The organism is Actinoplanes sp. NPDC089786 (genome assembly GCF_040684855.1).
Classification (GTDB): domain Bacteria; phylum Actinomycetota; class Actinomycetes; order Mycobacteriales; family Micromonosporaceae; genus Actinoplanes.
In genome coordinates, this window is sequence record NZ_JBFBGU010000001.1 from 1,099,429 (window position 1) to 1,150,937 (window position 51,509).

At 71.3% G+C, this 51,509-nt stretch carries 51 protein-coding genes (1 of these 51 running past the window's edge); 33 read left to right on the plus strand and 18 right to left on the minus strand.

Translation table 11 applies throughout. The annotated features are described in order from the left end of the window. Positions 1 to 381 carry the 5' end (the start) of a GNAT family N-acetyltransferase gene (locus tag AB0O15_RS05350; RefSeq protein WP_364314320.1) on the minus strand. It extends 579 nt beyond the left edge of the window, so 381 of the gene's 960 nt are visible here — the first part of the coding sequence; its start codon is at positions 379 to 381; its stop codon lies beyond the left edge, outside the window. 93 nt (positions 382 to 474) lie between these two features. Between AB0O15_RS05350 and fdxA the strand changes: the two genes are divergently transcribed. The 6 genes from fdxA (at position 475) to AB0O15_RS05380 (ending at position 5,933) form a co-directional block, all read left to right on the plus strand. Continuing rightward, complete coding sequence (gene fdxA / locus AB0O15_RS05355) at positions 475 to 804, plus strand: ferredoxin (protein WP_364314322.1); 330 nt, start codon at positions 475 to 477, stop codon at positions 802 to 804. A 2-nt stretch (positions 805 to 806) separates the two neighbouring features. Beyond that, positions 807 to 1,898 carry a succinyldiaminopimelate transaminase gene (gene dapC / locus AB0O15_RS05360; RefSeq protein WP_364314325.1) on the plus strand — a complete coding sequence of 364 codons (1,092 nt, stop codon included), beginning with the start codon at positions 807 to 809 and terminating at the stop codon, positions 1,896 to 1,898. A gap of 105 nt (positions 1,899 to 2,003) precedes the next feature. Further along, on the plus strand, positions 2,004 to 2,402 hold the full coding sequence (locus AB0O15_RS05365; RefSeq protein WP_364314326.1) for a hypothetical protein: 399 nt from the start codon (positions 2,004 to 2,006) through the stop codon (positions 2,400 to 2,402). Then, positions 2,399 to 3,835: a WXG100 family type VII secretion target gene (locus AB0O15_RS05370; protein ID WP_364314329.1), complete on the plus strand. Its 1,437-nt coding sequence runs from the start codon at positions 2,399 to 2,401 to the stop codon at positions 3,833 to 3,835. The genes AB0O15_RS05365 and AB0O15_RS05370 overlap by 4 nt, the downstream gene beginning before the upstream one ends. Next, on the plus strand, positions 3,832 to 4,923 hold the full coding sequence (locus tag AB0O15_RS05375) for a S8 family serine peptidase (RefSeq protein WP_364314331.1): 1,092 nt from the start codon (positions 3,832 to 3,834) through the stop codon (positions 4,921 to 4,923). Before AB0O15_RS05370 ends, AB0O15_RS05375 begins: the two co-directional genes overlap by 4 nt. Positions 4,924 to 5,252: 329 nt before the next feature. Further along, on the plus strand, positions 5,253 to 5,933 hold the full coding sequence (locus AB0O15_RS05380) for an SIMPL domain-containing protein (RefSeq protein WP_364314333.1): 681 nt from the start codon (positions 5,253 to 5,255) through the stop codon (positions 5,931 to 5,933). A gap of 238 nt (positions 5,934 to 6,171) precedes the next feature. Here AB0O15_RS05380 and AB0O15_RS05385 read toward each other — a convergent pair whose 3' ends face one another. Beyond that, positions 6,172 to 7,449, minus strand: coding sequence for a DUF4407 domain-containing protein (locus AB0O15_RS05385; protein WP_364314336.1), 1,278 nt, complete (start codon positions 7,447 to 7,449; stop codon positions 6,172 to 6,174). 58 nt (positions 7,450 to 7,507) lie between these two features. On the opposite strand from AB0O15_RS05385, the gene AB0O15_RS05390 reads away from it, so the two are divergent. The 7 genes from AB0O15_RS05390 (at position 7,508) to AB0O15_RS05420 (ending at position 13,222) form a co-directional block, all read left to right on the plus strand. Next, positions 7,508 to 8,362 (plus strand): aldo/keto reductase, encoded by an 855-nt coding sequence (locus AB0O15_RS05390; protein WP_364314339.1) that lies wholly within the window; start codon positions 7,508 to 7,510, stop codon positions 8,360 to 8,362. Positions 8,363 to 8,769: 407 nt separating this feature from the next. Further along, complete coding sequence (locus tag AB0O15_RS05395) at positions 8,770 to 9,369, plus strand: hypothetical protein (protein ID WP_364314341.1); 600 nt, start codon at positions 8,770 to 8,772, stop codon at positions 9,367 to 9,369. 84 nt (positions 9,370 to 9,453) lie between these two features. Continuing rightward, positions 9,454 to 9,900 (plus strand): hypothetical protein, encoded by a 447-nt coding sequence (locus AB0O15_RS05400; RefSeq protein WP_364314344.1) that lies wholly within the window; start codon positions 9,454 to 9,456, stop codon positions 9,898 to 9,900. After that, complete coding sequence (locus tag AB0O15_RS05405) at positions 9,897 to 10,598, plus strand: hypothetical protein (RefSeq protein WP_364314346.1); 702 nt, start codon at positions 9,897 to 9,899, stop codon at positions 10,596 to 10,598. Before AB0O15_RS05400 ends, AB0O15_RS05405 begins: the two co-directional genes overlap by 4 nt. A gap of 627 nt (positions 10,599 to 11,225) precedes the next feature. Beyond that, positions 11,226 to 11,711 carry a hypothetical protein gene (locus AB0O15_RS05410; protein ID WP_364314349.1) on the plus strand — a complete coding sequence of 162 codons (486 nt, stop codon included), beginning with the start codon at positions 11,226 to 11,228 and terminating at the stop codon, positions 11,709 to 11,711. A gap of 50 nt (positions 11,712 to 11,761) precedes the next feature. After that, positions 11,762 to 12,379, plus strand: a complete 618-nt coding sequence (locus AB0O15_RS05415) for a hypothetical protein (RefSeq protein ID WP_364314352.1) — start codon at positions 11,762 to 11,764, stop codon at positions 12,377 to 12,379. A gap of 102 nt (positions 12,380 to 12,481) precedes the next feature. Then, positions 12,482 to 13,222, plus strand: a complete 741-nt coding sequence (locus AB0O15_RS05420; protein ID WP_364314354.1) for a methyltransferase — start codon at positions 12,482 to 12,484, stop codon at positions 13,220 to 13,222. Here AB0O15_RS05420 and AB0O15_RS05425 read toward each other — a convergent pair. From AB0O15_RS05425 to AB0O15_RS05440, 4 genes are read right to left on the minus strand one after another with little or no spacing between them, the layout of a single operon-like run. Continuing rightward, positions 13,176 to 14,111: an RNA polymerase subunit sigma-70 gene (locus tag AB0O15_RS05425; RefSeq protein WP_364314357.1), complete on the minus strand. Its 936-nt coding sequence runs from the start codon at positions 14,109 to 14,111 to the stop codon at positions 13,176 to 13,178. The two genes, AB0O15_RS05420 and AB0O15_RS05425, sit on opposite strands and share 47 nt — an antisense overlap. Before the next feature lie 10 nt (positions 14,112 to 14,121). Beyond that, entirely contained in the window at positions 14,122 to 15,189 is a 1,068-nt protein-coding gene (locus AB0O15_RS05430; protein WP_364314359.1) for a beta-eliminating lyase-related protein, read from the minus strand. A 12-nt stretch (positions 15,190 to 15,201) separates the two neighbouring features. Beyond that, positions 15,202 to 16,197 carry a MerR family transcriptional regulator gene (locus tag AB0O15_RS05435; protein WP_364314361.1) on the minus strand — a complete coding sequence of 332 codons (996 nt, stop codon included), beginning with the start codon at positions 16,195 to 16,197 and terminating at the stop codon, positions 15,202 to 15,204. Positions 16,198 to 16,243: 46 nt separating this feature from the next. Further along, positions 16,244 to 17,062 carry a LysR family transcriptional regulator ArgP gene (locus AB0O15_RS05440; RefSeq protein ID WP_364317067.1) on the minus strand — a complete coding sequence of 273 codons (819 nt, stop codon included), beginning with the start codon at positions 17,060 to 17,062 and terminating at the stop codon, positions 16,244 to 16,246. A gap of 80 nt (positions 17,063 to 17,142) precedes the next feature. Between AB0O15_RS05440 and AB0O15_RS05445 the strand changes: the two genes are divergently transcribed. Then, a complete protein-coding gene (locus AB0O15_RS05445; RefSeq protein ID WP_364314364.1) occupies positions 17,143 to 17,748 on the plus strand; it encodes a LysE/ArgO family amino acid transporter in 606 nt (201 codons plus the stop codon). Here the strand turns inward: AB0O15_RS05445 and dapD are convergent. Next, a complete protein-coding gene (gene dapD, locus AB0O15_RS05450) occupies positions 17,725 to 18,672 on the minus strand; it encodes a 2,3,4,5-tetrahydropyridine-2,6-dicarboxylate N-succinyltransferase (RefSeq protein ID WP_364314366.1) in 948 nt (315 codons plus the stop codon). The two genes, AB0O15_RS05445 and dapD, sit on opposite strands and share 24 nt — an antisense overlap. Positions 18,673 to 18,732: 60 nt before the next feature. Here dapD and dapE point away from each other — a divergent pair, with 60 nt between their 5' ends. Then, positions 18,733 to 19,809, plus strand: a complete 1,077-nt coding sequence (gene dapE, locus AB0O15_RS05455; protein WP_364314369.1) for a succinyl-diaminopimelate desuccinylase — start codon at positions 18,733 to 18,735, stop codon at positions 19,807 to 19,809. 35 nt (positions 19,810 to 19,844) lie between these two features. Here dapE and AB0O15_RS05460 read toward each other — a convergent pair whose 3' ends face one another. Continuing rightward, entirely contained in the window at positions 19,845 to 20,018 is a 174-nt protein-coding gene (locus AB0O15_RS05460) for a hypothetical protein (protein ID WP_364314372.1), read from the minus strand. 134 nt (positions 20,019 to 20,152) lie between these two features. On the opposite strand from AB0O15_RS05460, the gene AB0O15_RS05465 reads away from it, so the two are divergent. The 6 genes from AB0O15_RS05465 (at position 20,153) to AB0O15_RS05490 (ending at position 30,522) form a co-directional block, all read left to right on the plus strand. Further along, entirely contained in the window at positions 20,153 to 20,941 is a 789-nt protein-coding gene (locus AB0O15_RS05465) for a TIGR00730 family Rossman fold protein (RefSeq protein WP_364314374.1), read from the plus strand. Further along, on the plus strand, positions 20,942 to 21,493 hold the full coding sequence (locus tag AB0O15_RS05470; protein ID WP_364314376.1) for a TIGR00730 family Rossman fold protein: 552 nt from the start codon (positions 20,942 to 20,944) through the stop codon (positions 21,491 to 21,493). Between the two features lie 33 nt (positions 21,494 to 21,526). Next, positions 21,527 to 22,552 (plus strand): LacI family DNA-binding transcriptional regulator, encoded by a 1,026-nt coding sequence (locus AB0O15_RS05475; RefSeq protein ID WP_364314377.1) that lies wholly within the window; start codon positions 21,527 to 21,529, stop codon positions 22,550 to 22,552. Between the two features lie 78 nt (positions 22,553 to 22,630). Then, positions 22,631 to 23,071 carry a hypothetical protein gene (locus AB0O15_RS05480; protein WP_364314379.1) on the plus strand — a complete coding sequence of 147 codons (441 nt, stop codon included), beginning with the start codon at positions 22,631 to 22,633 and terminating at the stop codon, positions 23,069 to 23,071. Positions 23,072 to 23,158: 87 nt separating this feature from the next. Then, a complete protein-coding gene (locus AB0O15_RS05485) occupies positions 23,159 to 27,130 on the plus strand; it encodes an ATP-dependent DNA helicase (RefSeq protein WP_364317070.1) in 3,972 nt (1,323 codons plus the stop codon). Then, a complete protein-coding gene (locus tag AB0O15_RS05490) occupies positions 27,127 to 30,522 on the plus strand; it encodes an ATP-dependent DNA helicase (RefSeq protein ID WP_364314381.1) in 3,396 nt (1,131 codons plus the stop codon). Before AB0O15_RS05485 ends, AB0O15_RS05490 begins: the two co-directional genes overlap by 4 nt. Here the strand turns inward: AB0O15_RS05490 and AB0O15_RS05495 are convergent. Further along, the gene (locus tag AB0O15_RS05495) at positions 30,493 to 30,885 is read right to left on the minus strand and encodes a pilus assembly protein CpaE (protein WP_364314384.1); all 393 of its coding nucleotides are present in this window, start codon (positions 30,883 to 30,885) and stop codon (positions 30,493 to 30,495) included. The genes AB0O15_RS05490 and AB0O15_RS05495 overlap by 30 nt on opposite strands. A gap of 224 nt (positions 30,886 to 31,109) precedes the next feature. On the opposite strand from AB0O15_RS05495, the gene AB0O15_RS05500 reads away from it, so the two are divergent. Further along, a complete protein-coding gene (locus AB0O15_RS05500) occupies positions 31,110 to 31,313 on the plus strand; it encodes a cold-shock protein (RefSeq protein WP_364314386.1) in 204 nt (67 codons plus the stop codon). A 256-nt stretch (positions 31,314 to 31,569) separates the two neighbouring features. Then, positions 31,570 to 32,460: a hypothetical protein gene (locus tag AB0O15_RS05505; RefSeq protein WP_364314388.1), complete on the plus strand. Its 891-nt coding sequence runs from the start codon at positions 31,570 to 31,572 to the stop codon at positions 32,458 to 32,460. A 6-nt stretch (positions 32,461 to 32,466) separates the two neighbouring features. Here the strand turns inward: AB0O15_RS05505 and AB0O15_RS05510 are convergent, their stop codons facing one another. From AB0O15_RS05510 to AB0O15_RS05525, 4 genes are read right to left on the minus strand one after another with little or no spacing between them, the layout of a single operon-like run. Continuing rightward, complete coding sequence (locus AB0O15_RS05510; protein ID WP_364314390.1) at positions 32,467 to 32,847, minus strand: hypothetical protein; 381 nt, start codon at positions 32,845 to 32,847, stop codon at positions 32,467 to 32,469. A 5-nt stretch (positions 32,848 to 32,852) separates the two neighbouring features. Continuing rightward, on the minus strand, positions 32,853 to 34,967 hold the full coding sequence (locus AB0O15_RS05515) for a hypothetical protein (protein ID WP_364314392.1): 2,115 nt from the start codon (positions 34,965 to 34,967) through the stop codon (positions 32,853 to 32,855). Beyond that, entirely contained in the window at positions 34,964 to 36,253 is a 1,290-nt protein-coding gene (locus tag AB0O15_RS05520) for a YqgE/AlgH family protein (protein WP_364314395.1), read from the minus strand. Before AB0O15_RS05520 ends, AB0O15_RS05515 begins: the two co-directional genes overlap by 4 nt. A 3-nt stretch (positions 36,254 to 36,256) precedes the next feature. Beyond that, entirely contained in the window at positions 36,257 to 36,601 is a 345-nt protein-coding gene (locus tag AB0O15_RS05525; RefSeq protein ID WP_364314398.1) for a hypothetical protein, read from the minus strand. A gap of 111 nt (positions 36,602 to 36,712) precedes the next feature. Here AB0O15_RS05525 and AB0O15_RS05530 point away from each other — a divergent pair, with 111 nt between their 5' ends. Genes AB0O15_RS05530 through AB0O15_RS05550 form a run of 5 tightly spaced genes read left to right on the plus strand, consistent with a single transcriptional unit; the run spans position 36,713 to position 41,185 of the window. Beyond that, a complete protein-coding gene (locus tag AB0O15_RS05530) occupies positions 36,713 to 38,008 on the plus strand; it encodes a pitrilysin family protein (RefSeq protein WP_364314401.1) in 1,296 nt (431 codons plus the stop codon). Further along, positions 38,005 to 39,339, plus strand: coding sequence for a pitrilysin family protein (locus tag AB0O15_RS05535; RefSeq protein WP_364314404.1), 1,335 nt, complete (start codon positions 38,005 to 38,007; stop codon positions 39,337 to 39,339). Before AB0O15_RS05530 ends, AB0O15_RS05535 begins: the two co-directional genes overlap by 4 nt. Then, on the plus strand, positions 39,339 to 40,304 hold the full coding sequence (gene nudC, locus AB0O15_RS05540; RefSeq protein ID WP_364314407.1) for an NAD(+) diphosphatase: 966 nt from the start codon (positions 39,339 to 39,341) through the stop codon (positions 40,302 to 40,304). Before AB0O15_RS05535 ends, nudC begins: the two co-directional genes overlap by 1 nt. 60 nt (positions 40,305 to 40,364) lie before the next feature. Continuing rightward, complete coding sequence (locus tag AB0O15_RS05545; protein WP_364314409.1) at positions 40,365 to 40,826, plus strand: hypothetical protein; 462 nt, start codon at positions 40,365 to 40,367, stop codon at positions 40,824 to 40,826. Beyond that, positions 40,823 to 41,185, plus strand: coding sequence for a hypothetical protein (locus AB0O15_RS05550; RefSeq protein WP_364314411.1), 363 nt, complete (start codon positions 40,823 to 40,825; stop codon positions 41,183 to 41,185). The genes AB0O15_RS05545 and AB0O15_RS05550 overlap by 4 nt, the downstream gene beginning before the upstream one ends. 6 nt (positions 41,186 to 41,191) lie before the next feature. Here AB0O15_RS05550 and AB0O15_RS05555 read toward each other — a convergent pair whose 3' ends face one another. Continuing rightward, on the minus strand, positions 41,192 to 41,437 hold the full coding sequence (locus tag AB0O15_RS05555) for a mycoredoxin (RefSeq protein ID WP_364314414.1): 246 nt from the start codon (positions 41,435 to 41,437) through the stop codon (positions 41,192 to 41,194). 82 nt (positions 41,438 to 41,519) lie between these two features. On the opposite strand from AB0O15_RS05555, the gene AB0O15_RS05560 reads away from it, so the two are divergent. The 3 genes from AB0O15_RS05560 (at position 41,520) to AB0O15_RS05570 (ending at position 44,566) form a co-directional block, all read left to right on the plus strand. Beyond that, on the plus strand, positions 41,520 to 43,664 hold the full coding sequence (locus tag AB0O15_RS05560) for an ATP-dependent DNA helicase UvrD2 (RefSeq protein WP_364314417.1): 2,145 nt from the start codon (positions 41,520 to 41,522) through the stop codon (positions 43,662 to 43,664). A 126-nt stretch (positions 43,665 to 43,790) separates the two neighbouring features. Beyond that, complete coding sequence (locus tag AB0O15_RS05565) at positions 43,791 to 44,060, plus strand: hypothetical protein (RefSeq protein ID WP_364314419.1); 270 nt, start codon at positions 43,791 to 43,793, stop codon at positions 44,058 to 44,060. A gap of 146 nt (positions 44,061 to 44,206) precedes the next feature. Next, positions 44,207 to 44,566 carry a WhiB family transcriptional regulator gene (locus AB0O15_RS05570; protein ID WP_364314422.1) on the plus strand — a complete coding sequence of 120 codons (360 nt, stop codon included), beginning with the start codon at positions 44,207 to 44,209 and terminating at the stop codon, positions 44,564 to 44,566. 519 nt (positions 44,567 to 45,085) lie between these two features. On the opposite strand, the gene AB0O15_RS05575 is transcribed toward AB0O15_RS05570, so the two are convergent. Together AB0O15_RS05575 and AB0O15_RS05580 are read right to left on the minus strand one after the other, a co-directional pair. Next, on the minus strand, positions 45,086 to 46,432 hold the full coding sequence (locus AB0O15_RS05575; RefSeq protein WP_364314424.1) for an AarF/ABC1/UbiB kinase family protein: 1,347 nt from the start codon (positions 46,430 to 46,432) through the stop codon (positions 45,086 to 45,088). 105 nt (positions 46,433 to 46,537) lie between these two features. Further along, positions 46,538 to 47,824, minus strand: a complete 1,287-nt coding sequence (locus AB0O15_RS05580; protein ID WP_364314427.1) for a DUF1479 domain-containing protein — start codon at positions 47,822 to 47,824, stop codon at positions 46,538 to 46,540. A gap of 94 nt (positions 47,825 to 47,918) precedes the next feature. Between AB0O15_RS05580 and AB0O15_RS05585 the strand changes: the two genes are divergently transcribed. Continuing rightward, positions 47,919 to 49,112 carry an ROK family transcriptional regulator gene (locus AB0O15_RS05585; RefSeq protein ID WP_364314429.1) on the plus strand — a complete coding sequence of 398 codons (1,194 nt, stop codon included), beginning with the start codon at positions 47,919 to 47,921 and terminating at the stop codon, positions 49,110 to 49,112. Here AB0O15_RS05585 and AB0O15_RS05590 read toward each other — a convergent pair. After that, on the minus strand, positions 49,027 to 50,022 hold the full coding sequence (locus AB0O15_RS05590) for a hypothetical protein (RefSeq protein WP_364314431.1): 996 nt from the start codon (positions 50,020 to 50,022) through the stop codon (positions 49,027 to 49,029). The two genes, AB0O15_RS05585 and AB0O15_RS05590, sit on opposite strands and share 86 nt — an antisense overlap. 202 nt (positions 50,023 to 50,224) lie before the next feature. Then, entirely contained in the window at positions 50,225 to 50,386 is a 162-nt protein-coding gene (locus AB0O15_RS05595) for a DUF5679 domain-containing protein (protein ID WP_015625326.1), read from the minus strand. 462 nt (positions 50,387 to 50,848) lie between these two features. Between AB0O15_RS05595 and AB0O15_RS05600 the strand changes: the two genes are divergently transcribed. Then, a complete protein-coding gene (locus AB0O15_RS05600; protein WP_364314434.1) occupies positions 50,849 to 51,382 on the plus strand; it encodes a M48 family metallopeptidase in 534 nt (177 codons plus the stop codon). The last annotated feature ends 127 nt before the right edge of the window (positions 51,383 to 51,509 follow it).

A 51,509-nucleotide genomic window follows, 5' to 3' on the forward strand; every position in this document is an offset into this window, starting at 1 on the left:
CGCGTCGATGGCCTCCTCCAGGGTCCGGTCGGGGTCGCCGACGGCCAGCGCCGAGTTGGCCCGCCCGGTCCAGTTGTCGGCCGCCCGCAGGATCCAGCTGCCCAGCCTGGCCTGCACCGGAGCGGGCCAGGCGTCGTTCGCGGCGAGTTCCAGCCCGATGACGTCGGCGGCCGGCGGGCGGCGTGCGGCGGGCACGCGCTTGGCCCGGTGGACCTCGTGCAGGGGTACGCGTACGGTGCCCTGGGCGGTCGCAATGGTGAGATCCGTCTCGGTCAGGTCCACAAGCTCCCCGAGGGCGTCGGAGAACAGCGTCCTATCGGCAGAAACGCCTACAATTCGGCGCACCACCACCCGGTGTCCCACATCCTGCCGTCGGAGCACGCGCGACCTCCCTCCGGCGAGATACTAGGCTTTGCATTGCTGCCGCATCGCCCGCGGCTGGGTTGCCGAAGGGCCAGAAGGGAAATCACTGCCGTGACCTACATCATCGCTGAGCCCTGCGTCGATGTGCTCGACAAGGCGTGCATCGAAGAGTGCCCCGTCGACTGCATCTACGAGGGCAATCGGATGCTCTACATCCACCCCGATGAGTGCGTGGATTGCGGCGCCTGTGAACCGGTCTGCCCGGTGGAGGCCATCTTCTACGAAGATGACGTCCCGGAGCAGTGGAAGGACTACACCAACGCCAACTACGAGTTCTTCGAGGACCTGGGCTCGCCCGGTGGCGCCTCGAAGACCGGCAAGGTCGAGAAGGACGCGACGTTCGTGGCCGCCCAGCCGGCCGGCCTGAACGGCGAGCACTGACCTTGCCGCTGTCGTCGAAGCTGCCGGATTTCCCCTGGGACCTGCTCGAGCCGGCCAAGAAGGTCGCTTCCGCACATCCCGGCGGCCTCGTCGACCTCTCCATCGGCACGCCGGTCGACCCGGTGCCGCCGGCGATCCGGGCCGCGCTGGCCGGGGCGTCGGATGCGCCGGGTTACCCGCAGACCGCCGGCACGCCGGCGCTGCGGGAGGCGATGGCTTCCTGGGTACGCCGTTCGTGTGCCACCACGGCGCCGGTCGGCGTGCTGCCCACGATCGGCTCCAAGGAGCTGGTCGGGTGGCTGCCGACCCTGCTCGGCCTCGGCCCCGGAGACGTGGTGGCCATTCCGGAGGTCTGCTACCCGACGTACGAGGTGGGTGTGCAGCTCTCCGGGGCCACGGCGGTCCGGGCCGACTCGCTGACCGCCCTAGGACCCGATCCGCGCGTACGCCTGCTCTGGATCAATTCGCCGTCGAACCCGACCGGCAAGGTGCTGCCCGTCGCCCACCTGCGCAAGGTGGTCGCCTGGGCGCGTGAGCGCGGCGTGACCGTGGTCAGCGACGAGTGCTATCTGACGCTGGGCTGGGAGACCGTGCCGGTGTCGATCCTGGCCGACGAGGTGTGTGACGGCGACGTCACCGGGCTGCTGGCCGTGCACTCGCTCTCCAAGCGGTCCAACCTGGCCGGTTACCGCGCCGGGTTCGTGGCCGGCGACCCGGCGCTGGTCGGCGAGCTGCTCGCGGTCCGCAAACACGCCGGAATGATCATGCCGGCGCCGGTCCAGGCCGCGATGGTGGCCGGTCTCGGCGACGAGAACCACGTGGCCGAGCAGCGCGCCCGGTACTCATCCCGCCGGGTGATCCTGCGTGAGGCGCTGCTCGGTGCGGGATTCCGCATCGATCATTCCGAGGCCGGGCTCTACCTCTGGTCGACCCGGGACGAAGACTGCTGGGCGACCGTGCAGTGGCTCGCCGAGCGCGGCGTTCTCGCAGCTCCGGGGGCGTTCTACGGCCCGGCCGGTGCCCGTCACGTGCGGGTCGCGCTGACCGCCTCGGACGAGCGGGTCGCCGCCGCCGCGGAATGTCTCGCCCCCTGATCCACCGGGTTATCCACAGTGGGCCCGGCACGGGTACCCACACCTTCCACGCTGCGGTTACCCTCGATGCGTTGCCAGCTAGACGGCGATCACGGGGAGGCAGCGATGAGTGATCCCTCCATCAATGTGGAGACCGGCGAACTCAACAACTTCGCCAAGGACGTGCGGTTCGAGGCCGACGAGGTGTTCCGCCCGGCGGTGAGCCGCGCGGCGACGACGCTGTCCGGCGTCAACTTCGGGCAGAAGAACGCGAGCGGCGCCGTGCACGCGGCGAAGACCCGCTATTCCCAGGCGATGAGCACCCACATCCGCAATCTGAACGCCTACGTCGAGGCCGCCGGCATCATGGCCGCCGCGGCCGAGATCGTGGCCCGCGAGTTCGACGCCGTCGACGCCAACAACGCCGAGGCCGCCGCACGGGTCAACGCGATGTTGCGCTCGGCCACCGACGAGGCCCACCGTAAGGCGTTCGAGCAGTTCAAGGGCATCGAGGGGGCAGTGTGAGCGACGCGCCGCTGACCTCGAGCTGGTGTACGGCCTGGGGCTCGTTCAACACTCCCCGCCTGTGGGCGATGGTGGCCGAGGAAGACGACCCCGACGCCTGGCGCCAGGTCGCCACCTGGGGTGACATCGCCACGGCGGTGAAAGACCACCGCAGCCGCCTGCTCGCGGCCAAGGAGGCGCTGATCGCCGCCTGGCCGCCGGAACAGAACCTGTCGGCCGACGCGTTCGTCAACGAGCTCGACAACCTGCTCAGCAAGATGGATGGTGCCCGGCAGGACGCCGACGCCACCGCCGACGGGCTGGCCAACATCCTCGAGGCGCTGCGTCAGGCGAAGAACCAGATGCAGCCGCTGTACGACGAATATCGGGAGAAGAACGACGACTGGGTCCCCGGCTGGTTCGACAACGCCGAGGACGAGATCGACGAGAAGGCCCGCCGGGTCATGATCCAGGCCGAGCAGGTCGTCGAGCAGAACGTGCCGTCGATCAAGGTGCCCGACGAATACAAGATGGACCCGACCGCCAAGTCCGGCTACACGCCGCCTCGCGAGAACACCGCGGGCGACGGGAACACGCGCTTCAGCCCGGTCGGCAGCGGCGGCGGTTCCGGCTCGGTCGGTTCGTCGGGCGGCAGTTCCGGCTCCGGTTCCGGTTCCGGTTCCGGCCATTCGGATATTCCGGTGCCACATGACCCGGTGCCGCCGATGCCGGGCATGGATCCCATTGATCCGAGCGGCGGTTCCGGCTCGGGCTCCGGCCCCGGTGGCGGTGGTGGCTCTGGCGTGGGCGGCGGTTCCGGTGGGCCCGGTGGCGGCGGCCCCGACCTCGCCGGCGTCACGCCCCTGCCCGGTCCGCCGCCGATCGCCCCGCCTCCGCCGCCTCCGCCGCCCGGTGTGCCGCCGATCATCGGCCAGCCGCTCCCGCCGGGCCCGCCGCCGCTCCTGCCCGGGCCGCTTCCCGGTGGCGTGCCGCCGTCGATCTCCGGCTCCGGCCCCACCACCGGCGGCACCAAGCCGCCGATGTCGACGAACTTCCAGAGCGTGGGCCGCGGCGGTGGCCGTGGCGCGCTGCCCTCCGGCGCGGTGATCGGCGAGAACGTCGGCCGCAGCGGTGGGGGAGCGGGTCGGGCCGGCAACCTGCCGGCGGGCAACGTCGGTCGCAGCACGGCGGCCGGCGCCCGCACCGGTCAGAAGCCGCCGCGCCCGTCCTGGTTGCCGCCCGACGAGCCGAACGGCGGCCGGAACGTGTCGTCGCAGAACGCGCTGTCCGGCTCCCGCCGCGGCCACCGCGAGGAGGACGGGCCCGAGGGCAAGCGCTTCGACCCCGACAACCCGTGGGAGGTCGAGTCCGGGGTGGCGCCGGTGATCAAGCCGGAGACCGGCACCCCGCGCCACGACCCCGGCCCGAACGTGATCGGCGGCTACCGCGGGTGATTCGCTCGGTACGCCGGACCGGCGCCGCCCTGGCCGCGGCGGCGCTGGTCCTGGCCGGTCCGGCGCCGGCCCGGGCTGATTCGGTCCGCGACAAGCAGTGGTATCTCGACACCCTGAACGTGGCGGCGGCCCAGCGCATCAGCAAGGGCGCCGACGTGGTGGTGGCCGTGCTCGACACCGGCGTCGACGCGAAGCACCCCGACCTGAAGGGCGCGGTGCTGGCCGGCAACAACACGACCCGCCCCGGCGCCAAGGGCAACGCCGACACCGAGGGCCACGGCACCGGCATGGCCGGCATCATCGCGGCCCGCGGGCGCGGCACCCGCGGCCTGGTCGGCATCGCCCCCGCCGCCAAGATCCTGCCGATCCGCCCCGCCACCGACCCCGAGTTCGCCGCTGACGGCATCCGCTGGGCGGTGCGGAACGGCGCCCAGGTCATCAACATGTCCTTCGGCCTGCCCGACTCGGAAACCCTGCACTCGGCGATCCGCGAGGCCGCCGAGGCCGACGTCGTCCTGGTGTCGTCCGTCGGCAACACCGGCGACAAGGGCAACGCCCCCGACTACCCAGGCGCCTACCCCGAGGTGATCGGCGTCGGCGCGATCGGCCGGGACGGCAAGGTGGCCAAGTTCTCCCAGCACGGCGCCCAGGTCGACCTGGTCGCCCCCGGCGTCGACATCGAACAGGCCGGCGTGGCCGGCTCCTACCGCAACGGCTTCGGCAGCAGCAACTCAGCCGCCGTGGTCTCCGGCGCGGCGGCCCTGATCCGGGCCAAATACCCCGACCTGAAGGCCCAGCAGGTGGTCGACCGCCTGACCGGAACCGCCGACGACAAGGGCGACAAAGGCCGAGACGACTTCTACGGCCACGGCGAGATAGACCTGGTCAAGGCCCTGACCGCCCCCCAGCCCGCGTCGTCGTCGCCAGCGTCCCCACCCGCCGGCGCTCCCGCCGCGGCCCCGCCCGTGCAGTCAAGCGACACCGACGAGGGCGGCATCCCGCCCCTGGTCTTCATCGCCGCGGGTGTGCTCCTGCTGATCATCGCGGGCGGCGCGGTCACGATGGCGGTCCGCCGCTCCCGCACGTGACCGGCCCGGCCGTCGCCTTCACTGACCCCGCCCCGGCGACGTAGCTGACAAGACCCGTCACTGGGTTCGCGCCCGAGCCCGCGACTCGTGAGCAGAGCCGGCCGGTCCGGCGGCGGGGATGTCATTTGTTCCGAGCCGATCGACGGGCTACGGCCGGGACAGAGGCGGGACCGGCCGGGACGACCCGGCGGCGGGGCGCGGAGAGCTTGGATCTCCTGGCCCGCCTCGATGACAGGGCTTTGCTGTGCACGTACTCATACCGGGTTTGGCCTTTGCTGGTAGAAGACGGCCTTGGCGTGGGGAAGAAGGAGCCCCGGTAGGTTCGGGGGATGGCGGAGAGAGCGGGCGACCAGGCGACCGTGACGGTTCGGGGCGAAGCGATGCGGGAGGTGCCGCCGGAGCAGGCGGTGGTGTCGGTGACCGTGTCGGCGCGGGAGAGCAGCCGGGAAGTTGTGTTGCAGCGGCTGACCGAGCGAGCCGCTGAGCTGCGGAGTTACTTGGATGACGTCGGCGAGGCGATTGAGCGGCGTGAGTCGGGCAGCGTGCAGATTCATCCGGAGCTCAAGCGTGGCGGTGGCAAGGTGGTCGCCTTTCAAGGGGCGGCCACGACGACGGTGACCGTGACCGACTTCGCGGCGCTCGGTGATCTGCTGCTGCGGCTGGGGCGGCTGGAGTCGGCCAGCGTGTCGGGGCCCTGGTGGCAGCTCAAGCCCGGGAGCCGGGCCGGCGCCGATGTGCGGGCCGAGGCGGTGGCGGATGCGTTGCAGCGGGCGCGGGAGTATGCGGCGGCGGTCGGCGCTCGGGTGGACCGGCTGGTCGAGATCGCTGACGAGGGCGCCGGCGGGGTTCAGCCGATGATGCACCGGAGTTTGGCGTTCGCGGCCAAGGCCGAGTCGGCCGATCTGGAGCTTGAACTCGACCCGGCGGTGCAGACCGTGCAGGCCTCGGTCGTCGTCCGGGTCACGATCACCGAGCCGACGGCCGTGCACACCGAGCCGGTGTCCGATTAGGATCAGGAACTACGTGATCACTCTCGGTTGATGTTGTGACCGTTCCGTGACATCTCGGGTGGCACCTTCCGGCCGGTGGACGAGGGTGGCACAGATCGGGCCAGAGCTGCGAAAACGGGCCCCTGAATCAGGGGCCCGTCAGCACGGCGCAGCTCGCCAGAGCGGTCAGACCGCCGTTCAACAGAGCGTGGGCAGGCGATGCGCCGGAGCACATAGTAGCGCCTTGATGCAACTTGCGTTAAGTCCGCACGGGGTTCTGATTCGCCAGACGTTCGACCGGACGTTCGGGCTGTGTCGACATGTGGCGGTATCGAGGCTTATAAGCCGCCACATTGTCGCGGAGCACTGATCGCGCCCGCTCGGTGGCCATCTCGTTGAGCTGTTCGTCCCGGGTGGCCGCGTCCACGCCGCCGGCCACCACGCGCATCGTGGCCTCGCCGTACACCCGCGCATCGGCGACCCCACGCTCGTAGGCGATCAACGCAGCGTGCTCGCGCTCGCGGGCCAGGCGGGCCTCGGCCCGCTCGTACGCGTTGCCCCGGGAGACGAATTTGAGCCCCACCGCCGCGCAGTCCAGGGCGACCAGGAGCAGCGCGATCCCCAGGTAGAACACGCCGATGCCCCAGAAGTCGCTGGTCACCAGGTGGGCCATCGCCTTGGTGCGGGCGCCGAAGCCGGCGTCGGCCCGGATCGCGGCCGCGTTCCGCTCACGCTGGTCGGCGATCAGGCGGGTGAGCGAGACCAATTCTTCGGTACGCGCGTCCCGGCCCGGTTGCTGGCTCACCCGGAGCGAGGCCGCTTGCTTGTCCAGGGCCGCCGCCTGATCGTCCAGGGCGCGGGACCGGCGTACCAGGGTGTCGCAGTCCCCGCCGGCCGGGCAACCCGCCTTGCGCGAGATCCCGTCGCCCTCGGAATCCGCCAGGGCCTGCCGGTACAGCGCCCGGGCGTCGCGGCGCTTCGCGACCGCCTGCACGGTCAGCTTCGCCACCGCCGCGTCGTCCTCGGCGGCGCGCTGCCGCAGCGAGGCCAGCCGCTGGTCGTACGCCCCGAGCGCACCCGACGACGACATCGCCAGGATCTGCTCGTTGTGCACCCGGTTCAGATGCGCGTCGATCTCGCCCCGGTAGCGCGCCAGCATCAGCGGCTCGGTGATGATCACCGCGAACAGCAGCGCCAGCCCGACCCGGCCCAGGTAGAGCCCGATCGTCGGCCGCTTCAACAGGTGGCGCGGGTCGGCCGAGTCGAGGTTCTGGTAGCTGATCGACACCCGGCCGACCACCGCGCGGTCGTAGGCCACCACGCCGACCGCCACCAGCGGCCCGACCAGCCACTGCCACCACGGGTGCGTGTAGTTGGCGCTGGCGTCCACGAACGCCGCCCCGCCGACCGTCGCGTACACGAAGTAGAGCAGGACAAACACGCCGATCGCGTTGTAGAGGACCCGGTCGGAGTGGGTGTTCACGCTGTCCGGGTTGACGTTGGCCACCCGGAGGAGCACGTCCCGGCGCCTCGGCATGCACCCGAGTCTTACCGATTCCCTGTGCGTCCGTCCCCGATTCGGGTAGACGGAGAACATGACCACTGACATCCCGACCATCACCCTGAACGACGGCCGCACCATCCCACAGCTCGGGTTCGGGGTGTTCCAGGTGCCACCCGACGAGACCCGCGACGCGGTCACGATGGCGATCGACGCCGGCTACCGGCACTTCGACACCGCACAGATGTACCGCAACGAGAAGGGCGTCGGCGAGGCGATCGCCGCGGCCGACCACGACCGGGCCGACATCTTCATCACCAGCAAGCTGAGCAACGCGGCCCACCGGCCGGACGACGCGCGCCGGGCCTTCGACGGCACGCTGAGCGCGCTCGGCACCGACTACGTCGACCTGTTCCTGATCCACTGGCCGCTGCCGACCCTCTACGACGGCGACTTCGTGCAGACCTGGCGCACGCTCGAGGAGTTCTACCGCGAGGGCCGCGCCCGCTCGATCGGCGTCTCCAACTTCACCCCGCACCACCTGCGCCGCCTGCGCGCGGAGACCGACATCCGCCCCGCGGTCAACCAGATCGAGGTGCACCCCTACTTCACCAACGACGAGACCCGCGGGTACGGCGCCGAGAACGAGATCGCCACCGAGGCCTACTCGCCGATCGCCCAGGGCGAGGTCCTGACCGACCCGACCATCGAGTCCATCGCCCGCGAGGTGTCCCGCACGCCGGCCCAGGTCGTCCTCCGCTGGCACATCCAGCGCGGCGACATCATCTTCCCCAAGAGCAAGACCGAGTCACGGGTACGCGAGAACGCCGCGATCTTCGACTTCGAACTCGCCACAGCCGACATGGCGGCCATCACGTCCCTGGACAAGGGCGAGAAGGGTCGTACCGGAGGCAACCCCGACACCAACGCCTGGCTGCCTCCCGCCTGACAGAAGCGATCGCGCGAAGCATCTTTCAGGGGACGCGGCCGCCGTTCCGGCTTACCCCATTAGGGAGCAAGCAGAGAATTTGGCGTGTCGCGTCCCTTTGATCTGTTCGACTTTCGCCGTGATCGCTTCACACAAAGCTAACGCCGAACCCCATTTTCGTGGTGTTCCCATGATCTTCCCAGCCGCCTCGTGTTGAGAGTGGCGGCCAAACCTGATAGCCGTGCGTTTCCCCAGCCAGCAGGTCTGTGGTTGGGCTCGTGCGGCCTGCCCGGGAATCGATCTTCACCAGCCCGGCCGATGGGTCTTCACCCGGCCGGGCTAAGCCGTGTGGAGCGGACCATCCAACCCACGTTTGCCATAGGGCAAACCGAAGCACTATCGCCAGCGCATCGGGAATTCCGCCATCTTTGTCGCAGCGCCGCACCGATCACCGGGTCGGCGAACACCAACAAGCGAGTGCACCGAAACGCCAGCTTCCCGCTGCGTTCGCGGGAAGCACGAACCCGGTTCCTGGAGGAACTCAGATGCGCAAGATCACCAAGCGGGCCGCTGCCATCATCGCCGCTTCCGTTCTCGCTGTCGGTACCGGTGGCGCGGCGTTCGCTTACGCGGCCGGCTGGTTCAACGGCTCTGGCACGGTCGTCGCCGCGTCTTCCACCATCCAGCCGATCTCCGTGACGGTCGACCTCGGCAACACCGACGCCACCCGCCTCTACCCCGGGAAGAGCGTCCAGGTCAAAGCGGCGACCGTCAACAACGCGAACGACTACCCCGTTCAGATCAACAGCATCGCCGTCGGATCGGTCTCGACGAACAAGACCGGATGTGGGCAGAGCCAGGCCGGCCTGACGTTCACCGACATGCCGGACGACGTGATTCCCGCGCGTGGCTCGAAGAACAACGTGGTCCTGGGCTCCATCAAGCTGTCGGACTCGGCGGATCCGGTATGTGCCGGCGCGGTCTTCACTGTCACCGCGACGATGAACGGTGAGATCGCCGCGCACTGACTTCCATGGGCGGGACGGGATCGCCTGTCCCGCCCATCTTTGCTTCTGCAGATAGAGACGATGATGAGAAGCTGGCGTGACGCCGTGGCAATCCTGGTGATCGGTGCTGTTGCCTCGACCGCCTTGTCGGGTTGTCGTAGCGGGGCCACGGAAGAGATGGTCCCTTCCGCGCACGGACAGAGCTACGGAAAGCTCAGCTTCGACCTCGAAGGCGGCTCGCTGACGGGCCTCTTCCCGGGCGCGCGGCGACGGATCAGCGTGACGGTGGTCAACAAGTTGGAGCACCCCATCCGCCTTCGCAGCCTGGACGGCCGACTCAAGTCGTCGTCGCGCCGTGAATGCCCGGCCACCTCGGCCAACCTGAACATCGGCGGCTATGACGGCGTCCTGCCGGTGACGGTCAAGGCTCACGCGCGGGCCAAACTCGATGGGGCGGTCCCGGTGACCATGCCGAAGAACGTCTCACCGAAGTGCTCCAGCACGCGGTTCTCCATCGTCCTGTCGGCGACCGGATCGCAGGCGGCCCGATGAACGCCCAACGTAAGGTCGTCTTCGCGGTCGTCACCGCCGGTCTGGTCGCGGCCGGAACTGTGGCCGCTCAGGCGGAGTGGGCGATTCCCGTGTCGGCGTCGGTCAAGGCTCGCGCGGCGACGATGCCGCAAGGCGTGACGCCGAGCGTGGAGAAGGACGGTAAGGCCGCGGTCGTCAGCTGGAGCACCCAGGAGATCGCGCAGGGCGCCGACATGACCGCCTACGTCATCACCGCACACAGCGTCAACAAGCCTCCGCTGCCCGACGTGGTCCATGAGGTCACCGGCACGAGCAAGAACTCGCAGTCGGTGAAGTTCAAGGCCGCCGAGGTCGCGGGCGGCAAGTGGAAGTGGACGGTCACCCCGAGGTTCCACGCCTGGGTCGGCCAGGAGAGCGACCGCAGCGACCCGCTGGACTTCTCCGGTGTTCCGGCCACGGTTGCTCCGGGCGAAGCCGCACTGGTGGTGGCCGTTCCCGACCCGGCGACAACGCCCGCGACGGTGGCTTCGGTAAAACCGGCCGAGACGGCCGACGTGAAGCCGCCGACGACCGTGGCGAGCCTGCCGACGAAGGAAGCGACGACGGCGCCGCCGCCGGTGGTCAAGGAAGAAGAGCCGCCGTCGGCCGAGATCGAGCCCAGCCCGCCCGACGTTCAGGAGACTCCGGCCTCGCCGGGGACCGCGCCACAGACCCCATAGAGACAAAGAGCCCCATGGCGCCGGGGGCTTCGTCGTGTCGAATTCCTTTCACCATCGACACGGACGAGGTAATCCGGTGCGGTAGCCATAACCGTTCAAAGCTCAAAGACCCCCGAACGCTCGCCTGATTCCATTCATCCCGGCTCTCGCGCATCATCCGTAGACCGGCAGGTGCGCATGCACGTGCGGCCGATAAAGAGCCACCTGGCAGTTTGAGCGGGATCGCCCAAAGTGCTAGGCAAGGCCTTTCCGCAGCATGCCTGGCCTGTGGAAACGGTCTGTCGTTGGCGCCGCCGCCGGTTTCATGTTCGGGATCCTCCCCCGTTGGGGTTAGGCCGGTCAGTTCGCGACGACTGCGATTGTGCGGCCTACTGCGGACGTAATCCCGATCAACAAAGCGGGCCCCATCAGGGAATCTGGAGTCTGCCGCTGGTGCACATCCCTCGCCGGGCGGCGTCGTCTCAGGAAAATCGGAACCGGAACGCAGGAGGAACTCGCCGTATGCGAAATGTCAGCAGCCGGCCTGCGACCACGACGACCGTCCACCAGAGCAATGACATGGCGGTGGTGCCGGAACTGGACGAGCCCACGTGGGAAGTCAGGCAGCCGAATTCGGGACGGTCGGGAATGCGCAGGTTCGACGGCCGTACGCGGTCGATCCTCACCGCGGCGGCAGTGGTCGCCATCGTGGTGAACGCGGGGGTGGCCTGGGCGTACTGGAGGATCACCGGCTCGGACACCGGGGCGCGGGTCGGTGTGGAGCTGACGCTGCGGGGGCGGTCCGACTTCAACCGGCCGCTGGGTGCGGGTGAGACCGGGAATCTGACCGTCACGCTGACCAACGACTACGACTTCCCGATCCGGATCACCAACGTGAGGCCGGCCCCGGGCGGCGCGGTGGCCGACGACGAGCATCGGGACGCCGGTTGCAAGGACCCGAAGGTCACGATGACCCGGGACATCTTCGACGTCGAGTGGGACGTGCCGCGCAACACGATCGGCGCGTTCACCATCCCGGCGGGCCTGGCCCTGGCCCCGGGCGAGCCGGCCGCCTGCCGTGGGGCCACGTTCACGGTCCCGTTGCAGGTGAGCGGCTTCAGCCAGGGGGAGTAAAAGGGGCGAAGCCGGCACGTGATCAAGGAAAGCCCACTAGCTTTCGGGGCGTGAAAAAGCTGCTGCTCAGCCTGGCTCTCGTCCTGCCGATCCTCGCGCTGCCGCAAGCGGCCGCCCAGGCCGCCAACACGGGGGCGAAGGCCGCCCGGGCCGCCGACCAGGCGGCGAAGGCGCCCGGGAAGGTCACGGTCACCCCGTCCACGGTCCTGCCCAGGGTCGCCCCGTGCAGCGGCGTCAACGACTTCACGGTCAGCGGCAAGGGCTTCAAGCCGTACGAGATGATCGATCTGACCGTGGGCGGCCTGGCCTACGACAGCTTCCAGGCGGACGCGGCCGGCGCCTACGAGCAGGAGAACGAGATCAAGGCGGTGCCGTCCGGCTACCTTCCGGTGAAGCTCACCGGCAACAAGGGCAGCAAGGCGCAGGCCGAGATCCGGCTCGGCTGGGCCGGCTGCTGGATGCGCTCGCACGGCGTGCTGACCGTGCGCGGCGCCGGCTTCGCGGCCGACGACCAGATCGACGTGATCCTGGACGGCGAGATCGTCGAGGTGGCCGAGAGCGACGCGCGCGGTCGGTTCGAGGCGAAGGTCGACTGCCCGGCGGGCGATCCCACGCTCGAGGTGGAGGGCGAGAAGCGCAGCCTGACCTTCAAGACCGTCGATTGTTGATCGAGGACTTGACGGCGCCGTTATCGCGGCGTAACCAGAGCGTGCCTGGGAACACGCACAACTGCGGCCTAATCTCGACCGACGTCTGGATACCGTCATACGGTGCAGACGATTCCCGAGTATGACGAGCTGATCGGCGAGGCCGACGGCGTACCCCTGGTGGGCTGGGAGTTCGGCTGGCAGGACGGCCGTGCGGTCGGCTTCGACCCGTCCTGGTCGTTCCCCGCTCTGGCTCGTCCGCTGGTCAGGCGGGCGAGCAGCCTGCTCGACCTCGACACCGGCGGCGGTGAGCTGCTCGCCGAGCTGGCGCCGCTGCCTCGACACACGGTCGCGGTGGAGACCTGGGCGCCGAACACGCCGGTGGCCCGCGACCGGCTGACCCCGTTCGGCGTCTCGGTGCTCACCGAGCTGCCGGGCGGCGAGAACGAGTTCGATGTGGTGCTCAGCCGGCACGGCCGGCTCCCGGCCGACGACATCGCCCGGCTGCTGGCCCCGGGTGGCACGGTCCTCACCCAGCAGGTGGGCAGCGACGACCTGGCCGAGCTGAACGCCGCGCTGGGCGCGCCGGCGCCGTATTCGAAGCGCTGGACGGCCGAGGTGGCGGTCGCGGCGCTGGAGTCGGCCGGGCTCGAGGTGACCGATGTCCGCGAGGAGCGCCCCGATGTGGCCTTCCACGACGTCGGCGCGATCGTCTACCAGCTCCGCGCCGTGCCGTGGCAGGTGCGTGACTTCTCCACCCAACGGTACGACCGCCACCTGCGCCGGATCGACGCGCTGATCCGCACGACCGGCCAGTTCAAGGCAACGGCCCATCGCTTCCTGGTGGCGGCCAGGCGCCCTTGAGCGGCAGTCCGAAGGACACGGGATCCGCGCCGAGGAAGGAAACCACCTCGACGATGGATGAGCCCGAGAACCGCAGCACGTCCACCGAGATCCACACCCATTCGCCGTCCTGCCACCAATAGGTGCCGTGCGCGAGCTGCCCGTTCGCCCGCGCCGGAAGAAATCGCCACCGATTTCGCATCGGTGACGACAGCAACCACGCCCGGATGGCGTCCGGACCGCGGTAGAACTCCGGCAGCGGCGGCATCGAGTAGGTCGCGTCCGCGGCGAGCAGCCCGACGATCGCCTCGACGTCGGCGGCTTCCCACGCGGCCGCGTACCGATCGGCAAGGTCCTTGGTCTTGGGATCTTGCAAGGCGATCTGCTGGCTGACCGCGGGCCGGCGTGCGTCGAGCGTGTGCCGGGCGCGCTGGAGCCCGCTGTTGACCGCCGCGACCGTGGTGTCGAGCTGCGACGCGACCTCGGCCGCGGAGAACCCGAGCACCTCACGCAGCACCAGCACGGCGCGCTGCACCGGCGACAGATGGTGCAGCGCCGCGACGAAGGCCAGCTCGACGCCCTCACGCTGCTCGGCCGTGGCCGCCGGATCAAGAAGATCAGTGGGGTACGGCGTGAGCCACGCCACCTCGGCCAGCGGCGCGCCGGGGCTGAGGTCGGCCGGCAGCTCCCGCCGCGACCGCTTCGCCAGCATGGTCAGGCACCGGTTGGTGGCGATCCGGTAGAGCCACGGCCGGATCGGTCCGCGCCCGTCGAAGCTGTCCAGGCTCTTCCACGCCCGGACCAGCGAGTCCTGCAACGCGTCCTCGGCGTCGTGAACCGACCCGAGCATCCGGTAGCAGTGCGCGAGCAGCTCTGATCGGTGTGCCGCGACCTGCTGCTCGAAGTCCACGGCGGAAAGCCTACGAGCTGGTCAGCCAGGCCAGCGTCTCGGCGATGAACGACGGCTTGTGCCGCAGCGTCGCGCTGCCCACCGACAGTTCGGTGCGGATCACGTCCGGGTCGCCGGTTGGCTCGGCCCGCGGCCACACCCAGAAGCGCTGCTCGTCGGCGAGCTGCTTGGCCCGCGCGGTGTACGCCTCCAAGGTGGTGTCCAGCAGCAGGTGCATCATCGGCGTGTGGGGCGGGTCGGGCACCACGCGCACGGTCGGCGCCTCGGCCAGCGCCGCCGCGATGGCCCGCGCGTGTTCCATCCGGGCCGGCATCTCGGCCAGCGCCCCGGGCAGCAGGTTCAGGGCGGAGGCGGCGGCCGGCCACAGCCCGTAGAGCGTGCCGCCGAGCCGGTGCCGCCACTCGCGCACCTCGGCCATGTCCTGCTCACGGCCGGCGAGGCAGCACCCGGACAGCGCGCCGACGCCCTTGTAGAACGAGACGTACACGGTGTCGAAGAGCGCCGCGATCTCGGCCGCCGGCCGGCCGTACCCGGCGCTCGCCTCCCACAGCCGGGCGCCGTCCAGGTGGGCCGCCGCGCCGCGGTTCTGGGCCCAGGCGGTCTGGGCGACCAGCTCGTCCCAGGCCGGCAGTTGGCCGCCGAGGTCACGCTGGGGCAGCTCGAGGACCAGGGCGGCGACCGGCTCGGCCACCCCGTTCAGGTCACCCGAGATGAGCACCTTCTCACGGGCGCCGGCCGGCCGGCCGACCAGTTGGTGCAGCCGGGCGTACGCGCCGTTCTCGTGCTCCTGGACGTGGCAGTACGGGTGCCAGACCACGGTCCGGGTGGTGCGCCGGTCGGCGTGCACCCGCAGCATCGCCGGTTGGGCCATGGTGCCGCTGGGCAGGAAGACGGCGGCGGGCTTGCCGAGCAGGCCGGCGACGTGGTGTTCCAGGTCGGTGACCGCGCCGCCGTCGCCGTACACATCCTCGATCGTGTCCGGCGGGATGGACCTCAGCAGGTCGGCGGGGCGCTGCAGGCCATTCCCGTGGAAGGAGTCGGTGCAGTGGGCACGTCGCAGCGTGATCTCGTCGTCCACCGCACCAGTCTGTCAGTGTCGAACCGGCATCAATAGCGAAAACTGATCACCTTCGGGGACCCGGACGGCCAGGGGGTGGATCGGCCCGTCGAGTTCCAGCCGGAGCTGTCCGGCCCCGCCCGCGTCCAGCGCCTGGAGCAGGAAGTCCCGGTTCACCGCCACGTGCCCGTCCACATCGGCGGCCCAGTCCGCCACGGTGGCGAGCTCGACCCGGTCGCCGACATTCAAGATCACCAGGGGGTACGGGGATCCTTCGTATTCCCGCATCACCACCGGCTGGGCCTCGACCGCCGCGCGTAGTTCGGCCACCTCGACCGTGACCGCCGGGCCGCTGGGCGAGCGGACCAGCCGCCGGAAGTCCGGGTAGTCGCCCTCGATCGGCGTGACCTCGACCCCGTCGACCGTGACCCGGCCCGGTTCGAGGGTCACCGTGCTGACGTCGTGGTGAAGGGCCGAGGCCGGCACCACGGCCCGGGCCGGTGGCCCCTTGACCTCGGCGGTCGCGGTGGCGACGGCCAGCCGGAAGCGGTCGGTGGCGACCAGGGTCAGCGTCCCCTCGCCGGCCTCGACGAGGATGCCGCCGAGCAGTCCGGCGTCGGGCGGGCCGACGGCGAAGCGGACGGCGTCGACGAGCCGGGCGAACTTGTCGGCCGGCAGGGTCACAGTGGTCATCGGAACCTCCAGGTTCAGCAGGGCGCGGGCGTGGGAGAGTTCCCGGCGGGCGTCGAGCAGACCGTCCTCCAGCCGGCTCAGATGCCGATCGATCAGCGCGGTGACCGCCGCGGCGTTCGGCAGCGCGCGTACCGCGGCCGTGATCTCCGTGATCGGCATGCCCACCCGCCGCAGGCTGGCCACCAGCCGCGCCGCCCGCACCTGCTCGTCGGCGTAGCGCCGATAGCCGGTGAACGGGTCGACCTCGGCCGGCACCAGCACCCCGGCGCTGTCGTAGAATCGCAGCGCGCTGACGGTCAGCCCACTGACCCGGGCCATCTCGCCGATCCCGCGCATGTCCCTCTCCACCCCGATCACGCTGCCGCCTCGACCAGGTCGAGGGTCAACTCCGCAGTGCGGTCGCGGCCACCTCCTTGACCGCCGCCGTGAGGTCGGTCAGGACGTCGGACTCTATCCGCCAGCACTGCCAGTAGAGGGGCACGTCCAGGTGCTTGCCCGGGGTGAGCTCGACGAGGCGGCTGTCGGCGCGGGCGATCTGTTCCGGCACCAAGGCCCAGCCCAGGCCCAGGCGGACCGCGTCGACGAACGAGGCCGCCGCGGGGACGTAGTGCACCGGCGGATCAACACCGGGACCCATGAACCGGTGCTGCAGCTCGTCCTTGCGGTTGAGCAGGATCACCGGCGTGGTCGCGAAGCCCTGGAAGTCCAGCGACGGCGCGGCCACCGCGAGATAGCGCATCGCGCCCAGCCGCTCGACCCGGCAGCCCTGCACGGCCACGTGCTGGGAGGTCACCGCGGCCATCACGGTGCCGGCGCGCAGCAGGTCGGCGGTGTACTCCTGGTCGTCCTGATGCAGGTCGAAGACCAGGTGGGGAAGCCGGGCCAGCGCCGGCATGAACCAGGTGTGCAGCGAGTCGGCGTTCACCACCACCGAGACGCGTACGCGGGAGCCGGCCAGCCCGCCGCGCGCCGCGGCCAGGGCCTCCCGCTCGAGCAGGCCGACCTGACCGGCGAAGCGGACCAGCGCCCGCCCGGCCTCGGTCGGCTCGCACGGCTTGGCCCGGCGCACCAGCACCTGACCGACGTCCTGCTCCAAGGCCTTGATCCGCTGGCTGACCGCGGACGGGGTGACGTGCATCGCCCGCGCGGCGGCGTCGAAGCTGCCCGCCTCGATCACGGCCTGGAAGGTCGCCAGCTGCATCGCATCCACGTAAGCAATGCTAATGGCCGGTAAGAAACCTTAGCTGTCCTTACGACAGGCGAGACCGTAGCTTCGGGTACGTGCTCAGTTCCGCCCTCGCCGGGTTCGTCGCCGCCGTCGCCCTGATCGTCGCCATCGGCGCGCAGAACGCCTTCGTCCTGCGCCAGGGCCTGCGCCGGGAACATGTACTCCCGGTGGTTCTGACCTGCGCTCTTTCCGACCTGGCCCTGATCCTGGCCGGCATCGGTGGCCTCGGCGCGCTGATCACCGCCCACCCCGCCGCGGTGAGCGTCGCGCGCTGGGCCGGGGCGATCTTCCTGTTCGCGTACGCGATCCTCGCCGCCCGCCGCGCCTGGCGCCCGGTCGCGCTCAACCTGGCCGACCAGGCCCCGGCCACCCTGCGCGCGACGCTGCTGGCCTGCCTCGCCTTCACCTACCTGAACCCGCATGTCTACCTGGACACGGTCTTGCTGCTGGGCTCGGTGGCCCAGCAGCACGACCACCGCTGGCTCTTCGGGATCGGCGCCGCCGCCGCGAGTCTGACCTGGTTCACCGCGCTCGGCGTGGGCGCCCGCAAGCTCGCCCCGATCTTGGCGCGCCCGGCCGCCTGGCGGGTGCTCGACGGCCTCATCGCGGTCGTGATGGCCGCGATCGCCGTGACGTTAGTCGTTGGCGTGCAGGGCTGAGTTCAGCACGATGCCGGTTCCCTTGCGGGGGCGGGCCTCGAGCGCGCCGGTCACCGAGTTGCGCCAGAACAGCAGGTTGTCGACCCCGGCCAGCTCGCGGGCCTTGACCACCCGGCCGTCGGGCAGGGTGATCTTCGACCCCGGCGTGATGTACGTCCCGGCCTCGACCACGCAGTCGTCACCCAGCGAGATGCCCACGCCGGCGTTCGCGCCGAGCAGGCTGCGCTCGCCGATCACCAGCTTGTCCTTGCCGCCGCCGGACAGCGTGCCCAGGATCGAGCTGCCGCCGCCGATGTCCGAGCCGTCGCCGACCACGACGCCCTGCACGATCCGGCCCTCGACCATCGACGCGCCCAGCGTGCCGGCGTTGAAGTTGACGAAGCCCTCCTGCATGACCGTGGTGCCGGTGGCCAGGTGGGCGCCCAGCCGGACCCGGTCGGCGTCGGCGATCCGCACGCCGGCCGGGATCACGTAGTCGGTCATCCGCGGGAACTTGTCCACCCCGAACACGGTCAGGTGGCGCCCGGCCGCCCGCTCGATCACCCGCAACTCGTCCACCCGGGCCGGCGGGCACGGGCCGGCCGAGGTCCAGGCCACGTTGGCCAGGTGGGCGAAGATGCCGTCCAGGTTCAGCTCGTTGGGCCGCACCAGGCGATGCGACAGCAGGTGCAGGCGCAGGTACGCGTCCGAGGCGTCCTTGATCGGGTCGGCCAGAGAACCGATCACCACCTGCACGGCGACCGTCTCGAGCCCGACCAGCGGGCCCGGACCGGTCAGGCCCGGAGGCAGCGCGGTCTCGGCGTCGGCGGGCGCGTCGCCCAGGCCCAGCGAGCCGGCCGGGAACCAGGTGTCGAGCACCTGACCCTCGGTCACGGTGGCCAGGCCGATGCCCCAGGCGGGCGAGGTCGAGATCTCGGGAGTCACGAAACCGACCCTACCGGTCATCACGAGAGCGGTTCATCCACGGCCGGTATCGTGCGGCCCATGGCCAACCCGCTTACCCAGGACGTCCTGGTCGACCCGGTGGTGCTGACCCGCGCCCTGGTCGACCTCCAGTCCGTGTCCCGCGAGGAGAAAGAGATCGCGGACTGCGTCGAGGAGGTGCTCCGGCAGTCGCCGCATCTCAGCGTGGACCGGCTCGGCCACACCGTGATGGCCCGCACCGACCTGGGACGTGAACAGCGGGTGGTGCTCGCCGGCCATCTCGACACGGTGCCGATCAACGACAACTTCCCGTCCACCGTGCAGGACGACCTGATCTTCGGCTGCGGCGCCTCGGACATGAAGTCGGGCGTCGCGCTGGCCCTCCACCTGGCCGCCACGCTGCCCGACCCGCGCTACGACCTGACCTACCTCTTCTACGAGGCCGAAGAGATCGACTCGCGGTTCAACGGGCTCCGGCTGGTCGCCGAGGCCCGGCCCGACTGGCTGCGGGCCGACTTCGCGCTGCTGCTCGAGCCGACCTACGGCATCGTCGAGGCCGGCTGCCAGGGCACCCTGCGCGCGCTGGTCCGCACCACCGGCCGGCGGGCACACACCGCGCGGGCGTGGCGGGGAGTCAACGCGATCCACGCGATGGGAGGCCTTCTGCAGCGCCTCACTGATTACCGTCCGCGCGCGGTCACCATCGATGGGTGTACGTACCGTGAGGGACTCAACGCGGTCCGGATCGCCGGCGGCGTGGCCGGGAACGTGGTGCCCGACGCCTGCGAGATCGAGGTCAATCTGCGGTTCGCGCCCGACCGGACCGAGAAGCAGGCGCTCGAACATGTGCACGAGGTGTTCGAAGGATTCGACGTGGAGCTCACCGACTCGGCCGCCGGGGCGATGCCCGGGCTGAGCGCCGCGCCGGCCCGGGAGTTCCTCACCGCGGTCGGCGAACAGCCCGAGGCCAAGCTGGGCTGGACCGATGTGGCCCGATTCGCGGCGCTGGGCATCCCGGCCCTCAACTACGGTCCGGGCGACCCGCTGCTCGCGCACGCGCCGGACGAGCACGTCGAGATCGGGAAGATCCGCGACGGCGCGGCCACGCTCTACCGCTGGCTGGCGGCCACGGACTAGGACCGGCCCGGCCGGTCCGGCCGGGCGGACGGGTCCTAGACGATGGGCAGCTTCACGCGACCGATGGCGCGCGGGCGGATCTCGATCGTCCTCTCGCTCTCCAGGTCGGTGCGTGGCGTTGACATCGCCATGCGGCGTTCCTCCACCACCAACCGGATGCGCCGTTGCATGCGGCGCTGTTCCTTGATGCGTTCGTATCGCGTCGTCACGGTGGCTCCTCTGCCGGCCGGCCGTGGGTTTTAGTTTCCCCAATCTGGCAAAAAGGTATCGGCGCCGCAATCCTCTTACCGAAACACGTCTACTTATTCACCGGGTCATGCACCCTCGCACTACCGTTGGTGCCATGACTGACAGCACCAACGGGCGACCCCGAACGGCACCGGAGCGTCATCGCGGCGCGGTCACTCTGCGGCGCGAATCGATACCGCCGAGCACCGCCGACGAGAAACTGCTCGACTCCCATCACCGCGGTGAGTGGAAGACGAAGGACGCCTGGCGCGCGCTGCGCATCCTGTCCGAGTTCGTCGAGGGGTTCGACACGCTCGCCGACCTGCCGCCCGCGGTCAGCGTCTTCGGCTCGGCCCGCAGCAAACCCGACAGCCCCGAGTGCGAGCTGGCCGCCGACCTGGGCGCGGCGCTCGCCGAGGCGGGCTACGCGGTGATCACCGGCGGCGGCCCCGGCGTGATGGAGGCGACCAACCGCGGCGCCACCGAGGCCGGCGGGATGTCCGTCGGCCTGGGCATCGAACTGCCGTTCGAGCAGGGCCTCAACGACTGGGTCGACATCGGGATCGACTTCCGCTACTTCTTCGTACGCAAGACCATGTTCGTCAAGTACGCGCAGGCCTTCGTCGTCCTGCCCGGCGGCTTCGGCACCCTGGACGAGCTGTTCGAGGCCATCACCCTGGTGCAGACCAAGAAGGTGACCCGGTTCCCGGTGATCCTGATGGGCTCGGCCTACTGGGGTGGCCTGCTCGACTGGGTGAAGCGCACGGTGCTCGACGACGGCAAGATCAGCGCGGCCGACCTCGACCTGATCCAGGTCACCGACGACGTGGACGAGGCCGTGCAGATCATCGTCGACGCGGCCCCGATCTCCTCCTCGAACTCCGCGGTTCTGGAGGAAGACTGAGTGGCCCGGATCTGCGTTTTCTGCGCCTCATCGACCCGCGTCGACCAGCGCTGGCTCGACCTCGCCACCGAAACCGGCAAGGAACTCGCCGCCCGCGGTCACACCCTGGTCTCCGGCGGCGGCAAGGTCGGCATGATGGGCACGGTCGCGGCCGGCGCCCGCGCGGGTGGCGCGTACACCTTGGGGATCATGCCGCAGGTCCTGGTCGACTGGGAGGTCGCCGACATGGACTCGGACGAGATGATCGTCACCGAGGGCATGTCGGCCCGGAAAGACCTGATGCTCGAGCAGTCCGACGCGTTCCTCACGCTGCCCGGCGGGCTCGGCACCCTCGACGAGCTGTTCGAGGTCTGGACCACGGCCACCCTGGCCCTGCACACCAAGCCGATCGTCGTGATCGACCCGGACGGTTTCTACACCGGCCTCTTCGGGTGGCTGGCCGGCCTCACCGACGACGCCTTCATCCGTCGCGAGGCCCTGACCATGGTCACGGTCGCCGGCTCCGTCCCGGCCGCCTTCGACAGCATCGAAGCGGCCCTCGATCACCCCTGATTGAAACGCCCGGAACGTGGAACACTTCGTCCCATGCCGCCCCAACGGCCGACTCTGATCCAGGTTGCCCAGCGAGCCGGTGTGTCCCGGAGTACCGCCTCGTTCGTGCTGGCTGGACGGCACGTCGACATGCGGATCTCCGAGGACGCCCGGCAACGCGTGCTGCGCGCCGCCCAGGAACTCGACTACCGCCCCAACCTGATGGCGCGCAGCCTGCGCACCAAGGTCACCAAGACGATCGCGCTGGTCTCGGACACGATCGCCTCCGACCCGTACGCCGGCCGCGCCATCCACGGCAGCCTCGCCGCCGCCGTCGCCCACGGCCATCTGCTCTTCATCGGCGAGACCGAGGGCGACCCGGTGATGGAGGAGAAGCTGATCTCCGACCTGCTCGACCGCCAGGTCGACGCCTTCGTGTACGCGAGCATGTCCACCCGCTACGTCCGGCTGCCAAAGCTGCTGCGTGGCCGCAAGGTCGCGCTGCTCAACTGCCTGACCCGGGCGGCCACCCCCGCGCAGCACACGGTCATCCCCGACGAGGTCGCCGCCGGCTGGAGCGCCGCGCAGGTGATCGTCGAGGCCGGCCACCGCGACGGCATCCACCTCGTCGGCCGCCTCGCCGAGCAGGTCTTCGCCGGCCGGGAACGGGTCGCCGGCCTCCGCGAGGGGCTCGGGCAGGCGAAGGCCCGGCTGGCCGGGACGATCGACTGCGACTGGTGGCCCGAGCCGGCCTACGAGGCGGTTCACGCGGCGCTGACCGGCGGGCTGCGGCCCCGGGTGCTGATCTGCCTCAACGACCGCATCGCGCTGGGCGCCTACCAGGCCCTGGGCGAGGCCGGGCTCACCGTTCCGGATGACGTGTCGGTGCTCTCTTTTGATGACTCCGACCTGGCCGCGTGGCTCCGGCCACAGTTGACCAGCATCGCGCTGCCGCATTACCAGATGGGGTGGCAGGCGGTGGAGCTGCTGCTCAGCCCCGAGGCGGAGCCGGCCGTGGTGCGGGTGCCGATGACCGTACGCAGCCGGGCATCGGTCGGTAGGCCGGTCGACCTGACCTAACGGGCGAGGGACACCCCCCATCGACGGCACTACGGTCCACTGTGATTCAACTACCTCCTTGGATCGGTGGTGCCCGGCGTGACCCAGAAGCGCGTACTCCTCATCGGCGCCGTCCTGGTCGCCGCCGGGATCGGCGCGCCGGCCACGTCGGCCATCATGTCGCCGCACAACGCGGTCGAGCACGAGGCGCCGGCCGCGCCCGCCCAGCCGCCACAGACCAACGCCGAACCGGTCGAACCCGGGCTCGAGCCGGTCGTCGCCGGCACTCCGGCGCCGACCTCGAACGCGCCGGTCACCCAGGACGACGTGCCGGTCCAGGTCGCCGAGCAGCCGGTCGCACCCGCCGAGAACGCACCGGCCCCGCGACCGGTCAGGACGGTCGCGCGGCCCAAACCGCGGCCGGTCGAGAAGCCGATCGACAACACGCCGGCGCCGCCCGCCGCCCCGCGCCCGACCGTCACCCACCAGGCGCCGATGCCGATCTCCAGCGACGACGACGAGCCGATCCCCGGGCAGTGAGCAGGGCTGTCGTACCCGCGTGGTCTCATTGACGCCGTGAGTACCCAGGCGACTTCCCCGGCGGCCCGTCGCCCGGCGTTTCGTCTGGTGCGCCGGCCGCCCGCCGCGGTTCCCGTGCTGCGCGCCGACCCGCTCCAGCAATACGTGATCGGCCACACCGACGGCCCGCTGCTCGTCCTCGGCGGCCCCGGCACCGGCAAGACGACCACGCTGGTCGAGGCGGTCGCCGCGCGGATCGCCTCCGGCGTCGACCCCGAAGGCATCCTGGTCCTCACCTTCGGCCGCCGGGGCGCGGCGTCCCTGCGCGACCGCATCGAGGCGCGCACCGCCGGCGACGAGCGACGCATCGTGCACGAACCACTGGTCAGAACCTTTCACGCGTACGCCTTCGGCCTGCTCCGCCGCTCTGCCGCCGAACGCGGCGAACCGTCCCCGCGCCTGCTCACCGGCCCCGAACAAGACCTGATCATCCGCGAGCTGCTGGCCGTCGTCGGCGAGGAACCCGACCCGTACGGCTGGCCCGACGGCCTCCGCCCCGCCCTGCCCACCCGGGCCTTCGCCCAGCAGCTCCGCGACCTGATGCAACGCGCGGCCGAACGCGGCGTCGCCCCCGTCGACCTGGCCCGCCTGGGCGAGCGCCTGGGCCGCGACGACTGGCCCGCCGCGGCCCGCTTCATCCGCGAATACGTCGCCGTGCTGGCCCTACGCGACGTCACCACCAGGGGCTCGACCGCCTACGACCCCGCCGAGCTGGTGCGCGCCGCGTCCGGCCTGCTCACCGACGACCCGTCCCTGCTCGAGGCCGAACGCCGCCGCCTCTCCTATGTCTACGTCGACGAGCTGGCCGACACCGACCCCGCCCAGATCGAGCTGCTGTCCCTGGTCGCCGGCGGCGGCGTGCCCCTGGTCGCGTTCGCCGACCCCGACTCGTCGATCTACGGCTTCCGAGGCGCCGACCCCGCCGTGGTGCAGTCTTTCCCCCACCTTTTCCGTACGCCGTCAGGCGCCCTGGCCGAAACCCTGACCCTGCACACCAGCTACCGCGCAACCACCCCCCTCCTGACCGCCACCACCAACGTCACCACCCACATGCGCGGCCCCCAACGCCACCGCCACCTCCACACCCCACCCCCCGCCACCTCACCCGAAGCCGCCCCACCCGGCGCGGCCTCGCCTGGAGCCGGTGCGGCCTCGTCGTTGCAAGGCGGTGCCACGGCGCCTGCTCGCATTCCGGGCCAAAGCACCTCACCAGCGACCGACGATCTCTTTCCCTCGGCCGTCACCTCTTCTTCTGCACCCAGCGATGCCTCTGCGGCCACGCCTCCCTCCGCGACGCCCGGCCCTGAGACCGGGGCGGACGCAGGTGACGCTGGTGATCAGACTGCGGCGAGTCCGAGCGGCCCGAGCGTGGCAACTGCTGGTGGCGAGGGTGGCGCGTCGATCGCCCAGGGAGCGTCCGACGCGGCGGGTGGCGCGACGTCGGGTGCGGCGGCGGAAGTGCGGACGTTCCGGTCGCCCAGCAGCGAGACCGGGTACATCGCGCATGTTCTGCGTGAGGCGCACCTCATCCATGGGGTGCCCTGGTCGCGGATGGCCGTCCTGATGAGATCGACCTCGTTGCAGCTGGCTTCGTTGCAGCGGGGGTTGACGGCCTCGGGGGTGCCGACCGTCACCCACGCCGAGGATCTGCCGCTTCATCTGCAACCCGCGGTGGCGCCGTTCCTGCTGCTTCTGCGCTGTGCGCTCGACCCGGCGCTCCTTGACGAAGAGGCGGCGGTCGCCCTGTTGCACTCGCCGCTGGGTGGGGCCGATCCGCTGGCCGAGCGGCGGCTCCGCCAGGGGCTGCGCGCGCTGGCGCTGGCCGCGGGGGACCGCCGACCCTCCGGTGAGCTGCTGCTCGACGCCGTCCGCGACCCGGCCGGCCTGGACATGGTGGAACGCCGCTGGGCCGCGCCCGCCCAGCGGGTCTCGCGCCTGCTGGAGGTGGCGCGGGAAGCCGCCGCCGAACCGGGCGCCTCGGCCGAGCAGGTGCTGTGGACGGTCTGGCGGGCCAGCGGCCTGGCCGACCGCTGGTACGGCCTGAGCACCCGCATCACCGCGATCGACCCGGCGGCGGACGGCGGCCGGGCCCGGCAGTGGCGGGCCGAAGCCGCCGACCGCGACCTCGACGCGATGGTGGTGCTGTTCGACGCCGCGGCCCGTTTCGTCGACCGGCTCCCCGGCGCCCGCGCCGAGGTGTTCCTCGACCACGTGCTCGCCCAGGACCTGCCGGCCGACTCGATCGCCCCCAGCGCCGACCGTGGCGACGCGGTCCGCCTGCTGACCGCCCACGCCGCCAAGGGCCTGGAGTGGGACGTCGTGGTCCTGGCCGGCGTCCAGGAGGGCATCTGGCCCGACCTGCGTCTCCGCGGCAGTCTGCTCGGCTCCGAACGTCTGGTCGACTACCTGGCCGGCCGCGCCGCCTCGGGCGCCGAGGCCGTGGTCGGCCAGACCTCGGCCCTCCTCGACGAGGAACGCCGCCTCTTCTACGTGGCCGCCACCCGCGCCCGCCGCAAGCTGGTCGTGACCGCGGTCGCCTCCTCCAGCGTCGGCAACGCCGACGGCGAGGAACAACCGTCCCGCTTCCTCACCGAACTGGCCGGCCGCCCCGAGGCCCCGCCCCCGGACGACACCCCGCCCCCGATCGACCCGGACGACCCCGGCCCACCCGAACCCCCGGCCCCCGAAGACGGAGGCCCCGACGCCCCGGATCCCGACGACCGGGGCCCCGACGCAAAAGACCCCCAGGCAGAAGACTCCCACGCAAAAGACCCCGACGACCGAGGACCCGACGCAGCCGGCGACCCGACACCGGCCGACACCGGCGACGACGCCGTGACCGACGACACCGCGTCCGGGTTCTCACCCGCCGCGGCCTGTGGACAACCGACGAAATCGTCGGAGTCGACGGCTACGTTGGCGCCCACCCAGTGGAAGGGTGGGGGAGGTGGCGGTGCGCGCGCGGCGGATCTTTCCGGCGACGAGCACGACGAGCACGACGAGGGCTCAGAACAAAGAGCGGTCGAGGTCGGGGCGGGCCAGGCGCCACGGGCGCTGACGCTGGCGGCATTGGTGGCTGAGTTGCGTACCGTCGTGGTCGCCAAGGACCAGGCGCCGAGCCGGCGCCGCGCCGCGGCCGAGCAGCTCGCCAAGCTGGCGCGGGCCGGAGTGCCGGGCGCGCATCCGGACGAGTGGTGGGGCCTCAAGGGCCTGTCCGACGACCGGCCGCTGGTCGACCCGGGCGAGCCGGTCAAGGTCACACCGTCGTCCATGGAGTCGGCGTTGCGGTGCAGCCTGCGCTGGCTGCTGGAACGGCATGGTGGCGCGGCGCCGCCGGGCCCGGCTCAGGGGGTCGGCAACCTGGTGCACGCGGCGGCCATGCTGGCTGAGGACGCCAACGTCGATCGGGAGCGGCTGGTCGAGTATGTGTCGGCGCGGTTCGACGCGATCGAGCTGGCCGCCCGGTGGCTGGCGGGGCCGGAGCAGGAACGGGCCCAGGGCATGGTGGACAAGCTGCTGCGCTGGCTGGCCAAGAATCCGCGGCGGCTGCTGGCCATCGAGCATGAGTTCACCGTGCGGCTGGATGACCCGGAGCGTCCGGTCCAGCTGACCGGGCGGGTCGACCGGCTCGAGGTGGACGAGCACGGGCGGCTCGTGGTGATCGACCTGAAGACCGGTAAGTCGACCGCGGTCACCGCCTCCGACGTGGCGGGGCACGCCCAGCTGGCGGGCTATCAGGCGGCCGTGGACGCGGGGGCGTTCGACGGGGTGCACGAGAGCCGGGAGAGTGGCGGCGCCGCGCTGGTGCAGCTCGGGCCGAGCAAGGACGCGCGCGAGCAGATGCAGGTGCCGCTGGCCGAGGCGGACGATCCGGAGTGGGCGTACGCGATGGTCCGCCGCACCGCCGACACGATGGCCGCGTCCACCTTCTCCGCGGTGGCCAACAACCGGTGCCGGGTGTGTCCGGTCCAGACCAGCTGCCCCATCTCGGGGCGGGGCAGACAGGTAGTAGAACCTTGACCCAACCGTCCCTGTTCACCGAGGGGCCGCCCCGCCCGCGACGCCAGGCCGACGCCGGACCCCGCTACACGCCGCTCGAACTGGCCCGCCTGTTGCGCCTGCACGCGCCGACGTCGGAGCAAACCGAGATCATCTCGGCCCCGGTGGAGCCGATCCTGGTGGTCGCCGGCGCGGGCTCGGGCAAGACCGAGACGATGGCGTCGCGGGTGGTCTGGCTGGTCGCCAACGGGTACGTCCACCCGGATCAGATCCTCGGCCTGACCTTCACCCGGAAGGCGGCCGGCGAGCTGGCGCACCGCATCCGGACCCGGCTGGGTCAGCTCGTGCGCCGCCTGGGCCGCGACGACGCCCTGGCCGGTGAGGCCACCGTCGCCACCTACCACTCGTACGCCGCCCGGGTCGTCACCGAGCACGGCCTGCGCGCGGGCTTCGAGCCGTCGGCCCGGCTGCTGACCGAGGCGGCCCGCTGGCAGATCGTGGATTCGCTGGTCCGCTCGTACACGGGTGAGATGACCGGCCTGAACCGCGCCCCGGGCACGGTGACCGACGATGTGCTGGCGCTGGCCGGCGAGATGGCCGAGCACCTGATCGGCCCGGACGAGCTGGCCGCGTGGACCGGCCGGTTCACCGGTGAGGTGCGGTCGCTGCCGGGCCGGGTCTACAAGGACGTCACCGACATGCTCCAGCGGCAGCTCAACCGGCTCACCCTGCTGCCCCTGGTCCGGCGCTACGACCAGCGCAAACTCGACCTGGAGGCGATGGATTTCGGCGATCAGATGGCCCGGGCGGCGCGGGTGGCCCGAGACCATCCGGAGGTCGGCGAGATCGAGCGCGGCCGGTTCCGGGTGGTGCTGCTGGACGAGTACCAGGACACCAGCCACGCCCAGGTGGTGATGCTGAACGCGCTGTTCGGCGGCGGCCACCCGGTGACCGCGGTGGGCGACCCGTGCCAGTCGATCTACGGCTGGCGGGGCGCCTCGGCGGGCACCCTCGACCGGTTCCCGGGCGAGTTCGCGCGCACGGACGGCCGGGACGCCCGGGTGCTGACGCTGAGCAAGTCGTGGCGGAACCGGCCGGAGATCCTGGACGTGGCCAACGCGTTGTCCGAGCCGTTGCGCGCGGCCGGCGCCCGGGTGGCCGAGCTGGTTCCGGCGCAGCGGACCGCCGATGGCGTGGGCGGACGGACGGTGACGTGTGCGCTGCTGCCGACGTACGTGGACGAGGCCGAGTGGATCGCCGACTCGATGCTGACCGCGTGGCGGATCGCCGCCGGTCGGCGGGACGCTCCGGCCGCCGAGATCCCGGTGGAGATGCGGCCGACCAGCGCGGTGCTGGTGCGGGTGCGCAGCCAGATCGCGGTGCTGGAGGAGGCGCTGCGGGCGCGGGGCCTGCCGGTCGAGGTGGTCGGCCTGGGCGGTCTGCTGGACACCCCCGAGGTACGCGACGTCGTGTGCACGCTGCGGGTCCTGGCCGATCCGGCCGACGGCGCGTCGCTGCTGCGCCTGCTGACCGGCGCCCGCTGGCGGATCGGACCGCGTGACCTGGTGGCGCTGCACCGCCGCGCCCGGTCGCTGGCCGCGGCCCGGGCGGCGGCCACCGCGAAGGAGGAGGACGAGATCGTCGGCGATCGGCTGGACGACGCCACCCTGGTCGAGGCGATGGCCGATCTGGGGGCGGCGCAGGTCTACTCGGCCGAGGGCTACGCGCGGCTGCGGGCGTACGCGAGGGAAATGGCCGAACTGCGCAAGCGCCTCGACCAGCCCTTGCCCGACCTGGTCGCGGACATCGAGCGGACGATCGGCCTGGACGTCGAGGTGGCGGTCCGCGGCTGGCAGGCGGGCGACGCCGGGCTGGCCCGCGGTCACCTGGACACGCTCGGCGACGTGGCGGCGCGCTACGCGGGCGACTCCGACGGCGGCACCCTGGCCGGCTTCCTGGCCTTCCTGGCCGCGGCCGAGGAGGAGGAACGCGGCCTGGAGCCGGGCCAGGTCGACGTGGTCGAGGGCGCGGTGCAGATCCTGACCGCGCACGCCGCCAAGGGCCTGGAGTGGGACGTGGTCGCGGTGGCCGGCCTGGGCAAGGGCATGTGGCCGGGCCTGGTCCGCAGCTCGGACCATTACCTGATGGGTATCGGCGTGCTGCCGTTCCCGCTGCGCGGCGACTCGGACGGGCTGCCGCGGCTGGACCTGTCCGAGGCGGTCGACCAGCGTGGCGCCGCGACCGCGCTGGGCGCCTTCGCGGCGGATTGGCGCGAGCACGACGAGCGGGAGGAACGACGGCTGGCGTACGTGGCGGTGACCCGTCCCCGCCGGCTGCTGCTGTGCTCGGCCTACTGGTGGGGCGACGGCGTGAAGAAGCCGCGCGGCCCGTCGGTGTTCCTCGACGAGATCCGGGAGAGCTGCCTGGCCGGCGCCGGGGTGGTCGACGTGTGGACGCCGGAGCCGGCGCCGGACGCGACCAATCCCAGCGCCGAGCTGGTGCCGTCGGCGGAGTGGCCGGCCGACCCGCTGGGCCTGCGCCGCCCGGCGATGCAGGCGGCGGCCGACCTGATCCGCCGGATGATCACCAACCCGGAGGCGGACGCGGCCACCGCCTTCGCCGAGCTGGCCGAGGCCGACCCGTCGATCGCCGAGCGCGCGGGGCTGGCGGCCGACATCGTGGGAATTCCCGACAAAGACGGGGGAACTCCCGAAAAAGCCGACAGCGCGATCGAGCGTTGGCGCACCGAGGCCACCATGCTGCTGGCCGAGCAGAGTGAGCGGGCCCGGCAGGACGGCCCGTTGCCTGTCGCCGTGCCCCCGCACCTGTCGGTGTCCCAGCTCGTGGTGCTGCGCCGCGACCCGGAGCAGCTGGCCCGCTCGTTGCGCCGCCCGCTGCCGCAGCGGCCCACCCCGTACGCCCGCCGCGGCACCGCCTTCCACGCCTGGCTGGAGCAGCGGTTCGGTTCGATCCGGCTGATCGACTGGGACGAGCTGCCCGGCGCGGCCGACGACGACGCGGCCGGTGACGAGGAGCTGACCGCCCTGCAGGACGCGTTCCTGGCCGGCGAGTGGGCCAACCGGACGCCGGTCGAGGTCGAGGTGCCGTTCGCCACCACGGTCGCCGGTGTGGTCGTGCGGGGCCGGATGGACGCGGTGTTCGCCGACCCGGGCGGCCGGTTCGACGTGATCGACTGGAAGACCGGCCGCCGCCCGGGACCGGCCGAGGCGGCCGCCTCGGCCGTGCAGCTGTCCGCGTACCGGATCGCCTGGGCCTCGCTGGCCGGCGTGCCGGTGACTCATGTGCGGGCCGGCTTCCACTACGTCCGGGAGGGCGCCACGGTCCGCCCGGCCGACCTGATGGAGCCGGCCGAGCTGGCGGCGCTACTCGAAGACCTCCCCGAGCAGGCCTAGCAGCGCGGCGGCGTAGGCCTCCTCGGCGGAGGGCCCGGTGAACACCTCGGTGGTCCGGACCGAATAGCCGTCGTCCGTACGGTGAAGGCTCCGGAACGTCCCGCCGAGCAGATCGCGCAACTGGTCCTCGCGCGGGAGCCAGACCGTTTCTTCGAGCTCCACGTCGTCCAAGGCCCACTCGGTGGTGCCGTTGAATCCGATCACCCGTCCCTCGGGCACCTGGTGCACCTCGATGGTCATGTCGCTGAGCACGAACACCTCGTCGTCGAGGTCTCGATCGGGGATGGTGAACCGGTCGCCGGGGCCCGGTTTCCACTCCAGGCCGGCCTCTTTGAGCTGCTGTGCCATCTGCACGCCGATCATCGGACGGCTCCCTTCACCGTGTTACGCTCGCCCCGTTGTCAGTTTGGTTCCCAAGTACCTAGGAGCGCCTGTGGGGATTCTGCCCCAGGTGCTCTTTGTCGTAACCCGGTCTTCCGGTGCGGGCGATCAGTACGACAGCACGAGACTCACGAGGTGTGGGTCTTATTACCTTCGTCCTCGCTAACTTGGAGCTGCGAGGGCGATCGACCGTGGAGGACACGATCATGGTTACAGGCGTTGTGAAGTGGTTCAACGCGGACAAGGGCTACGGGTTCATCACCCCGGAGGACGGCGGCGCTGACGTCTTCGCCCACTTCTCCGCGATCCAGAGCAACGGTTACCGGAGCCTGGACGAGAACCAGCGGGTCGAGTTCGAGGTGACCCAGGGCCAGAAGGGCCCGCAGGCCGCCAACATCCGCCCGCTCTGACCCTTCAGACGAGCAAAACCCCAGGTCGGCGCCGTCTCCCCAAGTGGGGGCACGGCGCCGCTTGCATTTGTTCGCAGTCAGAGGCAACCAATCGCCTCGCTGCGGCGTCATAGGGGTATGCAGACCGCACGCCGTGAGTTGACCTTCGTGCTCGGCCTCGCCCTGTCGGGCGTGACGCTGGTGATGCTGGTGGCTTTTGCCCCCTGGTACAACCTCGTGCTGAGCTGATTAACCTTCGTGGTGTTCACTGGACGACGTGAGTGACGGCACGACACCCCTTGGTCCCTGGCAACGGTCAGGTTCTTCGTGGGCTTCGGGCACGGTCACCGCGCCCCCTCCACCGCCTGACCTGCCGCCGCCGCCCGCTCCGCCGAAGCCCGGCGGCAGCGGCCCGGCCCGGCGCAAGCGCCAGATGCTCATCTTCGGCGGTGTCGCCGGCGCCATCCTGGCCGTCGGCCTGACCATCCTCCTGATCGCGGCGTTCTCCGGCTCCAGCAGCCCGTTCGGCGGGGGCAAGGCCGACGCGCCGACCGACGTACGCCCGCCGCTGGCCCAGATGTGCCCCGCGCCGACCGTGCAGCCCAGCGACCCGCCCCCGGCCGGCCCCAGCGCCGCCCCGCCGGCGCCGGCCGGGCCGCGCACGGTCGACGAGGAGGCCGGGATCTCCTACAACGCGTACGGCGCGCCCTGGGAGCGCTGGCACGAGGTGTGGAAGGCCGGCACGCTCGAGGTGCCGTACAAGGTCGGGCAACACTTCGTGACCGAGGAGTACTCGGCCGGGCAATACCACGCGTCGATCCTGTCGGCGGCGGTCCCGGCCGCGGACAACGACGCGGTGACGTTCAACCTGGAGTGCGTGGGCAAGCAGGTGGCGGCCGACGTACGGGCCGAGTACTACCCGCAGCCGAACACCATGGATCCGCTGCGCGACGGGCTGACCCGGCTGGGCGGCCGGCCGGCCTACGTGGCCGAGTTCCGGTTGCACTTCTCGGCGGCCGGGCTCCAGGCCAAGGACGAGCGGTCGGCGGTCGCGGTGATCGATGTCGGCAAGCCGACCGCGGCCGTGCTCTACATCTCGATCCCGGGCACGCACAAGCAGTTCGACTACGTCATCGACGACGTGCTGAAGTCGGTGCGCCCGCTGTAGCGAACCTCAGGCGGCGGTGAAGGCCTCGGCGGCCTCGTGCAGCGCCTTGACGGTCGCCGGGTCGCCGCTCGACTCGCGCAGCGCGCGGGCCGGAACCACCCCGGCCGGGCCGACCTCGCGCAGCCAGAACGCGGCCTGGGCGGTGCGGTTGACGGTGTGGAAGAGGCTGATCAGCTCGGCCGCGGCGGCCACCCGGCGCGCGGCGGTGTCGCTGCTCAGGACCGGCCCGGCGGCCCAGGCCCGGAACTCGCCGACCGAGTTGGCCCCGGCCAGGTAGGCGGTCAGGTCTTCACCGAGCACCTCGTCGCAGACCTCGACATTCGCCGAGACCTCGCTCGCGCGGAGCGACGGGCGCAACAGCGAAGGGCGTAACGCGGTCGCAGTCATGCCGTCTACGTTATCTCTCCGCGACCATCCGGGCGAGCGCCCAGAAATAGATCATTGACGTGGTCGGCCAGCACGTCGAGGGCCGGTTTGCCCATCTCGATCGCCGCCACGAAGGCCGCCCACGAGTCCAGCGGGAAGTCGTCGACCCGCGGCATGGTCGCCGAGGTCAGATAGACCGGCAGCAGCATCGCGTTGTGGAACAGCCACGGCACGTAGCTGCCGTCCGAGTCCCAGCCGTGCAGCTCGCGCGTGCGGTAGAGGTGTTCCCGCAGCTCCTCGCGGCTGGACCAGCTCAACATGTGCGCGTCGTGCTTCAGGTTCTTGATGTACGGGTTGAAGAGGTGCCCGGGCCCGAAGCCGAACGTCTGCCGCCACGACGCCCAGAGCAGCGCCTCGTCCCGGCCGCCGAGCGTCAGCACGTCGCCGGTCTGGCTCTCCAGCAGCATGCTGTTCAGGTACGGCCACAGGGTCAGCGGGATCAGCAGCCGGCTCGCGTCGGTCCGCAGCATCGCCTGCACGATCGGCCACGCGTTGGCCTCCAGCGCGTCCCAGTCGGCCAGGTGTGGCACCGCCTTCACCGCGGCCAGCATGCTGTACAGCGACGGGTTCCGGTCGCTGTAGAAGAGGCGCCGGGCCACCCCCCACGGATCGGTCGGCCGGAGCAGAGATTCCGGTGATGGGGTACGCGGCAGGCGCTGGCTCTGCTCGACGAACTCGCCCAGGCTGACGAACCGGACCCCGGCGCCCTGCGCGCTGTAGCCGATCCAGCGTTGCAGGTCGGCCCGGAAGCCATCGGGCGACTCGGCGGTGCGGGTGCCCACGTCGTCGAGCACCATCCGCACCTCGACGCCGAGCCGGGCCAGCGACCCGGCCACGAAGGCCTGCACCATGTGGATCACCGAGGCGCGCGGGCGCAGCCGGACCGGCCACAGCACCCGGGCCGGCCGCCGGGTGCCCTGCTGCTGGTTCACCCAGCCGAACCGCCGCTCGAGCTGGAGCAGCAGCCCCGGCACGTCGGCGGGCGGCGCCGAGTCGGGCTGGGTGACCAGCTGCCGCTCCCACTTGTGGTGCCGGATCATGTGCCGCCGCCCGGCGACCCGGGCCGGCACCAGCACCCCGGCGCGGTCGGCCAGCGCCGGGAACAGCCGCTCGGTGTCGATGCCGGGGAAGCACTCCACGTCCGTACCGGTCAGCGCCTTCAACCGCTCGCCGACCCGCAGCGCCTGGTCGGGGTCGGCGTCGAACAGGCCCCACAGCACCCGGATCCGGCGGCGCCGGGCGACCAGCGCGATCGCCGAGGCCAGGGTGCCGGCCCAGTCGGTGCTGCCGAGCACGCACACGGTGTCGCCGCGGATCAGGCTCGCGGTGCCGTCGACCAGGTCGGTGGCGGCCATGATCCGGGCCGGGTCGTGCAGCAGCCGCGGACCGCGGACGTGCAGCGTGGGCCGCCAGAACCCGTGTACGTGGAAGACCCGGATCGCGCCGTCCGCGCCGGCCGACGCGCCGTACCCGCCGCCCAGGTCCAGCGGCAGGCTGACCGCCAGACCACCGGCGTGCCGGACGGCCAGCTCGATCAGCGGGTCGAAGTTGGTGGTGATCACCCGGTTGTCGAAGGCCACCGCGGTCTGCGCCAGCAGGTGTCCGAGCGCCTGCACGCCGCGCGGCAGCTGCCAGCCGTAGCGCTCGTTCTCCAGCGCCTCGCCGACGCCACGCTCGACGCGCTGGCCGAGACCGCGGGTGGCCAGCGGCGACTCCATCGGGTCCTCCGGCGCGTACGCCTTGAGCACGGCCTGCTGCGCGATCACGTCGAAGGCGCCGGCCGAGACCCAGTCCGAGAAGACCCGGCGGTACGCCCGGTAGATGTCGATCGACGGCGCGTTGCCCAGCCGCGCCCGGGCCTGGGCCAGCGCCCGTTGCAGCGAGCCCTCGTCGTTGCGGCCGGCCGCGTACTGGTCGGCGATCTCCAGCAGCCCGGGCACCCGCGGTACCACGCCGGCCGACACGCCCGAGCCGAGCATCAGCGTGATCTGCTCGGAACCGGTCAGGCTGGCCGACAACCGGGCCAGCAGCAGCGCCTCGCCGGTGCTCAGCTCCTCGTCCGGGCCGTCCACGCCGGTCATCGGCCCGCCTGCAGGTTGTGCCACAGCTCGCCGGGCCGTTCGGTGAACACCTGCCGGGTCGGCCGCCGGCTGACGATCAGCTCGCCGCGCTCGAGGTGGTCCTCCAGCTCGCCGGGCCGCCAGCCGAGATAGCCGACGAACACGCGCATGGTGTCGACGGTGTCGGCCAGGTCGTCCGGCGCCTCGGACAGCGCCATCGTGCCGAGCCGCTCGTCGGAGTCACGCTCGCGCAGCGGGGTGAACCGCAGCGGGTGCGGCGCGCCCGAGCGCAGCATGGTCAGCACGATGTAGCCGTCCCGAGCCACCGGGCCGCCGTGGAAGAGCATCGCCGGGGTGCTGATCAACGAGCGCCAGGCGGCCGGGAACTCGGGCGGGACCTCCCGGTCGGGGCGGGTCAGGCAGACGCCCAGCGCGCCGGTCGCGTTGTGCCGCAGAACCAGGATGGCCCGCTGCCCCAGCTCGTCGTCGATGAACCAGGGCGCCGCGTAGAGCACCGTGCCGGCCAGGTCACGCCGGGGCAGGCGAGCATTGTGCACCAGCGCGATGGCGGCGCCGTAGTCGCGGGCGCGCATCTCGGGGCGTTCGAAGCCGCGGCGGAGCATCGAGTCGCGTACCGAACGCCAGATGGTCTCCACGGTCAGAGCCGGCGGCGTCGCCTCCCGCGGAGCGGGCTGGTAGCCCTCACGCAGGAACCGCAGCAGCTCGCCGGTGAACGCGGTGTGGATCTCGCCGTGCGGCGCCCGCGCCCGCCGGTTGGCCGGCGCCGAGACCACCAGGCAGGTGCCGTCGGTGGCGGCCTTGTCGGCCACCGCGTCGGTGCCGGTGAAGCCGGTGCCCAGCTCGGCGTCGGCCCGCCCGGAGTAGCAGCAGTCCAGGATGACCAGCCGGCGCCGGGCCCGGGTGCCGGCCACCGCCCAGCGGATCCAGTCGTACGGCAGCCCCTCCTCGTGCGGTGCGTCCGGGTCGCAGGCGGACAGCGCGAGGATCAGCTTGTCGTCGTCGGCCGGGTCGACCAGCCCGTGGCCGGAGAAGTAGACCAGCAGCAGGCCGTCCCGCTCGGTCGCCGCGGCGGCCTCACGCACCACCCGGCTGACCTCGCCCGGGCTGGCCGGGTCGAGCAGCACGTGGCAGTTCTCCGGCGGCACACCCCAGTAGTCCACGTCCTGCAACAGGTCGCCGAAGCCGGCCACGTTGTTGCGCACCGCGGGCAGCTGCGGCAGGTGCTGATAGCCGGACACGCCGATGAGGACGACCTGGGACAGCGCCGGATTGGCGACCTCGCTCATGACCTATGCCCGCTCCAGCTCCCGAAGCGCGGTCTCCAGCGCCTCCGGGGTGGACGCCTCGATGCGGGTGGTGGAACCGTCCGGGTGAACGTGGGTGACCACCAGCTCGGGCGGGCGCGGCCGGGACTCACGCCATTGTTTGATCGCGAGCACCAGCTGGGCGGCCGAGAACCCGGAGCCGATCACCAGCGTGAGCACGTCGATCAGCGGGCCGAGCTCCTCGGCGTCGTCGTTCTCGGCGCGGGCCAGCCGGCCGTCGGCACGCGCGCCCGGCTCCTCGCGCAGCCATCGGAACAGCGACTCGGCGTCGGCCTCGGCATCGCACGTCAACTGCAGCTGAACTGCCATCGAGAAATTGAACCCCTTCGTTGCCTGGACCCAGCGAAAGTTATCACCGCGGTTCCAGGCACTTACGTGGCCCGCCGCCGGCCGGGCTAGATTCATGGTGTGGTGCGCAAAATGAAGATTCCCGCGACCAAGTATCCGGTCGAACGACTCACCCTCGACAACGGTCTGCGGGTGGTTCTGTCACCCGATCGCAGCGCTCCGGTGGTCGGTGTGGCCGTGGTCTACGACGTCGGCATCCGCTCCGAACCCGAGGGGCGCACCGGATTCGCGCACCTCTTCGAACACCTGATGTTCCAGGGGTCGGGCAACATCGACAAACTGGAGCACGCCCGCCATGTGCAGGGGGCGGGCGGCAGTTTCAACGGATCCACCCATCTGGACTACACCGACTACTACGAGGTGCTGCCGGCCGGCGGGCTCGAGCGCGCGCTGTTCCTCGAGGCCGACCGCATGCGCGGGCCCCGGCTCACCGAGGAGAACCTCCGCAACCAGGTCGACGTGGTCAAGGAAGAGATCCGGGTCAACGTCCTGAACCGGCCGTACGGCGGCTTCCCCTGGCTCAAGCTGCCGCCGGTGATGTTCTCGACCTTCCCCAACGAACACGACGGGTACGGCTCGTTCGCCGACCTCGAGAGCGCCACCCTGGCCGACGCCGAGGAGTTCTTCGAGCGCTACTACGCCTGCGGCAACGCGGTGCTGTCGGTGGCCGGCGACTTCGACCTGGCCAAGGCGACCGAGCTGGTCAAGCAGCACTTCGGTGACGTGCCGGCGCGGCCGGCCCCGGAGCGCCCCGACTTCGACGAGCCCGACCTGACCGCCGAGCGCCGCGAGGACTACACCGACCGGCTCGCGCCGCTGCCCGCGGTGGCCAGCGGCTGGCGGGTGCCCGACCCGATCGGCGACTTCGCCGGCTACCTGCCCTACGTGGTGCTCGCCGAGGTGCTCACCGACGGCGACGCCTCGCGCCTGGTCGACCGGCTGGTGCAGCGCGACCGCGCGGTCACCAGCATCGGCGGCTACCTCGGTTTCATGGGCGACGAGTACGCCGTCCGCAACCCGACCGCGCTGCTGCTCCAGGCCCATCTGCCACCCGGCGGGGACACCGAGAAGGTGCTGCGGACCGTGGACGAGGAGCTCGAACGGCTGGCCGCCGACGGGCTGCGGCCGGGCGAGCTGGCCCGTACCCAGGCCCGCATCGCGACCCACCACCTGCGCGAGGTCGACGGCGTGCTCGGCCGGGCCCAGCCGATGGCCGTGCTCGAGCAGCAGCGGGGCCGGCCCGAGCTGATCAACGAGGTGCCGAAACTGATCGGTGAGGTGACCGAGGAGCAGGTCGTGGCGGCCGCCGCCACCCTGCGCCCGGAACGCCGCGCCACCATCGAGGTCAAGCCGGGAGCCGGAGCATGAGCGCGCACGATTCCTCGACCAGGCACAGCCTTCCCGGCCTGGCGGCGGACGCCAAGATCAAGCTGCCCCGGTCGGCCGAGCGCACCCTGGCCAGCGGGCTGACCGTGATCGCCATCCGGCGGCCCGCGGTCCCGCTGGTCGAGCTGCGCCTGCGGGTGCCGTTCGGCCGGGCCCCGCTGCCCCGGGCCACGCTGCTGTCCCAGGCCCTGTTCACCGGCACCGGCGACATGTCCAGTGTCGAGATCGCGGCCGAGCTCCAGGCGGTCGGTGGCGGGCTCTCGGCCGGCCTCGACCCCGACCGGCTGCTGATCACCGGCAACGCGCTGGCCGCCGGCCTCGACCGGACGCTGGAGATCCTGGCCCAGGTGCTGACCGACCCGGCGTACCCGGCCGACGAGGTGGGCACCGAGCGTGAGCGGCTGGTCGACCACATCCAGGTCGCCCAGAGCCAGCCGGGTCACCTGGCCCGGACGGCGCTGCTCAAGCGGATCTACGGCCGCCACCCGTACGCGGTGCAGACGCCCGAGCCCGAGCAGGTCCGCGGCGTACGCCCGGCCCAGCTCCGCGCCCTGCACGCCGACCGGGTCCGGCCCGACGGCGCGGTGCTGGTGCTGGTCGGCGACATCAACCCGGAGAAGGCGATCGACGCCGCCGACAAGGCCCTGGGCAGCTGGACCGGCCCCGGCAAGGACGGCAACGTGCCGCCCATCCCGGTGCTGGAGACCGGGCCGCTGCTGCTGGTCGACCGGCCCGGCTCGGTGCAGTCGTCGCTGCGGATCGCGCTGCCCGGCGTCCCGCGCACCGATCCCGACTACGCCGCGCTGCTGCTGGCCAACCTGGTCTTCGGCGGCTACTTCTCGTCCCGCTGGGTCGAGAACATCCGGGAGGACAAGGGCTACACGTACGGGCCGGCCAGCTCGATCGAGCACTTCGTGGCCGGGTCGTCGCTGGTGGCCGCGGTCGAGGTGGCCACCGAGGTGACCGGGCCGTCGCTGCTGGAGACGGTCTACGAGCTGGGCCGCATCGCCAGCCTCCCGCCCGGCGAGGACGAGCTCGAGCAGGCCCGGCGGTACGCGCTCGGCACGCTCCGGCTGGGCATGTCGACCCAGGCGGGCCTGGCCGGCCTGGCCAGCATGTACGCCAGCTTCGGCCTCCGTCTCGACTACCTGGTCCAGCACTCGGCGGCGCTGGCCGCGGCCACGCGTGAACAGGTCGCCGAGGTGGCCTCGCGTCACCTGGCGCCGGCCCGGGCGGTCACGGTCGTGCTCGGCGACGCCGACCGGGTCGAGGGCCAGCTCGCCGCCCTGACCACGGTGGAACGCGGGGCCTGATGACGCCGCCCTCCGCCGACCACCGCGGCGAGCGGATCCCGCCGCTGGCCCGCACCACGCTCGACCGGGCCGCCCATCACCGGCGCGACCCGGACTGGCTCGCCGCGGCGGCCAAGTCCGGGCTGGTCCTGGTCGTGGACACCGCGGCCGGCGGGCGGGCGCTGGCCCAGGACAACCCGGACGGCTCGGCCTCCCTGGTGCTGCTCGACCCGGCGACCGCCCCGGACGGCGACCGGTACTTCCTCGGCGTCGACCCGGACGGCACCCCGCTCTTCACCGTGGACGCGCCGCTGCCGGCGATGACCGAGGCCAAGGGCGTGACCCTGCGCGACGTCGGGCACCGGCTCGACGACCGGGACGCGGGCCTGTTCAGCGCGGCCGCGGCCCTGGTCAACTGGCACGTCTCCCACCTGTTCTCGCCGAGATCGGGCAAGGCGACCGAGGTCACCGAGGCGGGCTGGTCACGCACCGACCCGGACGGCAAGCAGATGTGGCCGCGCACCGACCCGGCGATGATCGTGCTGATCCACGACGGTGTCGCCGGGCCGGGCGGGCGCTGCCTGCTCGGCCGCAACGCCCAGTGGAAGTTGCCGGACGGCAGCCTGCGCTTCTCGACGCTCGCCGGGTTCGTCGAGCCGGGCGAGTCGGCCGAGGCCGCCGTCCACCGCGAGGTGCTCGAGGAGGTCGGGGTCAAGGTCCGCGATCTCCGGTACGAGGGCAGCCAGGCCTGGCCGTACCCCGGCTCGCTGATGCTGGGCTTCACCGCCCGGGCCGACGCCGCCGATCCGATCGTCGTCGACCCCGACGAGATCGCCGAGGCACGCTGGTTCACCCGCGAGGAGATAGCCGCGATGCGTGCCGACGAATACCACGACCCGACGACCGGAGCGCCCGTCCGGTTGCCGATGAGCGCTTCGATCGCGCTCTATCTGATCGAGACCTGGCTGGGCGGTTTCGACCAGTAGGGGAACCTCTTGATGGCGGTATCCCGGTCCTGATCCCCTGAAGTCCGTAAAGTCCGCTATGTGATCTCGACTTCGGCTGGTCAGCTGGTGCTGACCTCACTGCGGGACGAGGACCGGGCGCCCGTCCAGGCCCGTCCCGGACCGGCCCGGCTGATGCGTGAGGTGTTCGCGGTCGCGGTCCGGCGCTGCTTCGCCGGCCGCGACCCGCGGGACGTCACGCCGTACGTCCGGGGACTGCTCCAACGGCGGGACGTCCGGACCGACGGGGTGACCGCCCGCGAGCTGGAGGCGGTCATCCGCTCCGTGCTCGGCGACGCCGACCTGGTCGCCGGCATCCCGGACGAACGCCGCGTCGGCATGATGATCATGGTGGTCGGCGACCTCGCTCAAGGCGCGGTCGCGGACGGTGCGATCAACGACGCCGAGCTGCTGGAAGCGCTGGTGGCTCAGGCCGAGACCCGGGTGGCGCGCTTCGACCCGCCGGCCGACGGCCGTCCCTGGCGCCGGAGCGCGGTCCGATGACCGCTCTGGCCTTCCTCCGCGCCACCGCCACCAACACGGTCGCGCCCGAACCGCCCGGCGAGCACGCCGACGAGATGTTCGCCGCGGCCTTCCGGGCGGCGGTCAAGCTTCGGTTCCGTACGGACGCGCCGCTGGCCGCGGTCACCGGCTCGGTGCGGGCCGCCACCCGCCGGCACGGTGAGCTGGTGCCGGTGCGGGAGGCGGAGATGTTGATCCGGTCGGCGCTGGGCGAGCAGGTGCCGATCGCGGAGATCGACCGGTCGTCCACGGTGCGGACACACGTGCTGCTCTTCGCCGCCCTGGTCGAGGAACTCGCCCTGACCGACGACGAGCTGGACGAGTTGCTGGCCGGCCTGTGAGGTTCCCTAAGCCGCCTTGATCGCCTCGAGGTGCTTCTTGACCTCGACGATGCTGGGGTTGGTCAGCGCCGAGCCGTCGTCGAACTTCAGCGTCGGAACCGTCTGGTTGCCGCCGTTGACGCCCATCACGAACTCGGCCGCGGCCGGGTCCTGCTCGATGTCGACCACGTCGTAGGCGATGCCCTCACGGTCCAGCTGCGTCTTCAACCGGTAGCAGTAGCCGCACCACGTGGTGGAGTACATGGTCAACATCGGTCGGTCTTCCCTTCGGCCAACTCACTCGGAACGGTGCCTTCCGGGAGAACGTCGTACCCGGGTGCCATGATTCCCGACTGTGACAGCGGAACGTGTGCTCGCCGGGCTCGATCCCGATCAGCGTAAGGCGGTGACCGCTCCCGCGGGACCGGTCTGCATCCTGGCCGGCGCGGGCACGGGCAAGACCAGGGCGATCACCCACCGCATCGCCTACCGGACGACCACCGGCGAGATCAGCGGCCGACACGTTCTGGCCGTCACCTTCACCGCGCGGGCCGCCGCCGAGATGCGGGCCCGGCTCACCGGCCTGGGCGCCGCCGGGGTCCAGGCCCGCACGTTCCATTCGGCCGCGCTGCGGCAGGTGCGCTACTTCGCGCCGCGGCTGCTCGAGGGCCGGGCGATGCCCGAGCTGCTGGAGAGCAAGGCGCGGCTGGTCGCGCTGGCGGCGGCCCGGGTCAACGTCCGCGCCGACCGCACCGGCGCCCGCGACCTCGCCTCCGAGATCGAGTGGGCCAAGTCGTCGCTGGTCGAGCCCGGTGAATACGCGGTGGCCGCGGCCAAGGCGCTGCGCGAGCCGCCGTACGACCCGGCCAAGGTCGCCGACGTCTTCTCCGCGTACGAGGACATCAAGCGCCGCCAGGGCGTGATCGACTTCGAGGACATGCTGCGCGCCGCGGTCTGGGGCATCGAGGAGCACTCCGACGTCGCCGAGCAGATCCGCGCGCAGTACCGCCACTTCGTGGTGGACGAGTACCAGGACGTGAACCCCCTCCAGCAGCGCCTGCTCGACACCTGGCTGGGCGGCCGCGACGACCTGACCGTGGTCGGCGACGCCAGCCAGACCATCTACTCGTTCACCGGCGCCACCTCGGCGTACCTGATCGACTTCCCCCGGCAACGGCGTGACGCCGTGGTGGTCCGGCTGGTCCGCGACTACCGCTCCACGCCCCAGGTGGTCGGCCTGGCCAACGCGGTGATCAAGCAGGCCCGGGGGAGTGAGGCCAAGCTCCGGCTGGAACTGGTCGGGCAACGGCCGCCCGGGGCCGAGCCCGAGCTCAAGATCTTCCCGGACGAGCCGGGGGAGGCGGTCGCCGTCGCCCGCCGCTGCAAGGAGCTGATCGGCACCGGCACCCCGGCCAGCGAGATCGCGGTGCTGTTCCGCACCAACGCGCAGTCCGAGACGTACGAGAAAGCGCTGGCCGAGGCCGAGGTGCCCTACGTCGTCCGGGGCGCCGAGCGGTTCTTCGAGCGGGCCGAGGTGCGCCAGGCGATGGTCGCGCTCCGGTCGGCCACCCGGTCCATCCCCGGCGAGACGCCCCTGGTGCTCGCCGTGGTCGAGGGGCTCTCCGCGCTGGGCTGGGCCCGCGACCAGCCGCCCGCCGGTGGCGCCGCCCGCGAACAGTGGGAGGCGCTGGCCGCCCTGGTGGCGCTGGCCGAAGACTTCGCCAAGGCGCCGGCCATCCAGCAGGTCGGTGAGGCCGTGGCGATACAGCGCGACCCCTCGCTCACCGATTTCGTGGCCGAACTCGCGCGCCGGGCCGAGCAACAGCACGCGCCCACCGTCGAGGGGGTGACGCTCGCCTCGCTGCATTCGGCCAAGGGCCTGGAGTGGGACGCGGTGTTCCTGGTCGGGCTCTCCGACGGGACGCTGCCGACCACGTACGCGAAGACCAACGAGCAGGTCGAGGAGGAAAGGCGCCTGCTCTACGTCGGGGTCACGCGGGCGCGGCAATGGCTCTGGCTCTCGTACGGGCAGACCCGCTCCGGCGGCGGCCGCGCCCGTCGCCCCTGCCGTTTCCTGCCCCAGCTGGAGCGTCGCGGCAGCGGCGGACCGGAGCGCGCCGGGGTGTCCAGCGTGAGTCGGAAACCTGACCGCCGATCCAAGGTCTCGACCTGCCGGATCTGCGGCGCGACCCTGCTCGCCGGCGCCGACCGCAAGCTCGGCCGCTGCCCGACCTGCCCGTCCGACATCGACCAGGATCTATACGATCGGCTCACCGAGTGGCGCACCCGAATGGCGTCCGAACTGCAGGTTCCCAAGTACGTGGTGTTCACCGACGCCACCATCGTGGCCCTGGCCGAACGCAAGCCCTCGACCCCACCGGAACTGCTCGCGATCGCCGGTATCGGCCCCCGCAAGCTCGGCCAGTACGGCGCCGCTGTCTTCGCTCTGGTGGCTGGTCGGAGCCCCGATGATCTTGCCCAGGAAAACTTTGAAAACTAGTCCGTTAATTCGTTTGCTCTCGCTGCTACGCGAGGCATAGCCTCAGTGCACACCTCGAGGAGCGCACCTGCTCCATGGGGTTCCAGAAGTCAGATCGAGCGCAACACATTGGAGGAGGTGGCACTGATGGAGATCTACACGACTGGACGACCGTCCGTGTTGCTGGCTCCTGCTTGCGCTTGGTCGCCCGTGTCTGCTTCGGCATTCCGGGCTCCGCTTTCGCAGGTGCACCAGGTCCAGATCCAGGCCGAGCTGGGTCAGGCCATGCGGCGCGACGAAGGCATCAGCAACAAGGTGACCCTCAAGGGTCGCAATGGGTTCGTGGGCAGCAATGGGTCCTCTGTCGTGAAGACGGATGGTGCCAGCGGTGTCCCGCCTCGAGGAAGGCCGGTCTGATCCACAGACCTAGCCGGCTCACCTCGAGGCCGCGGAACCCGATTACCGGGATCCGCGGCCTTACTTATTTCCCGGCCCTACAACCGGGATGCAACACCTGTACGGCGATCCAGAAGATCGATCGAAGAGAGAGGTGACCGGGCTTTATGAGTCTGGCGCTGGCCCCGCTCGACGTGAGCGTCGAGATCGAGGCAAACCTGCCCTGTCGGAAGTTCGACCCGGACCTTTGGTTCTCCGACTCGCCCGCCCAGCTTGAGCTGGCCAAGTCGCTCTGCGGGGACTGCCCGCTGCGCGTCGAGTGCCTGGCTGGTGCGGTCGAGCGTGCGGAGCCCTGGGGTGTCTGGGGCGGCGAGATCTTTGAGCGTGGCGCCGTGGTTCCGCGCAAGCGGCCCCGTGGTCGTCCGCGTAAGGCGGACGTCGCTCGCGACGCCGAGCTCAAGGCACAGACCGAGGAGCGTCTCGCGGCCAACGGCCTCGAGCGCGACGCCGTCCGACTGGCGGCATGACGACATGACCACGACCACCATCCACACCCCGACCCGAAAGACGACTGAGATGACTTCGAATGGATCCGCGAAGATGAGACTCATCCAAGAAGCGCTGTCCCGAGCCCGAATGCGTCGGCCTCAGGCCAACCCTGAGGCGCACCGCTCCGCTCGCCGAGTAGCCATGGAAGCGCGTCACCGCGCCGCTCGGGAGCTGGGTGGTCGTCCGTTCTGATCGACAGCTCAAGCTTCACCCACAGGAAAGGCCCCGTCGGCACGGACGGGGCCTTTCCCCATGCCCGCCCTTCGAGTGCCGCCGGGCCTTGGCGTGCCGCCGGGCCTTCGCGTGCCTCGGCTCTACAGCGTCCGCCCGGCTTCGCGTGGCGCCTGGCCGACACCCATGACGCCGGCGGCGGCTGAACCGGGGCGGGCGCCTAGCTGGGTTCGCAGCCGGTTGGGCTGCTCCACCCCGAATCCTGACCGCGCCGAGGACTCATCGCGTCAGTGGCTCGTTCTTCGGCGGGCGGATTTCCGCGGCGTTCAGGCGACCGGGGCGAAGCCGGGGAGCCACTTCTGCAGGATGGCCCGGTAGGGGGCCTTGGCCTCGAGTTGGGACAGGACGCCGATCGAGCCGATCGTGACCCGGTGGATCAGGAGGTAGGACGGCGGCAGGTTGAGTTTGCGGCTCAGCTGAAAGGCCGGCGACCGCGGGTTGGACAGGCGTTGCGCCTCGCCGCGCATCCAGGCGCGGGTGAAACGGAACTCGTCGACCGCGACCGGCTCGATCATCGGCCGGAGGAAGGTCAGCACCGCCTCGGCGTCGATGTCGTCGTCCGGTTTGATGAAACCCTCGTCGCGCAGCCCGTCCGCGACGCCCTGCGCGTCACCGGCCAGGGCCAGCCGGACCAGCCGCCCGATGGGTTCCGGATGGCCGCCGGGCAGCCGCGCCACCGCCCCGAAGTCGATCACGCCGAGCCGCCCGTCCGGCAGGATCCGGAAGTTGCCCGGGTGTGGATCAGCGTGCAGCAGCCCGCAGCGGCCCGGCGCCGAGAAGTGGAGCGTGGCCATCAACCGGCCCGCTTCGTCCCGTTCCTCCTCGGTGCCGTCGCTGATCACTTTCGCCAACGGCGTGCCATCGACCCACTCGGTGACGAGCACCCGCTCGGCATGGGCCAGAACCCGCGGTACATAGATGTCATCGTCGCCCGCGAACGCCTCGGCGAAGGTGGCCTGCGATTCCGCCTCCATCGCGTAGTCGAGCTCTTCGACGATCCGCGCACGCAGCTCGTTGACGAGTGGCTTGATGTCCATGCCAGGCTGGATGATCTTGAACATCCCGGCCAGCCGGGACAACTGCTTGAGGTCGGAGACCAGCGCCTCGGCCGCCCCCGGGTATTGGATCTTGACCGCTACCGGCACCGTCTTCGGCTTGGCGCCCTTCCGGCTGGGCGGCAACTTCCAGACCGCCCGGTGCACCTGCCCGATGCTCGCGGCGGCCGCGGGCGAGTCGTCGAACTCGGTGAACCTCTCTCGCCAGTCGGCCCCGAGCTGCTCGGCGAGCGCCTTGTGCACGTTCGCCACCGGCATCGGCGGCGCCGCCTCCTGAAGCTTTGTCAGTGCCTGCCGATAAGGCCCCGCCATCTCGTCGGGCATCGCGGCCTCGAGCACGGACAGCGCCTGCCCGAACTTCATCGCCCCGCCCTTGAGCTGCCCCAACACGCTGAACAGCTGCTCGGCCGTCCGCTGCTGAATGTCGGCCGAGATGACATCGGCCGCAGCACCCACTGCCCGCTTGCCCAGCCCCAGAGCAGTCCGCCCGGCAAACCCGAGCGGCAGAGCGGCCAGCCTGGCAGTACGGGCAGCCGCCCGCCGAGGTATATCGCTCATCCGATCATTGTTACCGACCAGCAGGGCATCGTCCGCCCGGTGCGCTCTATATGCCGTCTCCTAACCCAAAAGTCCGTTTCACCCAGTGCCGTTCGGGGCAACCGATCAGGCCAGGCCGAGGCCACGCCGCCCGGTCGGGTTGAGGTCGGCCTCCTGGAAGCGGTTGGCCCAGGTCTGCTCGTAGTGTTCGGCCGGGAAGTCGCTCGGGCTCTCACCCGAGGCGAAGGCCGCGCGGACGTTGGCGGCGTAGGTCTCGTTGCGCGGGCACCACGGCGCCGCGGGGATGTACATGACGTTGCCCCAGCCGCGCTGGGTCTCGACCGGAGCGACGCTGTGGATCATGTCGCAGTGCCACCAGACGGAGTCGCCGGCGCGGACGTCGGGGATGCCGGACAGGGCTTCCATCAGGAGCGGGTGCCACTTGTCGTTCGCCGGGAAGACCTGGTTGACGGTCACGCCGCACATGTCGTCGTCGGGGACGTCGCTCAGCAGCGGGCGCAGCATCAGGTAGGCCATCGCGCCCGGGATCGGCACCGTGTGCAGGACGCCCTGGTCATGGTCCATGTCGGACAGGGCGGTCCACCCCTGGAAGGTGCGGAACGCCGAGCACATGGTCGAGCCCGGGTACTGCGGGCCGGCGGTCCGGTGGGCGGCGTCCCACGGGTCGTACTGCTCGACGCTGCCGTCGAACAGGTGACGGAACGTCTTCTGATAGGCCTCGGTCATCCACAGGTCGAGCGTTCCCGGGTCGAGGTGAGTACCCAGGCCCTGGGAATCAGCCCCCTCGGGGCGCCGGCGGATGCGGTCGGGGTAGAGCGAGTCGCGCTCGGGGTCGAACCACCGCACACCCTCGGACTCGTGCTTCCACTGCGAGTTCAGGAACGCCTGGACGGTCGCCATCCGGTCGCTCTGCCGCGCCTGCATCTGGGCCGGCGACCAGTAGATCGGGTAGATCTCGGGTTTCGACCCGACGCTGCCGAAGAAGTCGTCGCCGGGGCCGCGGTAGTTCTCGAAGAACCGGTTGCTCTCGACGTAGTCGACGATGTCGCTGTCCCAGCCCAGCGCCTGCTCGCGCGCGAAGTGCCCGCGCACCACCAGGCAGCCACGCCGCCGCAGCAGCGCCACCTGGTCTGCCGTCACCGCGCCGGAGGCGATGTCGGCGTAGTCGATCACCGGCCAGACCGTTTCGCCGCGCTCCCGCGCCGCCCGGATGTCGTCGACCTCGGCCCGGACGCGCTCCTCGACCACCGCGAAGATCTCGTCGACCGTGCGGCCGGACGCGGCGATGCGCGCCCGCAGTGCCGTCTTGATCTCACGGATGGCGGCCTTCAGGTCGGCCGGTGTCTCTTCCCAATGAGGCAGGGCGGGCAGGGTCATGGTCGGCGCGGCCACGGCGGTCAACTCCTTCTGGTCAAGGCTCTTTACTTGAAAGGAGCATACGGGGTGGCGCACTTTCTAGGCAAGGGTCCTGTCTAGAATCTCCGGCATGGATCCGGTGCGGGCTCAGACCGACGAGAGCGTCCTGCGGGCCCTCACCCAGACCCGCCGGGTGACCAGGGCCGAGCTGGCCACCTCGATCGGCATCTCCAAGCCGACGGCGGGCGAGAGCGTGCGCCGGCTGACCGAGCGTGGCCTGGTGATCGACACCGGCGAGCGCACCGCGGGCGGCCGCGGCAAAGGTCGCGTCGGCTCCTACTACGCCCTGTCCCCGTCCGCCGGAACGGCCCTGGCCATCAGCATCGCGTCGGCCGGCGTGACGGCCGAGTGCCTTGATCCGTACGGCGACACGATCGCCCGCGCCGTCCGCGAGATCCCCCACCCGTCCCAGGTGTCGTCGACGCTCCAGGCCGCGGTTACCGAGGTGGTCACGGCTTCGGGCGTGATCTCGGTCGCCGGGGCAACCCCGGTGCCGCTGCCGGCCCCTCGGCGCCCCCGGCTGGCCGTGGTCAGCGCCGCCGACCCGGTCGACCGGGCGACCGGGCGGCTGGTCGAGCTGCCGGATTCGCCGTTCCTGGTCGGCGCGCTCGACCCGGTCGCGGTGCTGGCGCCCTTCGTCGACGGTCCGGTGATCGTCGACAACGACGTCAACTGGGCCGCCCGGGCCGAGCGTGGCCGGGCCGGCGCCGACTTCGCCTACCTCTTCCTGGGCGAGGGCCTGGGCTGCGCGATCGTCAACGACGGCGAGATCAGACGGGGTCGCGGCGGTCTGGCCGGCGAGATCGCCCATGTGATCACGACCGGGCCCGGCGGCCGGGCGGTGTGCTTCACCGAGGTCTTCGCCGACCTGGGCCTCCGCCGGCCGGGAACCGCCGCGATCGACGTGCCCCGGCTCCTGGCCGCCTGCGCCGGCCCGACGCCGGCCCGAGCCGCCCTGGCCGAGGCCGTCACCGGCGTCGTCGCCGCGGTGGTGGCGCTGACCGACCCGGCCCAGATCCTGATCGGCGGCGCCTGGGGCCCGGCCCTGATCGACCCGCTCCGCGCCGCGGTCGCCCAGACCCCGCGCCCGGTCCCGCTGACCCCGGCGACGGCCACCCCCGACCCACCCTTCGCAGGCGCCCGCGGCGAAGCCCTCACCCTCTTGCACGCGGCGATGGTCATCGCAGGAGTTGCCTCTCCTGAGAACACTGGCACGCCGGATGGGGCGACCAGGAGCGCCGGCGGTGGTGGCCCGGCCGGCTGATCTCGACCGCCGCGCCCAGGGACTCCGGCGTGCCGCCGTCCAGGAAGGTCAGGGCCTCGGCCGCCGCGTAGGCCGTCGCGGCCAGGATCACGGCCACCGTGGCCGGCTCGGAGGTCACCGTGGGGTCGGCCCACTCGGGGTCGCGGTCGTGGCGGTGCAGGTCGACGCAGCGCAGGCACGGGCCGCCCTGCGCGGGGACGAAGGGCCCGATCACCGCCACCCCCTCGCGGAGCCCCAGCTGCAGGTGGGGGCGCCGGCGCCGGGACAGCGACGCCGCGAGCAGGCCCACCGGCTCGCGGTAGCGGAGCTGGAGCTGGAGATCGATCGCTCTGTTGCGTACCCGGGTGGTGTTGATCTCTGGGGACGCACGAAGCAGGGCCGAAGCGACCGCCTCATCCCGCGACCGGCCGAGATCGGCCGCGCTCAGCGGGCCGCCGGGCAGCTCCGCGGCCGTCACCTCGCCGGGCAGGTCGGTCTCCACGTGGCCGATCCCGGCCGAGGCCAGCGCCACCGCCACCCCGGCGCCGAGGCGGCCCTCGCCGGTGACCCGCACCACGGCTCGCGCCCGCCGCCGCAGCACCGACGCGGGAGCGGGAACGCCGTGATGGGCCAGCGCCGCCGCCTCACCCGCGAAGCTCACGACGTCTCGTGGCAGCACCGGGACCAGCAGCCCGTTGTCGGCCAGCGTCTGCAGCAGCGCTCGCGTGGTGGCCGGCGCGAGCCCGAGGCGGCACGCGTGGTGGACGACGAGGCGATCGGTGCGGGTGCCGTCGACGAGGTCGAGCACGGCCGCCGGATCGACGCCGGGTAGCTCGATCACCACCGGCCGGGACGTGCCGAGCTGCAGGCCGTGGGGGCCGCGGCGGAGGCGAGGGACACCGGGGATCAGAACCGGACGCTGCGGGGGCATGAGTGACAGGGTGTCACTGAGCCGTTGCGGTCAGAGGAGTTATCCACAGGGCGATGGCCACCCTACGCACGGTTGTCCACAGCTGTGAGCAAGTTATCCACAGGGATGTGGCTACTTACTCAACGTGTGCGCGTGACCACAAGTTACGCCTCCAACGAGTGAGGGGCGGCCGAAGCCGCCCCTCGCCAGTCGGTTACCTGGATCAGGCCTTGGCCTTGCCCAGGATGCGGTTGACGGTCGTGCCGCAGACCGGGCACTTGCCCTTGGCCATGTTCATGCCCGTCTTCGAGACCTCCACGGTGCCCTGGAAGTCGCGCTTCTCCTTGCACTTCACGCAGTAGCCGTTGTACGTGTTGTCGGCCACGGTTCCTCCTCGTCATGTATGCCGGCCCGGCCGGCCCGGTGCCCGGCTCGCGGCGTGTCGCCGCGACCTGTGTTCGGCGCTGGACCGCTCCGCGACCACGGGATGCGGCCGCCTTTCCGCGGCGGACGATACCCAGGTCAGGCCGTTTCCATGTCAGCGCAACGTCGGCTGAGTTGCCGACAGCGAGAGTGTGCGTCGCGATCACGCCCTTTTTAGGCAGATATGCCGGGACACGCCGGGGAATACGCTCAGAAGCTCCCAAACGGGACGATGACCATGTCCGGTGATCCGATTTGTGGTGGGGTACGGCCTACCCTGTTGCGTTCTGGAAAAATCTTTTCGGTCACTCGGGTACGAAGCTCGTTTTTCCGGCGCGTGTCGTTCGCCGTACCCTTGCGGTGACATGGGTCTCACGGATTAGCGTCTTTACGTGAACCCGAATCTGGGCCCCGCGAGCCGGTGATGGCCCGGACACGCAAGCCTGTCGTCGAGGTGCGCCGAAGTCAGCGCAGGCGCCGGACCGTGTCCGCCTACCGCGACGGCGAGCGCGTCGTGGTGCTCATCCCCGACCGCTTCTCCCGCGCCGAGGAGACGGAGTGGGTCGAGCGGATGCTCGCCCGGCTGGCCGCCCGCGAGGAGCGCGTACAGCGTAGCGACGACGAGCTGACCGCCCGCGCCCGGCGTCTGACCGTCCGCTACCTGCCCGACCACGCCCGTCGCGTCGACCCGGCCAGCGTCCGCTGGGTCACCAACCAGAACGGCCGCTGGGGCAGCTGCACCCCCGACGACGGCACCATCCGCATCTCCCACCGCATCCAGGAGATGCCCGACTGGGTGCTCGACTACGTGCTCCTGCACGAGCTGTCCCACCTGGTCGTCCCCAGCCACTCGGCCCGCTTCTGGGACCTGGTCAACCGCTACCCGAAGGCCGAGCGCGCCCGCGGCTACCTCGAAGGCATCAGCGCCGCCACCGGTCTCGTCCTCGGCGACGAGTAGATCAAGATCCAGATCAAGGGCCAGATCCAGATCAAGGGCCGGTCGTAGCGGGGTGGGTGGTGCAGACCGCTGCTCCCGCCGAGGGTCGCTCCGCTCCACCTGCGTAAGTGGTCACCCTCGGGCCGCA

Coding starts and splice junctions, on each gene's coding strand:
- AB0O15_RS05365 (WP_364314326.1), top strand. CDS start 2,004: ATGAGTGATCCCTCCATCAATGTGGAGACCGGCGAACTCAACAACTTC.
- AB0O15_RS05380 (WP_364314333.1), top strand. CDS start 5,253: ATGGCGGAGAGAGCGGGCGACCAGGCGACCGTGACGGTTCGGGGCGAA.
- AB0O15_RS05385 (WP_364314336.1), bottom strand. CDS start 7,449: ATGCCGAGGCGCCGGGACGTGCTCCTCCGGGTGGCCAACGTCAACCCG.
- AB0O15_RS05390 (WP_364314339.1), top strand. CDS start 7,508: ATGACCACTGACATCCCGACCATCACCCTGAACGACGGCCGCACCATC.
- AB0O15_RS05405 (WP_364314346.1), top strand. CDS start 9,897: ATGAACGCCCAACGTAAGGTCGTCTTCGCGGTCGTCACCGCCGGTCTG.
- AB0O15_RS05410 (WP_364314349.1), top strand. CDS start 11,226: ATGCGCAGGTTCGACGGCCGTACGCGGTCGATCCTCACCGCGGCGGCA.
- AB0O15_RS05435 (WP_364314361.1), bottom strand. CDS start 16,197: ATGCGCGGGATCGGCGAGATGGCCCGGGTCAGTGGGCTGACCGTCAGC.
- AB0O15_RS05440 (WP_364317067.1), bottom strand. CDS start 17,062: ATGCAGCTGGCGACCTTCCAGGCCGTGATCGAGGCGGGCAGCTTCGAC.
- dapE (WP_364314369.1), top strand. CDS start 18,733: ATGGCCAACCCGCTTACCCAGGACGTCCTGGTCGACCCGGTGGTGCTG.
- AB0O15_RS05465 (WP_364314374.1), top strand. CDS start 20,153: ATGACTGACAGCACCAACGGGCGACCCCGAACGGCACCGGAGCGTCAT.
- AB0O15_RS05475 (WP_364314377.1), top strand. CDS start 21,527: ATGCCGCCCCAACGGCCGACTCTGATCCAGGTTGCCCAGCGAGCCGGT.
- AB0O15_RS05495 (WP_364314384.1), bottom strand. CDS start 30,885: ATGATCGGCGTGCAGATGGCACAGCAGCTCAAAGAGGCCGGCCTGGAG.
- AB0O15_RS05500 (WP_364314386.1), top strand. CDS start 31,110: ATGGTTACAGGCGTTGTGAAGTGGTTCAACGCGGACAAGGGCTACGGG.
- AB0O15_RS05510 (WP_364314390.1), bottom strand. CDS start 32,847: ATGACTGCGACCGCGTTACGCCCTTCGCTGTTGCGCCCGTCGCTCCGC.
- AB0O15_RS05515 (WP_364314392.1), bottom strand. CDS start 34,967: ATGACCGGCGTGGACGGCCCGGACGAGGAGCTGAGCACCGGCGAGGCG.
- AB0O15_RS05520 (WP_364314395.1), bottom strand. CDS start 36,253: ATGAGCGAGGTCGCCAATCCGGCGCTGTCCCAGGTCGTCCTCATCGGC.
- AB0O15_RS05525 (WP_364314398.1), bottom strand. CDS start 36,601: ATGGCAGTTCAGCTGCAGTTGACGTGCGATGCCGAGGCCGACGCCGAG.
- AB0O15_RS05530 (WP_364314401.1), top strand. CDS start 36,713: ATGAAGATTCCCGCGACCAAGTATCCGGTCGAACGACTCACCCTCGAC.
- AB0O15_RS05535 (WP_364314404.1), top strand. CDS start 38,005: ATGAGCGCGCACGATTCCTCGACCAGGCACAGCCTTCCCGGCCTGGCG.
- nudC (WP_364314407.1), top strand. CDS start 39,339: ATGACGCCGCCCTCCGCCGACCACCGCGGCGAGCGGATCCCGCCGCTG.
- AB0O15_RS05550 (WP_364314411.1), top strand. CDS start 40,823: ATGACCGCTCTGGCCTTCCTCCGCGCCACCGCCACCAACACGGTCGCG.
- AB0O15_RS05555 (WP_364314414.1), bottom strand. CDS start 41,437: ATGTTGACCATGTACTCCACCACGTGGTGCGGCTACTGCTACCGGTTG.
- AB0O15_RS05565 (WP_364314419.1), top strand. CDS start 43,791: ATGGAGATCTACACGACTGGACGACCGTCCGTGTTGCTGGCTCCTGCT.
- AB0O15_RS05570 (WP_364314422.1), top strand. CDS start 44,207: ATGAGTCTGGCGCTGGCCCCGCTCGACGTGAGCGTCGAGATCGAGGCA.
- AB0O15_RS05575 (WP_364314424.1), bottom strand. CDS start 46,432: ATGAGCGATATACCTCGGCGGGCGGCTGCCCGTACTGCCAGGCTGGCC.
- AB0O15_RS05585 (WP_364314429.1), top strand. CDS start 47,919: ATGGATCCGGTGCGGGCTCAGACCGACGAGAGCGTCCTGCGGGCCCTC.
- AB0O15_RS05590 (WP_364314431.1), bottom strand. CDS start 50,022: ATGCCCCCGCAGCGTCCGGTTCTGATCCCCGGTGTCCCTCGCCTCCGC.
- AB0O15_RS05600 (WP_364314434.1), top strand. CDS start 50,849: ATGGCCCGGACACGCAAGCCTGTCGTCGAGGTGCGCCGAAGTCAGCGC.